Source organism: Algoriphagus sp. (genome assembly GCF_029254265.1).
Taxonomy (GTDB): Bacteria; Bacteroidota; Bacteroidia; order Cytophagales; family Cyclobacteriaceae; genus Algoriphagus.
Map to the genome: position 1 here is coordinate 1 of NZ_JAQWXX010000043.1, position 51000 is coordinate 51000.

Below are 51000 nucleotides of genomic sequence, written 5' to 3' on the forward strand. Positions count from 1 at the left end.
TTGGTTCACTCCAAAGGGCTTTTTGGTTTTACATCCTTTTCAAATACAGCTCCATAACATACAGACAATTCCTAGACGTCTCCTTAATCACAAAAGCCAACTCTATAGCTGGCTTTTGCCTGTTTAAGACTTTTATGTTTTCTTCCATATTCTTCTAAAAAATTAGTCTATTGTATTAAAATGGAACAGGTTCCTTTATTTATAGGCTTTAATTGATCTAGAAGGTTTTTATGTTTCTTATTATTTATCCAATAACCTTTTAAAACTTTGACTCCTAATCTGACTTTTGTCATGTTTTAATCTGGAATTACTCAGGTCTTTAGAATCTTCAAGCCACTATTTTTGATTCAAATCAATTTTAAAATGGAGTTTAAAGTTTCTAAAGAAGCAAAATTTGAGATCCCTGATGAAATCCTTAAGGAGTTTCATAATTCACGCTTCTGTGAGGATTTTCAACCTAACTCGGATCGGTGTACTGGTATTAATGAAAATTCCTCGCCTACACTTTTTTCGGTAAATCTTAATAAAGCTATTGAATGGCTTCATGGGAATGATATTCCAAAGCCTCTCGAGAATGAGGTTTGTAGTATTCCAGTACTACTTTTTGTTCCAAATTTTTCTACAGATCATTTACTTTTTCACTACGATGGGTCTCTACAGTCTGCCAATTTGATTCGAAAGTTTTTAGAAACGTTCGCAGATATCATCAAAAATAGTAAAGCCACTATTATCTCCCCTTCATTTATTCCTAAATCTAAACAAAAGGAAGAGCAGGAATTAATTAATCAAGTTTCTCAAGCTACAGCCGAAACCAGTTTCATCAAATTTAATTTCTTGCGAATTGGGGATTTTTGGTCATATGCTGTTAAGCATGATTGCTCTCTTTTGGTCACCACCAAAAACTATCAAGCTGATCTCGCTAAAGTGCTTTTCCATTTCTATAAAGGAGCTATGTGGAGTGATCGTTTATCCTTTTACCTAGCCCTTTAAATCATTGGTTTAACTGATTTTCATCATGTTTTTAAGACAGTAGCCGACGTAATTTTATCTGAGAATTATATCCATGAATACATCCAAATCTATATCGACTCCTACCAAGTGTTATCACTGTGGGGAAAGTTGTGAAGATAATCACCTTACTGTAGGTGAAAAGGAGTTTTGCTGTCAGGGTTGCCAACTGGTCTATGAGGTGCTCTCTGAGAATAATCTTTGTAATTATTACGATTTAGAAAATCATCCAGGCGAAAGTCAAAAGTTGAAAAATGGACAATCAAATCGTTTTGATTACCTGGAAGATTCTGATACTCAACTGAAATTACTTGATTTTCGAAATGAATCTGAAAGCCACATTACTTTTTATATCCCCTTAATCCATTGTGCTTCTTGTATTTGGTTGTTGGAAAATCTCTACCAAATCCATTCAGGTGTAGTCTCTAGCCGGGTCGATTTCTTAAAGAAAAAAGTGCAAATCAAATTTCAGCAGGAAAAGATTTCACTTAAAGAATTGGTGAATCTTCTTTCTGTCATTGGCTACGAACCAAAGATCAACCTGTCCAATCTGGAAGAGAAAAAGACTAAAATTATTGATAAAGGACTGATTCTTCGACTGGCTGTCGCGGGCTTCTGTTTTGGGAATATGATGCTTTTTAGCATTCCTGAATACTTTTCTGAAGTCCAGTTTCTGGATAAAAATTTCCGGGATCTTTTTAATTATTTGAATTTGGCTCTTGCTCTACCTGTAGTCTTTTATTCGGCCAGTGATTATTACCGATCTGCCTTTAATTCCCTTAAGCAGCGCCGAATTAACATGGATGTGCCAATAGTCTTGGGAATAATCGCACTCTTCTTCTATTCGCTTTGGGAAGTAGTGGGTATGAACCAAGCAGGCTATTTTGATAGCTTGGGAGGACTGCTATTTTTCTTACTTCTAGGTAAACTTTATCAGCAAAAAACTTTTGCTACTCTTGAATTTGATCGGGATTATAAGTCTTATTTCCCGATAGCAGTTACCAAAATGATCAAGAACCAAGAGCAAGTAGTTCCAATTTCCAAACTGGAAGTAGGAGATGTAATCTTGGTTCGTGATGAGGAATTAATTCCTGCTGATTCAATCTTATTGAGTGATCAGGCAAGTATAGATTACAGCTTTGTTACCGGAGAAGAAGTGCCAGTTACAATATCTAAAGGATCAGTCATCTATGCTGGTGGAAGGCAAAAGGGCTCGCCTGTTCTTTTAACTATTCAAAAATCTCCATCTCAAGGTTATTTGACCGATTTATGGAACCATGAGTCCTTCAATACCGATAAAAGCCAATTGCTAGAGCCACTTTCTTCTCGGATTAGCGGGGTGTTTACTTGGTCAGTTTTAGCAATTGCATTTGCTAGTTTCTTATTTTGGTCTTTTTCAGATTTATCAATTGCTGTTAAAGTATTCGCTTCGGTTTTGATAGTGGCTTGCCCTTGTGCCTTAGCGATGTCAACTCCATTTACTCTAGGAAATACCCTTCGAATTTTTGGGAAGAATAAATTTTACTTAAAAAATGCCAGTGTTGTTGAGCGGATGGCATTGGTCAAAACGGTGGTATTTGACAAAACAGGTACTTTGACGGATCCAAATCATGCAAAGGTAACCTACCAAGGAATTCCACTTTCTGAAGAAACTAAGGGTCTGATTAAGGCGATGGTGTCTCATTCCACTCATCCCCTTAGCAATCGAATCAATCATTGGCTAGGCTCAATCACTCCAATTTCTGTCGTGGGTATTCGGGAAATCAAAGGTCAGGGTATTGAATTGTCCTACTTGGGTCAGGAAATTAGATTGGGTAATGCGGCATTTACAGGTTATTCAAACTGCCCAACTTATACTACAGGAAATCTTGTTTTCCTTACCATTCAAGGCGTTGAAATTGGATATTTCCATATTGAATCCGGATTAAGGGAAGGGGTTAAACAACTTACATCCCAGCTTTCAGAGGGTTATAAACTCCATGTGCTTTCTGGAGATCATGCACATGAGCAGGCAACATTGACTAAGCAGCTTGGTGGGAATATTGAGTTCAATTTTAATCAAAGCCCGAAGGATAAGCTTTCCTTTCTCAAAAAATTAAATCTAACTAGCCAGACTTTGATGATTGGTGATGGGTTAAATGATGCCGGAGCACTTCAAGAAAGTACCGTGGGCATTGCAATCTCTGATCAAGTTAGTCATTTCTCGCCTGCTAGTGATGCTATTTTGGACGCATCGTCTTTTCAGAAAATCCCAGCCTTTTTAAGTTTTTCAAAAAGTAGTCGGAATATCATCAAGGCCAGCTTTCTACTTAGCTTTCTGTACAATATTGTTGGGATTTCACTAGCGGTAAATGGTCTCCTTAGTCCAGTAGTCTGTGCGATACTTATGCCATTGAGTAGTATCTCGGTTGTGGTATTTACCACCTTAGCCACCAATATGGTCGCTTACCGAAATGGCCTTTTAACTCAAAAAACAATCTGATATGGAAGTAATATTTCTCTTGATCGGCATCAGCTTACTATTAGCCAGCACCTTTCTGTACTTATTTTTCAAGGCGATGAAGGGAGGACAGTTTGATGATGACTATACTCCTTCAGTTCGAATATTATTTGAAAATCAGACCAAAAAATCTAATAAAAATCAATCAACCAAATCCAATTCCAATGAATAACACTACGCTGGAAAGGTTCTACTATGACAATAAGATTGTCAAGTATTTCGGAGCCGCGACGATTATCTGGGGTATAGTGGGAATGCTGGTCGGTGTAATAGCCGCTACACAGTTATTCCTGCCAGAAGCCAACATGGGTAATCCTTACACTACTTTTGGACGAATTCGTCCACTCCATACCAATGCGGTCATTTTCGCATTTGTGGGGAATGCCATCTTTGCTGGGGTTTATTACTCCATGCCCAGGCTACTCAAAACTCCGATGTGGAGTAAAGCCCTCAGCTGGTTTCATTTCTGGGGTTGGCAATTAATCATTCTTGCAGCGGCGATCACCCTGCCACTTGGTTTGACTACTTCTAAGGAATACGCTGAGTTGGAATGGCCAATTGATATTGCCATTGCTCTTGTATGGATTGCATTTGGAGCAAATATGATAGGCTCTTTGATCAAAAGAAGAGAGCGTCATATGTATGTGGCAATCTGGTTTTACCTTGCGTCATTTGTGACGGTTGCAGTGCTTCACGTGGTAAATTCTTTTGCACTTCCAGTATCATTCTTTAAGAGTTATTCAGCCTATGCAGGTGTGCAAGATGCTTTGGTGCAGTGGTGGTATGGCCACAATGCAGTTGCATTTTTCTTGACTACGCCTTTCTTGGGATTGATGTACTACTTCCTTCCAAAAGCTGCTAACAGACCTGTTTATTCCTATAAACTTTCGATTGTCCACTTTTGGTCCTTGATTTTCTTGTACATGTGGGCAGGACCTCACCACTTGCTTTATACCTCACTTCCAGAATGGGCTCAAGTATTGGGAACCGCATTCTCGGTCATGTTGCTTGCTCCTTCTTGGGGCGGTATGGTCAACGGTTTGCTGACACTACGTGGAGCTTGGGACAAAGTAAGAACTGAGCCTGTGTTGAAGTTTATGGTCGTAGCCATCACGGCTTACGGTATGTCCACATTCGAAGGACCAATGCTTTCTTTGAAAAATGTCAATGCGATAGCACATTATACAGACTGGATAGTTGCACACGTACACATTGGTGGATTAGGCTGGAACGGATTTTTGACTTTCGGTATGCTCTATTGGATGTGGCCTAGACTTTTCAACACGAAAATTTATTCTACCAAACTAGCAAATACACACTTTTGGCTAGGGACTCTGGGTATCATTTTCTACGCCCTACCAATGTATGTTGCTGCTTTGACTCAATTCTTAATGTTAAGAGAATTTGACGAAATGGGCCGATTGGCATATGGTAACTTCCTTCAAACTGTAGTGGAATTAGTACCAATGTATATCCTTAGAGCATTTGGTGGACTACTTTACCTAAGTGGTGCGATCCTGATGATGTATAACATGTGGGCAACAGCAAAGCAAGGAGTCTTCCAGGAAACTGAAGAAGATCAAGCTCCTGCACTTGCAAAGTCATATAGTGGTACTGGTGAATTCTGGCACCGTGCATGGGAGAGAAAGCCTGTCTTCTTTACCCTTTTGGCTACTGTTGCAATCTTAATAGGTGGAGCGATAGAGATTATTCCAACGATTTTGGTGAAATCAAATATTCCAACAATCAGTTCGGTGAAGCCTTATACTCCTTTAGAATTAGAAGGTAGAGATTTATACATCGCTAATGGATGCGTAGGCTGCCACTCTCAGATGGTTCGTCCATTCCGGTTTGAGACGGAGCGCTATGGGGAATACTCTAAAGCAGGTGAATTTGTCTATGATCGTCCATTCCTTTGGGGGTCGAAGCGTACTGGTCCAGATCTCCATCGTGTAGGTAAAAAGTATCCGGACAGCTGGCACTATTTCCACATGGCTGATCCTAGAAGTATGTCTCCAGGTTCTCTGATGCCTCCGTATCCTTGGATGGTGACTAATGAGATGGATTACTCTGACCTACCTGCGAAAATCAGAACCATGCAAGCACTTGGTGTTCCTTATCCAGAAGGTTTTGATGAAGTAGCGCTTGCTGATCTTACCAAGCAAGCTGACGGAATCGTCGCTAATCTTAAAGAGGCAGGCGTAGAAGTTATGCCAAATACCGAAATCGTCGCATTGATTGCTTATTTGCAACGATTGGGAACTGATATCAAAGCTACCGCCTCAAACTAAATACTGAAATCATGTATAAAGAAGTATTAAGATCAATCGAAAACATAGAGATATTTCCAATTATCTCCCTGATCATATTTGTTTTATTCTTTATAGGAATAACGGTTTGGGCCTTTCGCGTTCCAAAGGAATACATCGATCATATGAAATCCTTACCAATGGGGGAGGATGAATTAAACGAAAATCAGCCATGAAAAAATACCTAACCTTATTAACAGTGCTCTTTTTGGGATATTCACCATCTCTCTTGGCACAAACCGAATCTTCTTTGCAGTCAATGGATCAGAGCCAATTAAGCCTTTTGATTATTCTTGGAGTAATTCTTGGCGTGATTGTCCTTTTATTGATTTTGATGATTTACCTGATGTCTTTTATGGCTACGGTTTTGAAAAAGGAAAATCCTAGCCTTGCCGATGAACCATCTTGGTGGGAAACTTTCAAAGAGCGTTTTGTCACAGGGAAAGTGGATGAGGCTTTTGGTTCTGAGGAAAAGGCCAAAATGATGGCAGATCATTCCTACGATGGGATCACTGAGTTGGATAATTTTATGCCTCCATGGCTTCAATATGTATTTCTGGGAACAGTTGTATTCGGGGTCGGCTACTTTGTGTATTATACTGTTTTGGGCACTGGTTTGACTGGAGTAGAAGAATACCAAGAAGAACTTCGAGTAGAAGCGATAGCTGCTGAAATCAGACAAGCTAGTAATCTGGCAAGTATTGATGAGAGCTCTGTAGTTTTTGATGAATCAGCAGGTGCACTTGCTGCTGGAAAAACGATTTTTGAAGCAAACTGTGCCGCTTGTCATGCTGCGGATGGAGGGGGAGGAGTTGGTCCTAACTTGACGGATGCTTATTGGATTCATGGTGGCGGAATCGCAGATATCTTCAAAATTGTGAAGTATGGTGTCATCGAAAAGGGCATGGTGCCTTGGGAAGATCAATTGAGTCCTGTGGAGATCCAAAATGTCTCTAGTTATATTCTTACACTGGGAGGAACAAGCCCAGCTAATCCAAAGGATCCGCAAGGTGAAATTTATGAAGGGGCTCCGGCTGTGGATGATCCAGAACCAACTGTTCTTGACAGTACAGTTGTAGCATCAATACAATAGTAAAAAAATACCACTGGAGGGTCAGACCTCCAGTGGAAAAACTTGGCTTTATAGCCGATATCATGGCAAAAAAGAACCCTCATTTAAATCCAGAGACCTTTAGAGACTCACTCGCTACTGTCCAAGAAGACGGAAAGCGTAACTGGGTCTATCCTAAAAAAGTATCCGGAATATTCTACAAGTATAGATCCTATCTTTCTTGGGTACTACTGGCCATACTTTTTGCCGGTCCTTTCATTCAAATGAATGGAAGACCTTACATGTTGTTTAATATTTTTGAGCGGAGGTTTATTATTTTCGGAGCAGCTTTTTGGCCTCAGGATACTTATCTGTTGATTTTCCTGTTGCTGATTTTCTTTGTTTTCATTATTCTTTTTACAGTAGTTTTTGGACGGATTTTCTGCGGATGGTTTTGCCCACAGACACTTTTCATGGAGATGGTATTCCGCAAAATCGAATACCTCATTGAAGGAGATGCAAATCAACAACGTCAATTAAACGAAGGGCCTTGGACAGGGGAGAAATTTGTAAAGAAAGGAATTAAGCTTACGATTTTCGCCGTAATCTCGCTCTTGATAGGTCATTTGGTAATGGCTTATTTGGTTGGAGTGGATCAAGTAAAGACGATTGTGTCACAACCCCCTTCGGCTAATATGGCTGGATTTATAGGCCTGATCGCATTCTCGGGTATTTTCATGTTTGTCTTTTCTTGGTTCCGTGAGCAGGCTTGTTTGGTTGTTTGCCCTTATGGAAGGCTACAGGGAGTTTTACTTGATAATAACTCGATCAATGTCATGTATGATTACGTGCGAGGGGAACCAAGATCTCCAATTCGTAAAAATCAGGCTATTTTAGAACCAAAAGGAGATTGCATTGAATGTAGTCTCTGTGTCCAGGTTTGCCCTACGGGAATTGATATTCGGAACGGAATCCAAATGGAATGTGTGAATTGTACGGCTTGTATAGATGCCTGTGATGAAGTGATGGTAAAAGTTGATCGGCCAAAAGGATTGATCCGATATGCTTCCGAAAACAGTATTAAGCAAGGTTTTCAGAAATTGATTACCGGTAGAGTCAAAGGGTATATAGTCGTACTTTGTATTTTGATTGCAGCATTCGTGACCTTGATTGCTACACGTGATGATATTAAAGCTACTATTACTCGATTCCCTGGAATGACTTATCAGGAAAGAGAGGATGGAAAAGTGACTAATCTTTATCAAATCACCTTGATCAATAAGACTTTTGAAAGTCAGAAAGTAGAATTGAAATCATTGGTAGATGGAATAGAAGTGGAATTGCTAGGAAATCAGGAACTGATTCTGGATGCGCAATCCAAATTCGAAGGCAGATTTTTCTTAGTTAGGAATCAAGACGAAGTCAAAGTGAATCAGGAAAAAGTAAAGCTCTCGGTAATTTACCAGGGTGAGGAACTAGATAAAATAGAGACAAATTTTACAGCACCAATAAACTAGATGATTATGGATTGGGGAAAAGGGATTTTATTGAGCATCATTGGTTTTGTAGTCTTGATCATGACTATGGTTGTCATATCTGTACGCATGGATGGGATCGAACTGGTTACTGAAAACTATTACGAGGCTGAGATCAATTACCAAGATCGAATTGATGAGGAGTCTTCCGCACTAAGATTAGACCGGACGGTAATTACTTATAATTCTTTAGATAAGAATTTGCTTCTCGACCTTCCAAATGGAACAAATGGAAAGATTCAACTTTTTAGACCTTCTGACTCTAATTTAGATCGTGAGTTTTTGGTCAATGTGATCGACTCAAATCGTACGTCGGTTTCCTTACTTGAACTGCAACCTGGCTATTGGAAAGTTCAATTGAGTTGGACTGAGGGAGGAAAGAACTTTTACGAAGAGAAGAAAATAACAATTTAAATGCTTTGGACTGCTTTTCTTTTAGGGTTCTTGGGTTCATTCCACTGTGTGGGAATGTGTGGGCCGATTGCTTTGGCAGTAGCTGGAGGAAAGGGGAAGTCCTATGCATCAAATAAAATTCTTTACAATCTAGGTAGAAGCGTCACCTATGCAACTCTTGGATTAATTGTGGGGAGTTTGGGCTTCTCGATGTCCCTAGCAGGTATTCAGCAAAGCTTTTCTATTCTGATGGGTTTGATGATTCTGATCCTTGCAATAAGCTATAAAAGCAACTCCACCTATTCTAATATTCCAGGTTTATCCAAGTTGGTGATTAGTCTAAAAAGTCATCTTGGTAAGTTCCTGAAAGCAGGAGGAAAGGCTGGGTATTTTGCTACTGGCTTGGCCAACGGGCTTTTGCCATGCGGAATGGTGTACATGGCTTTAGTAGCAGCAATGGCACTTCAGGATCCTTTGTTAGGGGCCACTTACATGTTCTTTTTTGGAATCGGAACCATCCCGCTTTTGGCAGCATTGATGTGGTCAGGGAATTTGATTCCAGTATCCTATCGCCAAAGCTTCCAGCGAACGATTCCTTATCTAGGGGTGCTGATTGGAGTTCTATTTATTTTTAGAGGGTTAGGGCTTGGACTTCATGGGTTCAGTCCGGATTTGCAAGTATTCAACTACGGTGCTGAGCAAATCGAAATCACCATGTGCCGTTAAATTGCTTTACTAAATCGAACTGCATCTTTTTTATTTTCAGCAAGTCGCAAATCGAGTTGCATACAAATATTTCGGACTAGCGCAATTCCTTTATCAGTTACCTTGATCCTGTTTCCAGACATTTTTAGCAAACCATCACCTTCCATTTCTTTCAAATTCCAAAGATTTTGTTCGGGGAGTTTTTCCCAAAGGGATGTTGGAAATACGGTTTCATGCCGACAGATTAAGTCAAGAATACATTCCTTTACTGTTTGATCTTCGGTAGTCAAAACATGTCCCTTGGAAATTGCCCATTGATCGTTCTTCAATGATTCCTGGTAAAGACTGATGTTTTTTTCGTTTTGTGCGTAGCCTATATGAATATCACTGATGCTGCTAGCCCCTAATCCAATCAACATTTTAGCGGGAAGCGTGGTGTATCCCATGAAATTCCGATGAACCTTTCCTGCTAATTTGGCTTGATTTAGTGGGTCATTTGGTTTTGCAAAATGATCCATTCCGATATCTACATATCCTAAGTTTTGCAAAACCATTTTTCCAAATTCATACAAAGCCCTTTTCTGATCCTGATTAGGAAGATAACTTTCAAAACTTTTCTGTGCGGGAAAAGCTGATGGTAAATGAGCGTAGCTATAAAATGCAATCCGATCGGGTGCCAATTTAGCCACCTCATCAAAAGTAGCTTTCATAGTATCTAATGTCTGATGTGGCAAGCCATAGATTAGATCGAAGTTAACTGAGCTGTAGCCATGTTTTCGGGCATTTTCGGTAGCCTCTCGTACCTTTTCCACTGGCTGAATTCGATGGATAGCCTGTTGCACTTGTGGATCAAAATCCTGAATCCCATAGCTTACTCTGTCAAATCCCAAACTGGCCAATGCTTCCAAATGAGTTTCAGTGGTATTATTGGGATGACCTTCAAAGCTGAATTCAGCATCTGGAACTACTTCTGAGCTAGAAATAATAGTGCTGAGAAGTGAATGCAAAGCTTTTGGCGAGAAAAAAGTAGGAGTGCCTCCTCCAAGGTGAATTCCGGTTAGTTTTGGCCTTTTGCCGAAAAGATGCAAGTATTTATTCCATTCCAAAAGAATAGCTTCGATATAGCTTTCTTCTACCGAATGATTTTTGGTGATCCGCTTCGTGCAGCCACAGTAGGTGCAGAGACTTTCGCAAAAAGGTAGATGAATGTATAGCGATATTCCTTCTTCATCCCCAAAATCTTTAAATGCCAGTTTAACCAAATCCTCCCAATTCTTTGTGTTTAGTGAATTTTCCCAAAGAGGAACAGTGGGATAAGAGGTATATCTTGGGGCTGGAATATTATATTTCTCGATCAGGAGTGGGGAAATCGACATAGGTTTATCTTTTCCCAAAATTCTAGATTTCTAAGGGTTCCTATATTGATACAAACCAGTCGAAAACCTGAGTTATATCAGTTTTGGTTTCTTGGAAATTTGGAATGTGATTTAGTTTTTAGATTTAAAATTCTAACTTAACTTGAGTTGCCCTTAATCAAAATAACCATGTCTGGACTAAAAAAAATTGGATTCTTTAGTGCGCTGATCTTACCAGTTTTGTTAATCCTTGGCGTTTATTTAGGTGGTGCTAATTTGTTTTTGATCCATTGCTTCGTCTTTATTTTAGTACCAATTATGGATTTTTTGATCAGTACCGATAGAGAAAATGTACCGAAGGAGGCAGTCAGTAGAGTCACTCAAGAGAAATTCTATAAGTTAGTTACCTTCTTTTGGGTATATGTACAATTTGGAGTATTGATTTGGGGGTTTTATATCGTCAGCGTTAGTCATTTTTCTTGGTGGGAATTTCTGGCTTTTGCCAGCGGGATGGCGTTGATTACTGGAGGAATTGGAATCACTGTAGCTCATGAATTGGGACATAAAAGCGATCGACTGGAACAGTTATATTCTAAAATGCTTCTGATGACTGTGTCTTATATGCATTTTTTTATTGAGCATAATCGAGGTCATCATGTTCGAGTAGCCACTCCGGATGATCCTGCCACCAGTAGATTTGGAGAGAGTTTTTATTCTTTTTGGTACCGTTCAGTATTCGATGGGTATCAAAGCGCCTGGGAATTGGAGCGGGAAAGACTTTCTAAAAAAGGAATTCTGTTCTATTCTATTCAAAATCAGATGATCCAATTTGCGATCTTGCCTTTAGTATTTGTTTCCTTGGCCTTTGGGATTTCCTCTGTGTTGTTGGATCGAATAGTGTGGGAAGTTCCTTTGTTCTTTTTCGTCCAAAGTATTTTAGGGTTTTCGCTACTAGAGCTGGTAAACTACCTCGAGCATTATGGCATGAAACGAAAAAAAATGGAGTCAGGGGTTTATGAGCGTGTAACTCCAATTCACTCTTGGAATGCAAGCCATGTAGTGAGTAATTTTTTATTATTCCAACTTCAGCGGCACTCGGATCACCACGCTAATGCGCACAAACGATATCAGGTTTTGAACCACTATGACGAAAGTCCGCAGCTTCCCGCGGGATATTCTGCTATGATAATTGTTGCACTTTTTCCCCCTCTTTGGTTTGCTATTATGGATCCAAGATTAAATGAATGGAAGGAAAAAACCTTTGAGAAATCTTCTAGTCCAGCAGGAAGTTATTAAGGAAGCTACTTTTCAGGAGAAGCCATACAAAGAATAGAAGCATCCCCCAAAACATGTAAACTCGGTAATAGTCGGAAGTCTCTTTGTATCGATTTTCCTGGATTTCCGTTTTTTCCAAACTATCGATCCGTTCAAAAATACTAGCCAATGTTCCACCATCCCCTGCCCGGAAAAATTCTCCATTTCCGATTTTGGCAATTTCCCGAAGGGTAGTTTCATCGAGATAACTTTCTACCATCTGTGGTCTGCCGAAAAAGTCAGTACCATAAGGAACCATACCGTCTTTTCCTACCGCAATCGTGTAAATTTTGATATCTAAAGCGGAAGCTAGTTGTGCAGCAAAAAGTGGATCCACATTTCCGGCATTGCTTTCGCCATCACTGAGTAGGATCATTACTTTAGAAGCTGATTCTGAGTCCTTCATCCGATTTGTTCCTGCCGCCAAGGCTGAGCCTATAGCTGTGCCTTTGGCTTCCATCATACTGAAATTGATTTCGGAAATTAGATCTGTTAGGAGCTTATAATCGTTGGTAAGTGGTGCCAGAGAATAAGCTTCGCCGGCAAAAACAACCATTCCGATACGATCTCCAAACCTCCCATTAATAAAATCAACAGCAGTAGCCTTGGAAGCTTCCAGTCTATTAGGTGTGAAATCCTGCAAATCCATCGATTCTGATATATCCATCACCAGCATGATATCGATTCCTTCTGTAAACTGTTCTACCCGCTCATTACTTCGCTGGGGTCTTGCCAATGCAATAACCATCATGACCAGAAAGAAGAAAAAGAACAAAGTGGGAATTAATCTCAGGTAAGTCCAAGGGTTGTTTTTGGCAGCATTCTTAGGAAGTGAAAGTTCAAGAACAGGGTTCTTAAGAAACTTTACAAACTTCCTAATCAGCATAAATGCAGGAATAATCCATATGAGATTCAAGAAAAGCGGATTTTCCCATTCGTAAGATTGGAGGGTCTCAGGCAAAAACCAAGACCAGCTAAAGAACTCAGACAGTTGCTCTCTCATGCTTGTTTTTGCTAATTTTTCTCTCAAATTTTTCTTTAGCTACCTGAAGCAAGTAGTTTGTGGCTTCTTCACTTTGAGCTGAGACCCCAGCGTATATGATCATATCGATCGCTCGAAGAGACTTGAAGATTTCGGGATCTTCTAATTGCAAACCTATTTCGCTAGAGGTCCATTCTTTCACCGGTAAATTGGTAATACTTTCTATATAACCTTTCCACAATCCAATCACCTCATCGGCTAATTCTATCGTAGGATTTTGATTCAGCTCAGAAGTTTGAATTTTCCATTTCTTTTCAAATTTTTTCCAGCGCCTTTTTTCCGATAGATCTCCAAAATATGCTTTCAATCGCTTGTTGAAAAGGAAATAGAATACTACCAAAAGCAATAGTATGCCTCCGATCAAAATTCCGGTAATGATCCAGTTGAGTTCTTTTTCTAATGGTTGATAAACGTTGTTTTCTTGAAAAACCAACTTTTCCGGAATGCTGTCTAGAGTAAGTTTTAGCTTTAGTTCTGCCTCAAGAGGATAATGCGTAATACTGTCATATCTAGAAAACTCATATACGGGAAGCGTCACAAAAACACTTGGGTCCAATGAGAAATTGGAAAGATAATAAATTGCACTATCCTGAGTGACGCCTTCTTTAGTATGGGAAAGAAATGTCTGCTTTTCCAACAGGACAAGAGGTGAAAAATCAAAGCTGGAATCCGGGAAAATGAGCTGGGATGATTCTGGATAGGTTGCTTTCAATACATACCCCACACGCTCACCTAGCTTTGCAGAGTCTTGCATGAAATATCCGTCCACCGTTACCTGCTGAGCTGGCGCAATAAATGGAAATATAGAAAATAGAAGGAATAAGAGCCTCTTAGCCACGTTTCATACTTTTATTTCTATACTTAAATAACTCAATAAGGGGAGCCACGATATCTTGAGTGGTGTCGATGGTAAGGTAATTGATTTGATTCTTTTTGCAAATATCTTTAAGATTTGCTCTTTCAGTAGTAAATGTATCAGCTATTTTCTTCGAAAAGCTTCCAAATGCAGTATTCACCCATGTTGTTTTACCTCGTTCTTTATCATAAACTGGAATAATCCCCAAAGAAGGTAATACAGATTCTCTGGGGTCAGTAAGTTGGATTGCTACTAAATCGTGTCTTTCAGCAAGTGCTCTGAAAGGACGCTCATATCCTGAATCAATAAAATCAGAAATCACGACTACAACTGCACGTTTTTTAATCAAATTAAGTGCAAAAGTAAAAAGCCCATTCAGATCGGTCTTTAAAGATCTATTTTCATGCTCAAAGATACCTTTGATCATCTTTACTCCCTGTTTTCCGCCTTTTGCTGGCAGAATCAATTTTTCTTTTTCGTCGGAATAGCTGATTAATCCTACTTGGCTTCCCTCAAAAACTGCCGCTAGCGTCAAGACCCCAGCGATTATTTTTCCTTGATCGATTTTCCGGTTTCCTTCTTGACCGATATCCTGGCTAGCACTGATATCCAATAAAAAGAAGACGGATTGCTCTTTATCTTCTCGAAATGTTTTCACAAATGTACCATGACCCTTTGCAGAAACTTTCCATTCGATAGTTCGTACATCATCTCCGTACTGATAGGGGCGCAAGTCGTCAAACTCCAAACCAGAACCTTTGAAAAGAGACTGATATTCTCCCTGAAGGTGGTTATTGGCCACTTTCCGGATCATAATTTCGTATTTTCTAAGCTTACTGAATAGATTGGTCATTCCAAGAATTTTGAATGGACTAAGTTATGGTACTAAGCTGAATTATAAAATCCGAGTTACACAAAGGGCGAGGAGAATTTCCGTTAAAAAAACCTAATTTTGAGTTGTGAATAGATTCTTGTTATTAAGTTTTTTCTTCCTCTGTCTTCTGGGTTGTGATCCAGAAAAGCTTCCAGAGGGTATTTTGCCAGAGGAAAAAATGGTAGAGGTCCTTATCGACATCCAATTGACTGAAGGTATCGCAGGCGCTATGCCCATTTCCTATGATTCCTCCCAAGTGCTATATCGTTTACTTGAAAGAGAAGTTTTTTTGAAACATGAAGTCCAAGATTCTGTTTTCACACAAAGTATGGTTTACTACCTTCAATATCCTTACAAAATGGATGCAATCTATGCTAGGGTAGTAGATTCATTAAGTTTGAAGCAAGCCTCTGAAAATGTGGTTGATGAACCCGGAAACTAATGTTATATCCTTCGAATCTCGAGCAAAAAATAAATTTTTTTAAAATTAAAGAAATCCTGAAATCCGAATGCACTTCGCCATTGGGAATGGATTATGTTGATAAAGTTTCCTTCTCTTCTGATTACAATTTGGTCACCAGATTATTAGATCAAACAGAGGAATTTCGTCAGATTTTGGTCTCTGGAGAGGCTTTTCCTTCTTCTAATTTCGCGAATCTGTATCCTTATCTGGAAAAAGCAAAACTCGAAAATTCCTTTTTAGATGCAGCAGATTTTCATGAAATGAAGCTTTCGTTGCAGACTTTGAGGTCCTGTATTTCTTTTTTTCAAAAAAATGAAGCCTTATATCCTGTTTTAGCTCAGCTTCTCGGGCTTTTGATAGAATTGGACTTGGGATTATTAAAAGCAATTGATGCTATCATAGATGAGAAAGGCCATGTAAAAAGTAATGCGAGTCGCGAACTACAATTGATTCGTGGACAGATTCTTTATGAGGAAGGTCGTTTGCGTAAAGTAATGGACCGGATTTTTAAGGAAGCGCGTGCGAAAGGTCTGACTGCTGAAGATGCCCAAATAACAGTGAGATCAGGAAGATTGGTGATCCCTGTGGCGGCTGAAAACAAGCGAAAATTGCGAGGATTTATTCATGATGAATCAGCAACAGGGCAGACAGTATTTATGGAGCCAGAGGAAGCGTTGGATATTAACAATGAAATTCGGGATTTGGAATACATGGAGCGAAGAGAAATTGTTAAAATTCTCACGCAACTCACCGATCGAGTACGACCTGCAATTCCTGCCTTAAGAAAAGCTACCAATTTTTTAGGATTGATGGATTTTATTCGAGCAAAAGCAAAATTTGCTCAAAAAACCGATAGCTGTAAACCTGAAATAGTAAAAGAACGCCAACTAATTTGGAAGCAGGCCAGACATCCACTTTTAGAAATGGCTTTGAAATCACAGGGAAAGAAAATCGTCCCTTTGAATGTAAATCTGAGCGGCCATGAGCGACTTTTGGTTATTTCCGGACCTAATGCAGGAGGTAAGTCGGTTACCTTGAAAACAGTAGCTCTACTTCAGTACATGCTCCAATGTGGATTATTGATTCCGGTCGAACCAAATTCTAAAAGTTCTCTTTTTGATAATTTTTTCATTGACATTGGCGATGAACAAAATCTTGAAAATGATCTAAGTACATATAGCTCTCATTTGATGAGCATGAAACACTTTTCGCAGTTTGCGAATCGAAAAACAATCTTGTTTATAGATGAATTTGGAACAGGAACCGAACCACAATTCGGTGGTGCAATAGCTGAATCAATTCTCTTAGCGCTCAATAAATTAGGCGCTTATGGAGTGCTTACCACCCACTATGGAAATCTAAAGCAAGTTGCTAGCAAAAATCAGGGTCTTGTAAATGGAGCCATGCGATATGATGTCGATAAATTGGAACCGCTTTATCAACTGGAAATTGGAAAACCTGGATCTTCCTTTGCTTTGGAGATAGCTTCCAAAATCGGAATTTCGAAAGAGATACTGAATTATGCCAAGAGTCAAATAGGTGAAGAAAGGGTTAGGTATGATCGATTATTGACGCAGTTGGAAAACGAGAAAAATCAATATTCAGGTTTGCTTTCTGAAGTTAAAGCAAAAGATAAATTGCTTAAAACGAGACTTCAAGAGTATAATGAGCTCAAAGAGACCCTCGAACTAACTAAGAAAAAATACCTGCAGGAGGCCAAGGAAGAAGCTAAAACTTTACTTGACCAAACTAATAAAAAAATCGAAGCAACAATTCGTCAGATAAAAGAGGGGAAAGCAGAGAAAGAATCAACCAAGCAAATTCGCCAGGAGTTGGAAGAATTTAAGGAAAAGGTAAAACCGGAAAAAATTAAGATTAAAACTCCTGCGGTGGTTGTTTTGGAAGGGGAAATTAAGGTTGGCGATTGGGTTCGATTAAAGGATAATGGTGCTATTGCAGAGGTACTTCAATTGAAAGCCAAAGAGGCTGAAATCTCGATTGGAGAGCTTAAATCCAATGTAAAACTTTCTAGATTGGAGCGGATTTCCCAAGGCGAAGTCAAAAAAGAAAAGAAATCAATTGCTAATCGGGGTAATTTCAATACCAATGAAAAGATGATGGACTTCTCTATGAATTTAGACCTTCGAGGCAAAAGGGGAGAGGAGATATTAGCCTTGATTCAGACTTTTATAGATGAAGGTTATATGCTTGGTATCAAAGATCTTCGAATCGTCCATGGCAAAGGAAACGGAATTCTTCGTGATCTTACCCGAAATTTTCTGAAGGATATGAGCCAAGTCAGACATATGGAAGATGAGCATGCTGATCGGGGTGGAGCAGGAGTAACGCTGGTGACGTTGAAATAAAAAAGGGAGCTTAAAGCTCCCTTTTTTATTCTTTATAACCAGAATTATTTTTTCAAAAGATTGAATGTGTAGTTTCCAGCGACTGCAAATACACCATTGATTCGAGCTCCTGGGGCAGGAATTGTAAAAGTGAGTCTCAAATTATCGCCAGTTCTGGTGAAAGAAATTTCTCTTGTAGCTACTGGTCTAGTTCCAGAGAGAATAAACTTGTCAAAATTTGTTCCAGCAAAGGACCAAGATCCGGAATTATCAAACAAGTCGTTATTATTTCTGGAGGTATAAGTTTTTGTGGACCCTGAATTTAAAATCAATTCAAAATTGGTGTATAAATCTGTGACTGTAGTTCCATCTCGCTGAACAGATCCTCCTCCACTGATTCCCCAATTCAAAGTGCCTGTTCCTGTCAATGCCTCTGTAGCCAATTGTTCAGCAGTCTTTGGTGGAGTAGGATCTGGGTCATCTCCACCACCACATGCCTGCACAATTATAATAACCGCAGCAATGAACATTAGTCTGATTAATTTCAAATTCATATTTCTTCTGTTTTATCGACTGTAAAATTAAAGATATCGATTAAAGTTCAAAGTCTCTATTCACTTATAATCTTCTAAAACGATTTTTTGTTGGCAGAACTCATATTCTCTTGGTTCATTTGAGCAAATAACCATGATCCTATCCGATCCAAAGTCACCAATCATTTTTTGATACCACAAGATTCCATTACGATCAAGATTAGAGGTAGGTTCATCCAATAAGACAAGTTGTACATCTGATAATAATGCTAATCCAAGTTTTAATCGCTGCTTCATTCCTGAGGAAAATTGACTGATAGCCTTTTGAGCATGTTCTTTCAGGTAAATCACCTCAAGAATTTCCTGTTTAGAAATTCCGTGGAGTGGTTTTTTAAATTTGAAATGAAAGTCCAGTAATTCAGAAAGAGTGAATTCTTCAGGTAATTCTAAATAGGGGGCAGCAATACTCAATAGTGTGAACCACTCTGATTCCGACAATGATACCTGATCATTTTGGTAATTGATTTTCCCAGATGAAAGCGGAATAGCTCCACTTAAGCACTTCAATAAAGTTGACTTGCCAGAGCCATTGCTCCCTGTGATTGCAAGAGACGATCCAGTTGTTAAAGTGAATGTTAGATTTCTGAAAATCCATTCATATTGGAAGCGTTTTGAAGCTTCTTCAAATTGGATTTTTAGCATTTTTTTAATTGATATAACCCTTCATCACCCCACGCTCTGAAGATCTAATGAAATTAAGAATCTCGTCTCTTTCCTTTGTAGCTGGAAGATTTACCTCAATCTCTTCAAGAGCCTTGCTATTATTCATGCTATTCAAGAAAAGATAACGATATACTTCCTGAATATGCGAAATTGATTCGCTTGAAAATCCTCTCCTTCTGAGTCCAAGAGAATTCACCCCGGCATAGGAAAGCGGCTCTCTGGCGGCTTTTGTAAATGGAGGAACATCTTTTCTCACCAAAGACCCACCTGATATCATGGAGTGCATTCCAATTTTTACAAACTGATGAATAGCACTAGATCCACCCACAATTGCCCAATCATCAATGGCAACGTGGCCTGCTATTTGGACGGCGTTGGCGATAATTACATTGCTACCAATGACACAATCATGTGCTACATGAACATAGGCCATTAGCAAACAATTACTTCCAATGACTGTAGTTTGCTTATCCACTGTACCTCGGCTAATGGTGACACACTCCCGAATGGTAGTATTATCTCCAATCAAGACAGTCGAATCCTCGCCTTGAAACTTTAGATCCTGCGGAATACCAGCGATCACAGCACCGGGAAAAATTTTCACATTCTTACCGATTTTTGCTCCAGGGTAGATAGTGACATTTGAACCAATCCATGAGTTATCTCCGATTTCCACATTCTCATGTATCATCGTAAATGGATCTATATGGATGTTTTCACCCAATTGAGCATTAGGATCAATGTATGCTAATGGACTAATCATGCTTCTTTACGGGTTATGCTTGCAGTCATCACAGCTTCGCAAACTAGCGTATTTCCAACATAGGCCTCACCTCGCATCTTGGCGATCCCTCTACGGATAGGAGCTAAAAGTTCGCATTTGAAAATCAAGGTATCTCCAGGAAGTACCATTTTTCTAAACTTACAGTTTTCGATTCCTAGGAAATATGTCCAGTAATTTTCCGGATCATCCACAGTACTCAATACCAAAATCCCTCCCGTTTGAGCCATTGCCTCTACTTGTAATACACCTGGCATCACCGGATTAGATGGGAAATGCCCCATAAAAAAGGGTTCGTTGATTGTGACATTCTTAACACCTGCTACCACAGTATCATCCAAATAAATAATCTTGTCCAGCAATTGGAAAGGATAACGATGTGGGAGAATATTTCTGATCTGATTGATGTCCATTACTGGAGGCAATTTCGGATCATAATAAGGTATGTGAGATGAAGAAGATTTCTCCATCGCACGTTTAAGCTTTTTTGCAAAAGCTACATTCGCAGCATGACCTGGTCTTGCAGCAAGGATTTGAGCTTTTAATGGTCTTCCAACCAAAGCCAAATCACCGACTACATCGAGTAATTTATGTCTTGCAGGTTCATTTCTGTAGCGAAGATCCACATTATTGAGGATTCCTTCTTTTTTAACTTCCACTTTCTGCTTATTAAACATTTTAGCCAAGTGGACCAACTCTTTTTCTTCCACTACTCGATCCACGACTACTATGGCATTGTTCAAGTCCCCACCTTTAATCAGGTTGGAATTGTATAGCATCTCTAATTCATGGAGGAAACAAAATGTCCTACAGGAAGCAATCTCTGATTTGAACTGTCCTATATCTGTGATAGATGCATGCTGACTTCCCAATACAGGTGAATTGTAATCTACCATTACAGTGACCCTGTAATTATCTGTAGGCAGAGCCACCATTTCTACTTCTCGAGCAACGTCCTTGTATTGAATACTCTCCTGAACCTCAAAAAATCTTCGAAGTGCATTTTGCTCCTCAAAGCCTGCCTCTTCCAAAACTTCAATAAATTGGATGGAAGAACCGTCCATAATCGGTGGCTCAGGACCATCCAGCTGTATGAGTACGTTGTCTACTTCCATCCCGACTAATGCCGCAAGGACATGCTCGACAGTATAGACTCTGGCACCATTTTGCTCCAAAGTTGTACCCCTCGAGACATCTACCACTAGATCGCAATCTGCATCTACTGTAGGTCTTCCTTCCAGGTCAACTCGTTGAAACTTAATACCGTGATTTGGTGGTGCTGGGACGAAAGTCATGTTTGAAATTACCCCGGTGTGTAGACCTACTCCCGATAATTCGACTTGCTTTCGTATAGTATGTTGTTTTACTTTCATCTGATTGTTAAAGCGTTCAGCTTGGCAAAGGGTGCAAATTTACTGCTTTTTTTCCAGTTCTTTCAATCGCTTCTCCAAGCCTTCTAGATTTTTAAAAATTGAATAAGACTTTAAAAAGTTTTTTAGATCAAGACCTATGTATCCAAATATTTTCTGATTTGGTTTTGTGATTGATCTACTGATGCCTGTATTCGCTCCTATGGTGGTATTGTCTGCGATTTTTATATGGCCAACGATTCCGGCTTTTCCTGCGATTATACAGTTTTTACCAATTTCAGTAGAGCCTGATATTCCCGCCTGAGAAGCAATAACTGTATTCTCTCCAACAATTACATTATGAGCGATTTGTACTTGGTTGTCAATTTTGACTCCCTTTCGAATTATCGTAGAGCCCATAGTCGCACAATCAATAGTTGAATTAGCTCCCACGCTAACCTGATCTTCAAGGATTACATTTCCAATCTGCGGAATTGCTTTATAAGTCCCATCTGACTGTGGTGCAAATCCAAAGCCATCTGATCCAATTACTGCCCCGGGATGGATTTCACAGTTTTCACCTATTACAGTATCAGCGCAAATTCTTGCTCCTGAATGAATGATTGTATTTGCTCCAAGTTTGACCCGATCACCTATAAATGCATGGGGATAGATTTTCACATTATTCCCTATTTGGCAATCTTTTCCGATATAAGAAAAAGCTCCACGGTAAATTTGAGAACCAGCAGTACTCGTTGGGTCCATATAAGAAGGCTCTTCTATGCCTTCTTTTCCCGATTTAATCATCATGGAATATGCCTCAAGGAGCATGGTGAAGCCATTGTAAGCGTCCTTTACTCGGATTATATTTGTTTTAAGGGGCTTTTTTGCCAGAAAGTCTTCAGACACGATCACAGCTGTCGCTTCAGTTTCATAAATGAAAGGGGTGTATTTTTCATTTGACAAAAAACTAATTCCTCCCGGTTTGCCTTCCTGGATTTTGTCTAATCTAAATACCTTTTGATTTTCATCACCTTCCACTTTTCCATGAAGAATGGTGGCTATCTGTGCAAGTGAAAACTCCATATTTTCCTCTTAATTCATTTAATAGTTTAAATTTACGCTTTTGGCCTTACAAACGTAATGTTTCTCTACAATTTTGCTCATTACTTTGATGTTTGGTAAATCCGCCGCTTGAGCGACATCGATTACCTTGCCTTTTTTCGTGAGGATATTAATTCGCTCTTTTGCCAAATAACCATAGTTACTTACTGTCCCATACGAAAAGAAAAAGTCAATGTCCTCGGTAGGAATTTCGAGCTTCTCGATTGTCTTTTCTTGCATTTGGTTGATTTCTTCTCTTGAAAAAGGTTCATTGGAGAAGTTGATTTTAAAAAGATTCCGCGTAAGAAACATTCTCGAAATATTCCGTAGCACATAATCCGGATGGTTTTTCCAAAGCTTTATTGCCCCCCAAATATCAAAGTCATCCAATTCTAAAAACATTGGAAGAAGTGAGTCATTAAGTTTAAAATCATCCAGTTTCAACTCATTCAATAAGAAGAAGTCAAACTCTTCAGTTAGGACGAATTTAGTCCCAGACTGGCGGAGTATTTTTGCTCTATTAATCAAATTGATCAGCATTTTCTCTGCACTAACAGTCGTTTTGTGCAGGTATACCTGCCAATACATTAGTCTACGAGCACTCAGGAAATTTTCGATGGAGTAAATTCCCTTTTCCTCAATGACGACCTGATCATTTTTCACATCCATCATTTTGATAATGCGATCTGCGCCGATTGTTCCTTCCGATACACCGGTAAAGAAGCAATCCCGCTGCAGGTAATCTAATCTATCAATGTCTAATTGGCTGGATACCAATTGATGAAAAAACTTTCTTTCATATTGATTCTTAAATATTCTTAAAGTAAGAGCTAATTTACCCCCTAGTTCTCGATTCAGGAGTTCAATAGCTAGAAGGGAAAGCTCTTCATGGTGAACTCCTTTTAGTAGGCTGTATTCCAAAGCATGGGAAAATGGACCATGACCAATATCGTGCAACAGAATAGCAATAAGTGATGCTTCGTATTCTTCTTCAGAGATTTCTGTGCCTTTTATGCGTAGATTGTCAAGTGTAATACTCATCAAGTGCATTGCACCGATAGCATGATGAAAGCGAGTGTGAAGCGCTCCCGGATAGACGAAATCGGTCAATCCGAGCTGTTTTATCCTTCGAAGCCTTTGGAAATAAGGATGGTCAATGATGGTAAAAATCAACTCACTTGGGATGGTGATAAATCCGTAAACAGGGTCGTTTAGTATTTTCTGGCTTTTCAATTAGGCCTCTTTTGTTTCACTCAAAAGTAATTATAATTTTAAAAAGAAACAGGAACTGATATGTCTCAAAAATTTACAATTCTCTGGGCAGACGATGAAATTGATCTGCTTAAACCCCATATTCTTTTTTTAGAACAACGGGGATACGAGATCACTACGGTCAACTCAGGTATAGATGCGATAGAAGAAGTTGAAAATAAAAATTTTGATGTCATCTTCCTTGATGAAATGATGCCGGGTATGACAGGCTTGGAGACTTTGCAGCAGATAAAACTTTTGAAACCTCAAATTCCCGTGGTAATGATTACCAAAAGTGAAGAGGAACATATCATGGATGATGCAATCGGTGGGAAAATAGCTGATTATCTGATCAAGCCAATCAACCCCAGTCAAATCCTTCTTTCTGTCAAAAAATTGTTGCAAAATAAGCAACTCATTGATGAGCGTACTACCCAAAGTTACCAGCAGGATTTCATGAACTTAAGTATGGCTTATGGCGATGCGGAAGATCATCAAGACTGGGCGGATATCTATCGAAAACTCACCTACTGGGAAATGGAGATTGATAATACTGAAAATAAAAGTATGCTTCAGGTGTTGGAATCTCAAAAAATTGAAGCAAATGCTAATTTCTCAAAATTTATAAAGGAAAACTATCTAAGCTGGATGGAGGAGCGAAATCCAGAAAAGCCGATTCTTTCTCCACAGGTGATGAAAAAGAAAGTTTTCCCACATCTAAAAGAAAAAAAGCCACTATTCTTTATTGTGATTGATAATTTTAGATTGGATCAGTGGGAGGACATAGAATCCTTAATTACACCTTACTTTAACCTAAAAGAGAAAGACACTTATTATAGCATACTTCCTACCACCACTGCATTTGCTAGAAATGCTTTGTTTAGCGGTATGATGCCCCATGATATGGCTAGATTCTATCCAAACTTCTGGGAAGATGAAGATTCGGATGAGGGAAAAAACAATTTCGAAGAAGATTGGATTAGAATAAATCTGGATAAAAACAGATTGCCAATTAAGTTTTCTTATAATAAGATTATTCAGTCTTATCAGGGTAAAGCAGTTTTGGAACAGTTTCATACTTTTCTTCAAAATGATTTAAATGTCCTTGTATACAACTTTGTAGATATGGTATCCCATGCAAGGACAGATATGAAAATGATTCGAGAGCTTGCTCCTGATGAGTCTGCTTATCGATCACTTACTACTAGCTGGTTTGAGCACTCTTCACTGTTTGAATTAATTAAAAAAATCCACGGTGCAGGGGCAGAGGTAATCATCACCACCGACCATGGTACAAAGCGTGTGAATAAGCCTTATAGAATTGTTGGAGATAAAAATGTAACTACAAATCTGAGATATAAGCAAGGTAAAAATCTCAACTTTGAAGCTGGAAAAGTTTTTGAAATCAGAAAGCCGGAGGAAGCAAAACTTCCCAAATTGAATGTTTCGTCTAGTTATGTGTTTGCAGTGGAGGATTACTTTTTTGCATACCCCAATAATTACAATTATTATGTGAACTTCTATAAGGATACTTTCCAACATGGTGGTGTATCTTTGGAGGAGATGATTGTGCCAATTGTACACCTTTCGCCTAAATAATTAACAGAAGTGATTCACTATTCCTATACGCTGCAAGAGATTCAAACTGCTGCTAAAATGATCGTTTCCGAAGCTCAAAATGAGAAAATCTGGATTTTCCAGGGAGAAATGGGAGCTGGAAAAACAACTTTGATCAAAGCTTTGGCTGGTGTTTTTGGGATTCAGGATCAGGTAAGCAGTCCTACATTTGGGATTGTCAATCAATATGAAAATGAGGCTTCCCAAACCTTTTACCATTTTGACTTTTATCGAATAGAAGATCCTATGGAAGCATTGGATATTGGAATAGAAGAGTATTTTTATAGTGGAAATTATTGTTGGTTAGAATGGGCAGAGCAAATTGCCCAATTTCTACCTGATCAATTTTTCCTTATTAGAATCACATCAGATTCAGACGAAAAACGAACCCTTAACCTACAACATATCAATAATGCCAGCTGAAACCACCCCTCTTGCCGCGGTAGGAATCATCCCTAAGGAATCACCAGCCAAGGTACATAAGAATGAGCATCAATTGACGGTTGGTCTTCCTAAAGAAATATCAAATCAAGAGAAGCGAGTTGCAATTACTCCGGAGTCTGTAGGACTATTGACCAATAATGGAATTCAAGTGGTAGTAGAATCTGGGGTGGGCACAAGTGCGAAATTTTCTGACCAGGATTATTCAGATGCAGGTGCCAAAGTTTCCTATTCCAGAAAAGAGGTTTTTGCTGCTCAGGTAGTTTTGAAAGTTGATCCTCCTTCTATAGAGGAAATTGGTTTTATGACTCAGGGAAGTTGTCTGATTTCTGCCCTTCAACTTGGACGTCAAAACAAAGAGTTCATTGAAGCCTTGAATGAGAAAAAAATCACTGCGACAGCATTTGAATACTTAGAAGATAAGGTAGGAGGCATGCCTGTGGTTCGTGCCATGTCAGAAATAGCCGGAAGTACAGTAATGCTTATCGCCTCCGAATATCTTTCCAGTGTAAATGACGGGAAAGGCCTTATCATGGGTGGAGTGACTGGGGTGCCTCCGACTCAAGTAGTGATTATTGGTTCTGGTACTGTGGCCGAATACGCTGCTCGGACAGCCTTGGGTTTGGGAGCTTCGATAAAAGTATTTGATAACCATATCTACAAACTCAGAAGATTAAAACAGCTGTTGGGTCAGCAGATCTATACTTCGACTATTGATAATTTTAGTTTAAACCAAGCGCTTTCAGAAGCGGATGTAGTAATTGGGGCTTTGCGTGAAGAAAAGGGTAGAAATAAGATCGTCGTAAGTGAGGAGATGGTCGCCAATATGATGCACGGCAGTATAATCATTGATGTATCTATTGATCAGGGTGGATGTATTGAAACATCTAGAATGACGACCCATGAAAACCCTGTTTATTCAGTTTATGATATTATTCACTATTGTGTTCCGAATATCGCTTCACGGGTAGCTCGAACAGCATCCTATTCTTTAAGTAATATTTTTACACCAATAATTCTTCAAATGGCCGATCTCCGAGGGGCAGAAGAAATGATTTTTAACTACAAATGGTTTCTCAGAGGGGTTTATACTTACAGAGGAAGTCTAACCAATGCACATCTTGGAAGAAAATTTGGATTAAATCACAAAGAACTTCAATTGCTGCTAGCGGCTAGATATTAAGAATTAGGACAGGAGATTTTGCCGAAGTAGAAACTCTAACTGCTCGTTCGCTTTGATCAATGCTTGAGTTAATCGTTCATTTTCTCGTCTTAGCGTATATACTTCAAAAGCATTTTTGATAACGGTCCTTAAGTAATCCTCTTCCCAAGGCTTAGTCAGATAATGATACACCTGACCTTTATTGATAGCATCAATAACGGCTTGAATATCAGTGTACCCGGTAAGTAAAACCCTGATCGGATCAGGGTAAATTGGAATTATGGATTCCAAGAATTCTACTCCAGTTTCTTCTGGCATTCTTTGATCTGTAATAATCAAATCGATCTCTTCATCCTTCAATATCTGTCTTGCCTCGTTGGCTCCTATAGCTAAAAAAATCTTATAATCACGTCTAAAAGTAGCCTTAAATGCTTGAAGGTTATTTTCTTCATCATCAACGTACAGGATTTTTATTTTTTCTTCAGGTTTGGATTCCATCTGACAAATTTCGCGGAAGTATATAAATATTATTCTAAAATTAGAGTTTTTTTCAAGTAAAAACCAAGATTTAAAGATGTCTTTTTAACTTCTTCTTTTTTTAAAACTATTTTTGGTGAAAAAATAAAAATTGCAAGGCTTTTAATTTGATTTATAGTTGAAAAAATTAACTTTATGTCAAATATCACCTGATTACCTTCTTTGCAAATGTTTGAAAAATCAGAAGTTGATTTTGAAGATCAATGTTACCCGTCCATTTATAAATTGAATTGTCAAGAAGATGTTGATGATATTGAAAAATTAAAAACCAATTCCTCAGTCCATTTTATCGATAAACTTGATCATCAAGTTTTCGAGCTTTTAAAAGCGCGAAATGCTGGAAGTTCGCTTTCCGATAAGGAGATATGGGATATGGTTCCAGCTTTTTTTCAAGAAAATCCAAGATCAAATTTTGGCAATTGGATCTATTACCCTTGGAAAGCAAAAGTAGTGAGGCTACTTCCAAAGGAGGATTTTATATTTGTAAGGACGCAACGAAATAATTATAAAATCACACCATCAGAACAAGAAGAACTTTCCAAGAAAAAAATTGGAATAATAGGACTTTCTGTTGGACAAAGTATTGCGTTAACCATTGCCTTGGAGCGAAGTTGTGGTGAACTTCGATTAGCAGATTTTGACACTCTTGAATTAAGTAATCTAAATAGGATCAAAGCGGGTATACTTGATTTTGGTGTTGAAAAAGTAATAATTGCTGCTCGGGAAATATCAGAAATTGATCCATATCTAAAGCTCACTCTTTATCGCGAAGGCATATCAAAGTCAAATATTGATGATTTCCTGACTAAAGACGGCAATCTTGATTTATTAATAGATGAATGTGATAGTCTTGATATCAAAATTCTTGCAAGGGAAAGAGCGAAAAGCTTTAGAATTCCAGTTTTGATGGAAACATCGGATCGAGGAATGCTAGATGTGGAGCGATTTGACTTGGAGCCAGCCCGACCACTTCTACATGGTGCGATGGGGGATGTTAAGCATGAAGACCTTAAAAACCTGACTCAAAATCAAAAAGTAAGTATTGGTTTAAAAATTACCGGTTCCTCCACGATTTCAAGCCGAATGAAAGCATCTTTACTTGAAATCAATCAAACTATTTCTTCTTGGCCTCAATTGGCTTCAGCTGTATATCTTGGTGGTGCTACAGTAGCCCATGTTGGAAGAAAATTACTTTTAAATGATACTGTTGAATCAGGAAGGTATTATGTAGACTTGGATGAGATAATTAAAATTAACAGGAAAAAAGAAGAAAAAGAGGAAGCTTCGGAGCACCTGTCAAAATCCTATTTTTTAGATCTACTACCATCGGACAAACTTGAATCGCCATTAAAAGTTTCCCCGCAAGAAATTGAGAATTTTGTGACACTGGCAAATTTGGCACCCTCAGGAGGAAATTGTCAGCCTTGGATTTGGATTCTTGACAAAAATGGCGTCTTACATTTGCTTCACGATAAAAGACGTAGTTTCTCTTTATTAGATTATAAAGGAACTGGTTCTTTAATCGCCTTTGGTGCAGCTCTAGAAAATCTTAGACTTGCTACTGCTTCACAAGGAATTGCAATTAGGGTGGTTAATCGTATTAAATCTTTCGATGAGGAATTAATTGTTTCTGTTATTTTCGAGTCAAAATCGGAAAAATCACTCGAAGTACCATTTAACAACTTAGCTACTGGAATCCAACTCCGTACTACAAATCGTAGAAGCGAAGCGCGGGTAGAAATAGAAAGTGAAAAATTAGCTGAATATGAGGATATTGCAAAGAATAGTGATGCTATTGTAGAGTCCATTTCAAGTTTGGAAGATTTAAAATCTTTAAATGAAGTAATTGGCGGAATGGATCGTATCAGATTATTTCATTCTCAGGGTTACAAAGATTTTGTTAGCGAGGTTAGATGGACTGAGCAAGAAGCAATCAATACAAAAGACGGCATAGACATCGCAACGCTCGAACTTTCTAAAACAGATCAAATGGTAATGGGTTTGATTAGAGATCCGGGAACAATGGAGCTTTTTAGAAAATTTGATTTAGGAAAAGGATTGGCTAAAATTTCGGATAAAACATTACTTTCAGCTTCCGCGGTGATGATGATACAAGCAGAAGAATTTACCCCTGAAGCTTATTTGAATTCTGGAGCTACCTTGCAAAGAATTTGGATTAAAGCCAACCAAGATGGATTTAGCTTTCAACCTATTTCGGCTTCTTTATTTATTTTTCATCGGGTAAACCAAGAAAAGAATAATGGCTATTCAGATTCAGAATTGAAGGCAATCCAAATTCTTAAGAAGAAATTAAACACTTTGTTCAATAAAGAATTGAAGAATCAAGAGATATTTATGTTTCGCTTTAATGTTGCTTCAGGGCCAAGTATAAAAGCATATCGGAGAGACATTTCGGAAAATCTATTTATACTTTAAGATGTTTACTTTCAAAGCATTTAGAGCAATTGATGAACCTGAACTTTGTGATATGTTTATTACAGGTCATGCAAATGTATTAAAGGAATATGGAGTAACTAAAGTCACTTCTTCAAATAATGATTGGAAAAGTAATCCCTATGTATTTGTTGTTACCGTTCAAGAGGATTCAACTGGAGATGTGGTTTCTGGAGTTAGAGTTCATATTGCTCATGAAGATTATCCCTTACCTCTTCAAGGAGCAATTGCACAAGTTGACCTTGGGATAAATGAATTAGTAAAAGAATACAGAGATCTAGGTGGGACTGGAGAAATAGGGGGGTTATGGAATAGTAGATCAATTTCAGGTTATGGGATTGGTGCACTTTTTCTATCAAGAACTTCTCTTGTCATTGCGGATCAGTTAGATGTGCCAACCCTATTGGCATTATGTGCTGAATATACGCTGAAACCAACCCTTCAAAAGGGGTTTCAAATTGAAGAGAAAATAGGAAATAAAGGGACATTTTTTTACCCAAAATTAGATTTGGTTGCAACATTAGCTGTTTTAAAAGATGTAAAAGGATTGCCTTTAGCTCTTGGTGAAGAACAAGAATATATAATGAGTCTTAGAAAAGATTTAAATTGTATTCGAGAAGAGGAAACGCCTAAGGGGAAAATAAAAATTAAATACGAATTAAAAATTAAAAATCCCAACTGGAGATAATATGTTGCTTTCTTATTTTTCTTTAATTATTTCTTTTGTTTTACAAGGTAGTCCAATAGTTATAAATGATAGCTCTAAGGATTTAACAAAATATGAGTATTTGGTTGTTGATCCAGATTTGGAATCTAATATATCTGATGTGTTGAACTCAGACCAATTCTCACTTATCGAGAACAAATCAATTAATTTTGGTATCAATAATGATTTGGTTTGGTTAAAGTATGACGTAATTAATAATACAGATATTGAATCGAAGTATTTGTTTATTAATAATCCCTCTCTTGATAGCTTAGATCTTTTTGTTGTTAAAAATAGTCTGGTAATTAATCATTATATAGGTGGAAGATTGCAAGACTTTGATCTGAAGCCACTTAAGTCAAAGTCTATAATTTTTGAAATTGATCTTCCAAAGAAAACACCAGTCTCTTTGTATCTAAGGGTGAATAGTGTCAATAAAAAAATTATAACATCAACATTAACAGACTTAAATAATGTTGAGGAGATTATTAATACTGAAAATATTTTATTTGGGATCTTCTCAGGAGTAATTATAGGTCTCTTCTTTTATAATTTGTTTTTATTCTTTTCTGTAAAAGATAAGCTGTATTTAATATATGTGATCCATACTATGTTAGTGTGGTTTGCTCAAAGCTCCATTTTGGGATTTACTCAAGAATTGATTTGGCCTGATTCAGTATGGCTTAATCTTAGATCTGGAGTTATTTTTTCTTCTCTAGTTAGTATGGTTGGGATTTGGTTTCTAAGAGTGTTTTTATTGACAAAACAATTTATTCCAAAAGTTGATAAGGGTTTTTATTTTATATATCTGGTATATGGTTTTATTCTTTTAAATGCATTTTTCTTTTCAATCACAGTAAGTTATCAGACCCTACTTGTGACACAGTCTATAGTTGTAATTTTTGTCTTATATACTGCTTTATTAATTCTCAAGAAAGGATATGGTCCTGCTAGATTCTACTTACTGGCATGGTCCGTATTCATGATCGGGATATTCTTGTTTGTTTTGAGTGAGATGGGACTTATTCCTACTAATAATTTCACTGCTTACATTATGCCACTAGGTTCTGCATTAGAAGTTATCCTACTCTCTTTTGCCCTGGCAGATAAAATTAATATACTTAAAAAAGAAAAAGAAGAAGAGCAAGCGGAGCGTTTACGTGTTTTAGGGGAAAATGAGAAACTGATTAGAGAGCAAAATATAGTTTTGGAAGAAAAAGTTAAAATACGAACCGATGAATTGGAACTTGCCCTTCGTAACCTTCAGAATACTCAAAGTCAGTTAGTCAATCAAGAAAAAATGGCTTCGCTTGGTCAATTGACTGCGGGTATTGCACATGAAATTAATAATCCGATCAATTTTGTCAGCTCTAATATTACTCCGCTAAAACGGGATATTAAAGACATCATGGAGATTATTGAGTTTTATCGTAATAAAGGAGCACTTGAATTTACCCCAGATACTAAGAAAGAAGCAAAACAACTTGAAGAAGATCTGGAGCTTGATTATGTGCTAGATGAGGTAGAGCAGCTCCTTAAGGGAATGGATGATGGTGCTCGTAGAACCGTTGAAATTGTTAAAGGGCTTCGTATTTTCTCTAGAGTGGATGAACAAGATGTCAAAAAAGTGGATCTTCATGATGGTATAAACAGCACCATAATTTTACTTAATTCTACGATGCCAAGTAAGATTAGGATTGAAAGAGAATTTGGCGAACTTCCAATGGTGGAGTGTCTTGCTGGGAAAATAAATCAGGTGTTCATGAATATTATCAATAATTCTGTTCACGCCCTTGCAGACCATATTGATTCCATAAAAGACCCTAAAATCACAATTCGAACTAAGGCAGCGGGCGACCATGTTAGAATAGAAATAGAAGATAACGGCCCAGGTATGCCGGAGCATGTTAAGAATAAAATATTCGAACCCTTCTTTACTACAAAGGCAGTTGGAAAAGGAACAGGTTTGGGTCTTTCAATAGTTTATTCTATAATTGAAAATCACAAGGGTACTCTGGATGTAGAAACGGAAGAAGGCCAGGGAACTACTTTTATAATTACCCTTCCTGTTTATCAAAGCACTCAGCGCTATGAACAATAAAATTCACGTCCTTTATATCGACGATGAGGATAACAACTTAAAGTCTTTTCGTGCGACACTAAGAAAAGATTTTAAAATTTTTACAGCTATCGACGCAGAAGAGGGATTAAGGATCGCTCAAGAGGAAGAAATCCATGTCTGTATTGCCGATCAACGAATGCCAGGAATGACTGGAACGGAGTTTTTCGAGCAAATGGTTAAAATCAATCCAGATCCTATTCGGATTCTGCTCACTGGTTATTCGGATATCGCAAGTGTCATTGATGCGATTAACAAAGGTGAAGTTTACCGATTTATTGATAAACCTTGGAATATCGAACAAATCAAAAATTCCATTAAAAATGCTGCCGACATTTATTTTATGCGCAGTGAGTTAAAGGATAAAAATGAAAAACTGAAAAAACTTCATTCCGAGATGAATCAGTTTGTTTATAGCCTTTCCCATGAACTTAGAGGACCGCTTATGAGCATTTCTGGAGTTTCTAAGTTGGCAAAGATGGAAATTACCGAACCTCATGTTTTAGAGTATTTTGATATGATCGACTCCGCTACTTTAAAGTTGGACGATTTTATTTACAAGATGCTTGATTTTTATAGATCGACTAAAATTGATAACAAAGTCACCAAAATATCTTTCAAAGAGATAATTGATCAGCAATTGGAAGCTTATCGTACCAAGTTTGATTTATCACATTTTAAGATAAATATTCAAATCAATCAGGATCATAAGTTTTTTTCCGATGATGCCAAAATTCGAGTTATTCTTAATAATTTGTTTAGTAATTCAGTCCAATTTCAAAAACAGACTCCAGGTGAAAAATGGATTAATCTAACTATTGATGTGACAGAATCTGAGGCGATTATTACCATCGAAGATAATGGTATTGGAATCGATGATAAATATAAAACTGAGGTATTTAGCCTATTTACTAGAGCTACTCAAAAAAATGTAGGCACTGGAATTGGCCTTTACATGGTCAAAGAGGCAGTGGAACAAATGGGAGGAAGGATCGAATTGGGGTCTGTTTTGGCGGAGGGTACTACAATAAAAGTTGTCTTGCCTTCAATAGTCTGATTATTTAAGTTGTAATTGATACCTTTGTGTTGGCCTTTGAATCGCCGACTTTTTATTACCAAACTTTAACACCATGATCAATCCTTGGCACGACGTCAACATTGGAAAGAATGCGCCGGAAGTAGTTACCGGAGTCATTGAAATCCCAAAAGGAAGTAAAGGAAAATACGAATTGCATAAAAAAACCGGGATGCTAATGCTGGATCGAGTACTTTTTTCAGCAGTACATTATCCAGCTAATTATGGTTTTATCCCGCAGACTTTCTGCGAAGATCATGACCCCTTGGATATCCTGATTATTTCTCAGATAGATATACCATCCATGTGCTTAGTTGAAGCAAAAGTTATAGGTGTGATGCGAATGGTGGATGGTGGTGAAGCTGATGATAAGATCATTGCGGTGGCCGCTGGTGATCAGTCAGTAAACTACATCGAGGATATTGATGATCTTCCTCCTCACTTGATGAAAGAAGTACATAGATTCTTCGAAGATTATAAGAAATTAGAAAATAAAGAGGTTAAAGTGGAAGACTTTCTTGGAAAAGAAGATGCAATGCGAATCATTCGGGAAAGTATCGAACTCTACGATAAAAACTTCAGAAACCAACGATAATCAAAAGCCTGAGTCATCTCAGGCTTTTTTGCTTTTCACTTTTTGTTTACTGGCTTTTTTTCCTAGATAAGCCACCAAATCAGAATAAGCCTCATGCTCGTGATTACTCACTGAGATAGATTGATTGTCTGAAAATACAATGGTCAATTGTTTAAACTGTCGCTTATTGGCTACAATCGTTTCCTCCTCCCAAGCTAAGATTTGGGCAAGCGGATAAGCTTTATTATAGCCTCTGAGAGGTAACTTGATGATAATCTGATCCCTTCCTACTGTGATGAATCGGTATCCTGCCATCATTTTTACCAATAGCATCAGGATCACCAATGTGATCAAACTACAAGCAACAAGATAAAACCAAAGACCAAAACTCCCCTTGGAAGCGAAATCTCTCAGAATAAAAATCAACCCTGCGATCAAAATGAGTAAGACCATGCTCAATGAAATGTAGGTGGAGACTTTTGGTTTAATGACTGTCATGCTGTGCTTGTATTTCTGTGAGTTTTGATTGTGTAAAAGTCTCTAAATCTTTGAAGAAAGCGAAGAAAATCAATTCAAATTCTGATTCCCGTTCGATAAGTGTCAAATGAGCAAGTTCCATTTTGGAATCAAAGCTTGTTCGGTTGGAAAGTCCTGTGAGGGATTTTTGTATCCCTTCCAACGTGGCATAATGAAGCAGCCAATTGTCTTTCCGCATCCAATAAAACATTTTAGAAAAACGCTCTGGGAATTGTTCTGAATGCCTTTCCAAGATTTGAAAGGTTTCTTCAATGAAGTTCTCTAAAGGCTGATCACTGAACTTTCTCCAGTTTTTTCCTAGAAAATAATCAAAGAAAATATCTGTAATCACGGTGGAATAATGTCCAAACTTCGGTCTGAGGTAGCTTTGTCCAGCACGAACTAAAGGGTGAGAATCAGTAAATCGATCAATTTCCCGGTGAAGTAAAATCCCATTTCGGATGGACTGAGGGTAGTCTAACATCACTTTACCTTTGACAAAATCTGCAATGAAATTACCAACAAGAATCTCCTCCTGCCCGAAAGACAAATAAGCATGTGCGAGGTAATTCATTTGTTAGAGATTTTTTATAAAACAAGAACTGAGTTGAGTAGTTTCGAACTCAAATTAGTGATTGATGCCAAATATAGAAGAAGAATTAAAGCAAGGACTTAAACTTTTGAAATTGGAGTGGCAGGAAGATCTGGCGCAATACCAGAAGAAGTTCCTGAATACCAGCCTTGCTGAGAAGAAAAAAGAAGGCATAACTTGGCATCCGATTCAGCTGAAGAAAAGTAAAATTGGGATGGGAGAGCGGCTGTTGGTGGAGATCGAGCGATTGGATTCCAAATATCCCTCTTCTTTCAGTTCGGGTAAGTCGGTATCATTTTTTAGTACACAGGAAGGTTATCAATCCACAGAAAACCGGGTGAACGGTGTGGTTAATCAGGTCAAGAAAGATTCTATGGTTGTGACGCTTCAGGCTGATGAACTGCCTGATTGGATGGATAGTAATCGTCTGGGGGTAGATTTGCTTTTTGATGAGGCGAGTTATCGGGAGATGGAGTTTGCACTGAAAAAAGTAATTGCTGCCGATAATTCTAGACTCAAAGAACTTCGGGAGATTTTGTTGGGAGAGGGCAAGGCCTATTTTTCTGAAAAAAGAAGAGCTACGATTTTGGGATTAAATGATTCCCAAAATCAAGCTTGCGAATTGATAGCCAATGCCAAAGATGTAGCGATCGTTCATGGTCCTCCCGGTACAGGGAAGACTACCACTTTGATTGAAGCGATTGAGGAAGCGGTGATTTCCAATCAATCCATCTTAGTCTGCGCGCCAAGCAATGCGGCTGTAGATCTATTGGTTGAAAAATTGACCGATCGAGGAATCCAAACGCTTCGACTGGGACATCCTGCGAGAGTAGAGGAGAAGATTCTGAATCAGACCTTGGATGCTAAGACAGCATTTCATGACAGTTATAGAGACTTGAAAAAGCTCAGAAAAGAAACCAACCAGTACCTGAATCTTGCAAAGCAATACAAGCGAAACTTTGGTCCTGAGGAGCGAGCACAGCGTAAATTGATGTATGCGGAAGTTTCACGAATTCGGGAAGCTGCAAAAGCCTTGGAAGAGTATATTCAGTTTGACATTTTCCAACGAACGCAGGTTTTTGCCACAACTTTGGTAGGGGCTTCATCTTACCATTTGAAAGGAATGACATTTGATGTGGTTTTTATTGACGAGGCCGCTCAAGGTTTGGAGGCCGCTTCTTGGATTCCAATTCTGAAGGCTAAAAAAGTGGTTTTTGCAGGTGATCATTTCCAGCTTCCACCCACAATTAAATCTTTTCAAGCGGCCAAAGATGGTTTGTCAAAGACCCTTTTTGAAAAAACCATTTTGAGAAACCCACAAGCTGCAAAATTGCTGGATCTTCAATACCGGATGCCAGAAGTGATTATGGGTTTCTCGAATGAATGGTTTTACAAAGGCAAATTGAAAGCAGCGGAAAACACTAAAAGTCATGAATTCCCAAATGAATCAGCGATGGAATGGATTGATACAGCAGGATCGGGCTATTCCGAACAAGTCGAATCCGAAAGTCTCAGCACTTTCAACCCAGAGGAAGCCAAGTTTGCCTGTGAACATCTGAATAACGTGATCAAATCTATCGGGATGGCCAAATTCAAAGAAGAAGGCTGGAATATTGGCTTGATAGCACCTTATGGAGCGCAAGTTCGCCTGATTCGGAGTTTGATTTTTGAGACTTTTGACTTCCCTAATTTGAAGACTTTGAGCGAGCAGATTACTATTGATACGGTAGATGGCTTTCAGGGACAGGAGCGGGACTTGATGCTGATTTCACTGACTCGATCCAATGATCGGGGCGAAATTGGATTCCTATCTGAGGCCAGAAGGATGAATGTAGCACTCACCCGTGCCAAGCGAAAACTAGTTTTGATCGGGGATAGTAGCACCCTGGCAGTGCATCCTTTCTTCGATTCCTTACTTGGTTATGTGGAGGAAAAAGGCGGTTACCGGAGTGTATGGGAGTTTTTAGGTTGAAATTGGATCAGGATTAAGCCTCTTTAAAACTTAAACTTAGCAAGCTCAAAACCTCTCCAAAAGCCTCAGTAGATTGAAGTTGTTTATCACTGACTTTATTGCCTAGTAGTCGACAGAGTAATAAGCCATATACTCCATTAAGGCAGATTTGAATTTCATTTCCTAGATCTTTTCCCTCTGCTTGTACGATTGCCTCGAGAATATGTGGCTTAGCTTTGTTGTAGATTTCAAAATAAGAACGATCTATTTTCAGTAGTTTCCAGTGAATTTGAGCCAATTCTTCTACCAGTTTATTCAACTGACTTAAATGTCCTTTTTCAAGAATCCCTTCAGATTTCATTTGAGCGATAAGTTCGCCAAACCAAACCGAAATATCGATTTTTTCTTCGTCTGAAACCGGATATTTGGATACTACATATTTATCTATTTCCTTGATGTCACCCTGATAAGATCGAATCAAATCTTCCATTTGATACATGTAAATCAAGTATTCAGCGATATTTTGGGATTTTTTATTTTCTGCTACAGATTTCATCTTTTCGATTTTGAGTGATAAAGTTAAAAAGCGAATCACATTTGGATAGCCTAATCAAGAAATACTATTGAAATACAGTAGAAATAATTCGTCCTTCGGAAAAGGAAATACTTTTTTGAATCGAAAACTTCCTGGAGGAGGAGTTATTTTTCCGAAGGCTTATTTCACCTTGCGAAGCGAAGTGTATTTACATTTTATTTCACTAGCCCTTAATGTCCTGCTCTATTTCCTGCTAAGATTTGAACTGCCTCATTTCATCTAAATTGAAGGCTAATTGTCCTTCTTTTTTACTATTTTTGCGCCCGAAATGAATATGAAAAACATCAGAAATTTCTGTATCATCGCCCATATCGACCATGGGAAGAGTACATTGGCGGATAGATTACTGCAGGAAACCGATACCGTAGCGGATCGCGACATGCAGAATCAGTTGTTGGATAATATGGATCTGGAGCGGGAGCGTGGTATCACGATCAAGTCTCATGCGATCCAGATGAAGTACACGCATGAGGGAGAGGTTTATACCTTAAACCTCATAGATACTCCTGGTCACGTGGATTTTTCCTACGAGGTTTCCCGTTCGATTGCTGCCTGCGAGGGGGCATTATTGATTGTGGATGCATCCCAAGGAGTTGAAGCTCAGACGATTTCAAATCTCTATTTGGCTTTAGGTCATGATCTTGAAATCATCCCTGTCTTAAATAAAATTGATCTTCCGGGAGCTGATCCTGAGGCGGTTGCTGATGAGGTGATCGACTTGATCGGTTGTGATAGAGAGGATATTATTTTGGCTTCAGGAAAAGCTGGTATTGGTATCGACGATATTTTGAAAGCAGTTGTAACACGAATTCCTGCGCCAAAAGGTGATCCGGATGCACCGCTTCAGGCGATGATTTTTGATTCGGTTTACAATTCCTTTCGTGGGGTAGAAGTGATATTCCGGATTTTCAACGGCACCTTCAGCAAAGGCGATAAAATCAAATTCGTCAATACAGGCAAAGAATACGAGGCGGATGAAATTGGAATCTTAGGACTCAATCAGATTCCTCAGCAAACGATGTCTGCAGGAAATGTGGGCTACCTGATCTCAGGAGTGAAAGTGGCTAAAGAAATCAAAGTTGGAGATACGATCACTCATGTAAAACGACCATGTGACGCAGCGATTCAAGGTTTTGAAAACGTTAAGCCAATGGTATTTGCCGGAATTTATCCAGTAGAGACTACGGACTATGAAGAGCTTCGTTATTCCATGGAAAAACTCCAGTTGAATGATGCCTCTTTAGTTTGGGAGCCTGAGACTTCCATGGCTTTAGGCTTTGGATTCCGCTGCGGATTCTTGGGAATGTTGCACATGGAGATCATTCAGGAGCGATTGGAGCGGGAGTTTGATATGACTGTGATTACGACGGTACCATCCGTACAGTTCAAAGCTCTGATGACCAACGATACTGTTCAGTTGATCAATGCTCCTTCGGATATGCCAGATCCTACTCGGATGAAGCATATTGAAGAGCCTTATGTGAAAGCATCTATCATTACGGCGGCAGAATATGTAGGTGCGGTGATTACCCTTTGTATGGAAAAACGAGGTCAGATCAAAAATCAGATCTATCTGACTTCAGAGCGGGTAGAATTGACTTTCGATATGCCTTTGGCCGAGATTGTATTTGATTTCTTCGATAAGTTAAAAACTATTTCAAGGGGATACGCTTCCCTAGATTATGAATTGATCGGTTACCAAGTTTCACATATGGTGAGATTGGATGTGATGTTGAATGGTGAACCAGTCGATGCGCTTTCAGCAATCGTTCATAGAGATAAGGCTTATGATTGGGGCCGAAGACTTTGCGAAAAGTTGAAGGAATTGGTGCCGCGCCAAATGTTTGAAATTGCCATTCAGGCTGCAATCGGACAGAAGATTATTGCCAGAGAAACTGTAAAGGCGATGCGTAAAAACGTATTGGCGAAGTGTTATGGAGGTGATATTTCCCGTAAGCGAAAACTTCTCGAAAAGCAGAAAAAAGGTAAAAAGCGAATGAGACAAGTCGGAAACGTCGAGGTGCCACAGGAGGCTTTTATGGCGGTGCTGAAGCTGGACTAATCTGATTTACGATTTAAGAAGAACGATTTACGAGATTTCCTTGTACCTCCATCTTCTATTTTCATAGGCAAGTTTTTAGATTTAGTTCTAAATGAACGGCATATGAAACAGGAAATGATCAGAAGAACAAAGCAGTTTGCTATTGATGTTTGGCGATTGTGTTCTAAGATGCCGCATTCCAGAGAGTACAATAGTTATATAAATCAGTTAATCAGAAGTTCCAGTTCTGTTGCTGCCAATTATAGAGAGGTTACCAGGGCAAAATCAAAAGCTGATTTTATTAATAAATTAAAAATAGTGGAGGAGGAAGCCGACGAAAGTCAATTCTTTCTTGAAGTGATAGATGAATTAAACGACAATTTGGAGTTGTCATCGGAAATCAAACGACTTATTAAAGAAGCAAATGAGCTAGTAGCTATCGTAGTTGCTAGTATTAAAACAGCAAGATCCTCTTAATTCTAAAATAGATTTTCAGGATAAATATATAATTCAAGGGTTGGAGTTCCAGAGGATCTCGTAAATCCAAAATCGTAATTCGTAAATCATATGATCTTAATTGACGGTAAAAAAACATCCTCTGATATCAAATCAGAAATCGCTGCCCGTGTAGCTGAAATCAAAGCTGAAGGAGGTAAAATACCGCATCTAGCCGCGATTTTAGTCGGAAGTGACGGAGCAAGCCAAACTTATGTAAATGCAAAAGTTAAGGCATGTGGAGAATGTGGTTTTGAGTCAACTTTGGTAAGATTAGATGAGACAGTTTCTGAAGCTGAACTTTTGAAAGTAGTGGAAGAGATCAATGAGAATCCTGAAATCGATGGATTGATTGTGCAATTACCACTTCCAAAGCATATCTCTGTGGAGAAAGTGACCAATAAGATCAAGCCGGAGAAGGATGTTGATGGTTTTACGCCTGCCAACGTAGGAAGAATGGCTTTGAACTGGCCAGCATATGTGGCAGCAACTCCTTATGGAATCATCGAATTGCTAAAAAGATATGATATTGAGACCTCAGGAAAGCATTGCGTAGTGATCGGAAGAAGTCATATCGTGGGAAGTCCGATGAGTATTCTGATGGCTAGAAATGGCTATCCTGGAAATGCAACCGTGACTTTGACGCATAGCCGAACCAAAAATTTGGAGGAAATTGCTCGCTCTGCAGATATTTTGATCGTAGCCTTAGGTAAGCCTGAGTTTGTTACCGCGGATATGGTGAAGCCTGGTGCAGTGGTAATCGATGTGGGAATTCACCGTATAGAAGATTCCTCAAAGAAATCAGGTTTTAGATTGATTGGGGATGTTAAGTTTGACGAAGTAGCAGCGAAGGCTTCCGCAATCACACCTGTTCCAGGTGGAGTGGGACCGATGACGATAGCTTCCTTACTATACAATACCCTGCTTTCTGCAGAAAAGAAAGTTTATTCTTGAAAATAATCCGAAAAGGTTTCAATCGGGTTTGCATCAGTTGAACTCGAATGATACTTTTGCAAACCAATAACCGCGCACGTGGTGAAACTGGTAGACACGCCAGCTTGAGGGGCTGGTGCTTTAAGTAGTGTGGAAGTTCGAATCTTCTCGTGCGCACAGAAAGCTCTGAATTTATTCAGAGCTTTTTTATTAGTGGCTATTTCTATCGGAAGATTTTTCCTACTTTTTCAGCCTAAAAATATCCATCTATGAAACTTACCAGCACACTAGGCCTTTTTCTAATTTTATTGTTTTCCACCACTTTCAGTTTTGCCCAAACTGCCCAGTTCCCAATTGTAAAAGGATTCGGAGGAATCTATGAAATCAAAGATGCTGTAGAACGGCCAGATCCTTCACTAGAATATAAGATTATCATTGACATGACTACAGGTGCAGATAATCCAGCAGAAATTAGCCGGTGGGTGGATAATATTGCCCGACTGATGAATCTGCATGGTTTAGCTGGAGTGCCTCAGGATCGAATCCATGTAAAGGTGGTTATTCATGGTGGCGCAATTTTCACACTGCTTACAGATGAAAATTATCAAGAGCGAAATAAAATAGATAATCCTAATTTGAAAGTTTATGAAGCCCTAAAGGCTGCTGGAGCAGAATTTTTTGTCTGTGGACAGTCGATGGTTGCTCGAAAACTTGATAAAAGCGATCTATGGCCAGGGGTTAAAATTGCTCATTCAGCATTGACAACGATAACTACTTACGTGCCCCAAGGCTACACTTTGCTCAAGTTCTAAACTTCTGGAATAATTATTGGGCGTAAATTACTTCACAGATGAAGAAGCTAACCCCAAAAGTCAATACTGCCAGTAAAGTCATTATAGGATTTTTCTTTGCAGCTATCTTCTTGATCGGAATCTCAGGACTGACTTATTATACCCTCAACCGTATGCTTGAGACGATGGATGAATTGTCTCAGCCTAATCAGAAACTTAATGTCCTCAATGAGCTGCAAACTGAAATAATTCAAATTACTCAGGTCAGTCAGGGGGATACAGCTGTTGATATTCGAGTCAAAGATTCTACTGTCCTCTCATTGAATTCTAAACTTGATCAGTTGGAAGCTTTGGCTCTTGATACTCTCGAGTCTGGCTATATTAAACGGATTAGAGGTAATATTCCCTCACTTGTTACCGGATATCTTGATCTTTACGAAGTAAAGAACAATCTAGCTAACCGTAATTTTACTCAAGAAGCCCTCCGGAAAGTAGAATTGGGAATCAGAAGAAGAGCCTCATTGGCAGAGATTCAGCCCTTGAAAAGAATTAATCCTCAGGAGTATTTGCTGGATGCGACCCGCAAGCCAATTTCAACCAATCAGGAACTGCAGATTACGGAGTCTTCCCAAGTGGAAAATAAATTGGTCAAATACCTTCAGGATCTCCAAAATCAAAACTACAAGGAACTTGGTCAGAAAAAGCCACAGGCATTGGATAGCGTCCTGTATGGAATCAGAAATGTAATCAAAAGAATATATTGGGAAGAATCCTCCCAGCGTCAAAAGTTGGCCAGTATGGAATCTGAACTTTCGCTCAAGCAAAGTGAAATTGTAGGGACGATCCAAAATCTGGTTGCGACACTCCAAAAACGAGCTTTGGAAGAGTCAAATCAAAAGAATGAGTCAGCTTATGGGTTGAGTTATGACGTTACCATGTTTTTGATTGTTATAGTAATCATTGCGATTTTTGGAATCTCCTTAATGATTTATTCTATTCTCAAGGAGATTAAGCTTACTAAGAGGTATCAGGAAAACTTATTTGAATCTCAGCAAAAGGCAGAGGATCTGGCTCGATCCAAGCAGGAGTTTTTGGCTAATATGAGTCATGAAATACGTAATCCGTTACATGTGATTCAGGGATATCGCTCCGTTTTAGAAAAAAGCGAATTGGACCTCAACCAACAATCACAGCTTCGTATGATTGGTTATGCATCAGACACACTTATGGAAATTGTGGATGAAGTCCTCGATTTTTCCAAGTTAGAAGCAGGTAAACTTAAATTGGAGATAAAAGAATTTGATCCGGAATTACTTTTTGAATCCATTCAAAATTTCTTTGAATTGAAAGCTGTCGAAAAACAGCTTGAATTTAAATGGGAAATGGAGCTCCCTGAAGGGAAATCACTAATTGGTGATCAGCTTCGACTTAAGCAAATACTGAACAATCTACTCAGCAACGCTTTCAAATTCACGATTGAAGGTACTATTGAAGTCAAAATCAAGTGGGGAAATGATACCCTAACTGTAGAAATAAAGGACACCGGCATAGGAATGAGCAAAGAAGTCCTTAAAAGAGTGTTTTTAGAATTTGACCAAGCAGACACCTCCATTTCAAGAAAGTATGGTGGGACTGGACTTGGCCTCGCTATTGTTCAGCGACTCATTACACTTATAGGGGGAACGATCACAGCCGAAAGTGCTGAGAATGTTGGAACAAAAATGACTTTGAGCTTGCCTTTACTTGCCGGTGACGCGATTCAGGAGCGAACTGATTCGCAAGCGCAATCTCTGGATCTCACGGGATTACAAATCTTATTGGCAGATGATGATCCGGTGGGGATAAAATATCTTGAGACGATCTTAAATTATTTTGGAGCTTCTTGTATTTGCTATAATGGTGGAGTGTCATTCAGAGATGATTTTAAGCATGAGCATTTTGATCTTGCCATTTTAGATATTCAGATGCCTGAATATTCTGGATTCGATGTGGTGAAAAAACTTCGCTCATTTGATCAATATAAGCAATTGCCCATATTGGCAATGACCGCGAATGTTTTTGTCGAAGAGAGGGAAAGTCTGTTGAATGCTGGTTTTGATGATCTTTTAATAAAACCTTTTCAAGAAAATGCCTTGATTGATACCATCGGAAAATATTTTACTGATAGAGTCCTCAATAAAAATGAGCAAAAAAACAGCATTTCTGAATTTGCGGAAAGCTATCAACTTTCTGATCTGAGAAGATTTTGTATGGACGACGAGCAACTCCTGAATGATATAATCAGTGAGTTGGTTCTTCAAACTCGAAAGGAGTTACAAGAATTGAAAAAAGCCTGGCTGAACAACCGATTTGAAAATATCCTTGAAATTTCCCATCAAATGGCAAGTAGGCTAGGGCAAATCAAAAGTCCTGCCTCCAGAATCGCTAGAAAAATAGAGACAAATCTCAAAATGAGCAATAAAAATGGATTAGCAGAATTGCTAAGTCAATTAGATAAAGAAGTCGGTTCCTTGCTTGATGAGCTGTCGAGAAGACCAATCTTGGTGAAAGAGGAATCGGATTAGTGCTCTCTTGCCGATGAAGAGTAGTATTTTAATTCATTTTCAGATACTTAATCTCAAATATTAGCTCTATTGGAACGCTGGCGACAATCGCATTCCATTAGTTAGTGGCAATGAATTTTTTTACTCGTTCAAGCCATATTTATCCATTTTACTGTAAAGCGTTTTTCGGTCCATTTTTAGGATTCGGGCAGTTTTTGATTTATTGAATTTTGTATCCATCAACACTTTTTGAATCAGATTTTTTTCTTGCTCTTCCCATTGACTCTTATAGTCGGTTGGTGAAGAAATAGAACTGTTGCTGGCTTTGCTGGGATCAGCAGTGTCATTGATCAAGTTTATTGAGGTATTAATCTCTTGAATATCAATAGGTAAAGCTTCTTTTTCGACAAGGGGACCTGTGGTCAATAAAACTGCTCTTTTGATGATATTTCGAAGTTCTCTGAGATTTCCAGGCCAATCGTACCCTAAGAAAAAATCCCATACATCATTTGAAAAACCTTTTACATTTTTTCCAAGGCGATTATTACTTTCAATCAGAAATTCGTTCGCAAATTCCTCCAAATCGGTCTTCCGGTCTCGTAATGGAATCGCTTTAAGAGTAAATTCATTGAGGCGGTGGTAAAGATCTTCCCTGAAATTCCCTGTTCCCGTCTGCTGAAAAAGGTTTTCATTGGTTGCGGCAATGATTCTCAAGTCAACTTCGATTTCTTTGTTTCCTCCGATCTTCCGGATTTTCCGTTCCTGAATCGCACGAAGAAGCTGTACTTGTACCTCATAGTTTAAATTTCCTACTTCATCCAGAAAAATAGTCCCACCATTTGCACGTTCAAAGTGGCCTGTTTTATTATCCAATGCACCAGTAAATGCTCCTTTAACATGTCCAAATAGTTCACTTCCAGCAAGCTCTTTTGGAAGTGCACCACAGTCAATTGCGATGAATGGACCATTTTTTCTAGCAGAAAAATCATGAATTCGTTTAGAAATAAGCTCTTTACCTGTTCCTGTTTCTCCCAGAACCAATACGCTCAGATCGGTAGGAGCCACGAGTTGAATATGTTTTTCTAATTTCTCGGCTTCCATCGAAGTGCCTACCACGTAATTGTTTTTGAAAGTAGCCGGAGTAATAGATTGACTTTTTTGTGTAACACTTTCTTGAACACTTAAGGAAGAAGTTAGCTTTTCAGAGAGTGACTCCTTCACCGTTGCAAGAAGCTCGTCAGGGTTGATAGGTTTGGTGATGTATTCAAAAGCCCCAAGTTTCATTGCCTTGATCGCTATTCTTATATCAGAATAGTGAGTAATAAGTATGACATGGGTCTGAGGGAAATTACTTTTAGACCATTGTAAAAGTTCCATGCCTGTTCCATCCGGCAAGCGGAAGTCGGCAATGATCAAATCAAACTTAGCATTTGACAAAAGCTGCTGTGCCTCTTTGACTTTCGTCGTAGAATCCACAGAAAATCCATTTTTCTCTAAAAAGTTTTTAACAATTCGGGCGTATGTCAAATCATCCTCAACCAGTAATATCCTTTTCATAAAATTTTGATTTGCATAAACATAACAAAAAAAGCACCAGACAAAATCTGGTGCCTTCTTATTTTAAGAAATGATGATCTTACGCTACGATCTCATTTCCAGCCTCGTCATACTTTTTGGTCAGTTTTTCTTCTGTACCGTTGTCAAAAGTAACTGCAAAATGAGCTTTATCTTCTGGTAAAGAGATCTTCCAAGCTTCTGCTATCGGCAAAGAAGCAATAGTTTCATCTCCAGCGATTGAGGCCTTGACCGCATCCGGCAAAGTTTCAGGATCGATTTTTACTTTTTCTTGCTCTTGTTGAGCCTCAATTCCAACAGGGGAAATTTGAGAAGTTAATTCAATCGGATTTGCCATTGCCGCACCGGCAAATAGCATTGTGGCAATAATGAGTGTCTTTTTCATGACTCTAGTTGGTTTAAGTTAAATTTACTTCTTTAAATAGTTGGATCCGGATCCTATTGTCATTGGATTTGTTCCGCCGACATGTACTACCTATGCGATACCTGTGCCAAGTGCCATGATTTGGATTTTGCGACCTTTTGCTCAAAAATCATGTGGTTAGGTTGTAGAATTAATCCGCATATCGTTCTTAATTTTTTTTAAAATCCTGTAAAAAATTGATTTATAAGACTCTTTTATGGGAATGATAAACCTGAAAGAATAGTAGAACTTTTTTTGACCAAATTTTCTTTTAAAATCAATTAACTTTGAATGACCAAACATAACTTTCTCCTGACTCCATGAGTGACGCGATCAAACACGAGTGCGGCATCGCAATGATAAGGCTGCGAAAACCCGTTCAATATTACATTGACAAATATGGGACAGCAGCTTTTGCCTCAAATAGGCTTTATGTGCTAATGCAAAAACAAATCAATCGTGGACAGGATGGTGCTGGTGTAGCCAATATCAAAATAGACACGAAACCTGGCACTCGGTATATCAGTCGATACCGCTCCATAGAACCATCTGCAGTCAATTTTATCTTTGACAAAATCAATAAGAAGTACAAAAAGGCCAAAAAAATCGGAGGTCATGATGCCCTCACAGATGGAGAGTGGCTCAAAGAAAATATCGCATTTACAGGAGAAGTCTGGCTAGGACACCTTAGATATGGTACACATGGCGAAAACTCAATTGAAACTTGTCATCCCTTTCTAAAGCAGAATAATTGGAGAAGTAGAAACTTGGTCATGGCAGGTAACTTCAACATGACCAACGTGGAGGAGCTGTTTGGGAAGTTGGTGGAACTTGGACAGCACCCTAAGGAAAAAACCGATACGGTTACGGTGATGGAGAAGATCGGACACTTTTTGGATGAAGAGAATCAACGAATCTTCGATAAATACAAGCATAAATTTTCTAACGAGCAGATTACCCAAGTTATTGAAGATGAGTTGGATGTTGCTAGGATTTTAAGAAGATCCTGTCGTGATTTTGACGGTGGCTATGCGATGGCAGGTGTGATTGGAAATGGGTCTGCCTTTGTGGTAAGAGATCCTTCCGGGATTCGTCCTGCTTACTATTATGCTGATGATGAGGTGATTGTTGTAGCTTCGGAGAAGCCAGCTATCAAATCTTCATTCAATATCAACTTCAAAGAAATCAAAGAAATCAAGCCAGGTCATGCGCTTGTTATAAATAAAGATGGCTCTTATTCCGAAGATGAAATCATGCCAGCTCGGGAAAAGAAATCTTGCAGTTTTGAGCGAATTTATTTTTCAAGGGGTACTGATCCAGATATTTATCAGGAGCGAAAGAATCTAGGTAAGGCCTTGATACCTCAGATTCTTAAAGCGATAGATTTTGACTTGAAAAATACCGTTTTCTCATACATTCCCAATACCGCTGAAACTGCTTTTCTTGGGATGATTGAAGGTCTAGAGGATTACCTTTCAGCAAAAAGGAGAGAGATTTTTATAGATGGAAAACCTCATGTTGGTGATCTGGATGAGCTTTTGAATTTCAGACCAAGAGTAGAAAAATTGGTAAGTAAAGATGTAAAGCTTAGAACCTTCATCACAAACGACGATGACCGTGACACTATGGTCGCTAATGTCTACGACACTACTTACGAAGTGATCAAGCCTGGTATTGATACAGTTGTAGTAATTGATGACAGTATCGTAAGAGGAACAACTTTAGAGAAAAGCATTCTGACGACTTTGGATAAATTAAATCCAAAGCGAATTATTATAGTTTCCTCTGCTCCGCAAATTCGATATCCTGATTGTTATGGTATTGATATGTCTAAAATGAAGGAGTTTATAGCATTCCGTGCTGCTTTGGCTTTATTGAAAGAGCATAATATGGATCACATTTTAGATGAAGTGTATGATTCCTGCTTAAATTCTAATTTAGAAATGGAGAATTTTGTAAAAGGAGTCTATAGCAAATTCACTTATGAAGAAGTTTCTGAAAAGGTCGCTCAAATTGTAACCTCTGAGGATATTAAAGCGGAAGTTCAAGTGATTTTTCAAACTGTGGAAAATCTTCATAAATGTATCCCAGATCATACAGGTGATTGGTATTTCACAGGAAACTATCCTACAGAAGGAGGTACCGTGGTAGTAAATAAATCCTTTGTTAACTTCATGGAAGGGAAAACAATCAGAGCCTATTAATACCAAGAATATTTTCAGGGGAAATGAACTCAGCTATTCGAGCTTTAAAATCATGTCCTCAACAATCTCTTTTCTGAGATTTCTAAAATCATATATCTCATATTCTAAATCCTAAATCAACCATGTCTATCAACGTTTCGCTTCTTAAACAAATTTGTGAAATCGCCGGAGCTCCCGGTTTTGAAAAACGAGTTCGTGATTTTGTGATTGAGCAAGTGACTCCGCTTGTAGATGAGGTGAAAGTAGATAATCTGGGCAACGTAATCGCAATCAAGAAAGGGAAGAGAAATCCGGATGGGAAGCGAGTAATGGTTGCTGCTCATATGGATGAGATCGGATTTATAGTGACGCATATTGACGATAAGGGATTTGTAAGATTCCATACACTTGGTGGGTTTGATCCGAAGACTCTTACTGCACAGCGGGTGATCGTCCATGGTAAAACAGACTTGATAGGAGTGATGGGGAGCAAACCTATTCATGTGATGACTACAGAGGAGCGAGCTGTTCTTCCAAAGACCACTGACTTTTTTATCGATTTGGGAATGCCCAAAGAAGAAGTTGAGAAATATATTACCATCGGAGATCCGATCACTCGAGATCGAGAATTGATCGAAATGGGTGATTGTGTCAATTGTAAATCCATAGACAATCGGGTAGCTGTTTTTATCTTGATTGAGACGCTAAAGCAATTGAATAATCCTGCATACGATGTATATGCGACTTTCACAGTGCAGGAGGAAGTTGGACTTCGAGGTGCAAATGTGGCTGCTCATGGAATTAATCCTGATTTTGGAATTGCCTTGGATACCACCATTGCTTTTGATGTACCAGGAGCACAGCCACATGAGAAAGTGACCGAACTGGGAAAAGGAACTGCCATCAAGATTATGGACGCGATGACGATTTGTGATTACCGAATGGTAGAATTTATGAAGCAGATGGCTACCAAAGGGAAAATCTCCTGGCAGCTTGAAATCTTAACTGCGGGAGGTACAGATACAGCAGGAGTGCAGCGAATGGGAAAACAAGGAGCAATAGCTGGTGCAATCTCCATTCCGACAAGACATCTTCACCAAGTAATCGAAATGGCGCACAAGCAAGATATTGCCGATTCGATCGCTTTATTGAAAGCTTGCCTGGAGCAAGTTGATGGATACGACTGGAAGCATTGATTTTCTAATTCGTTAGAATTAGCACCTTCGCTTAACTTTTTTCATATTGTTGTTAAATCCTCAACACTATGAAAAAGACCTTTAGCCCTGTATTTCTTTTTTTATTGATACTCATTTTTGCCGCTTCTTGCCAAAAGTCTGCAGTGCAAGAGGAACTCATTTTGGAAGAATCAAACCTGTCGGATTGGCAAGTGCTCTTCAATGGCAAAGATCTAAGCGGTTGGATTCCAAAAATCCACCATCATCCTACAGGAGAGAATTATGCAAATACCTTTCGGGTAGTCGATGGGATATTAGCTGTGGACTATTCAGACTACGATGGCTTCAATGATCGGTATGGGCACTTGTTTTATGAAAAGCCATTTTCTTCTTTCCATCTGACTTGGGAATACCGGTTTACGGATCAGTGGCTTGAGGATGCCCAAAGCTATACGTACCGAAACAGTGGAGTGATGTTTCATTCACAATCGCCAGAAAGTATTTTGCTGGAGCAGGATTGGCCTATTTCAGTCGAGTATCAGATGCTGGCTGAAGAAAAAGAGGGAGTGGCCCGTCCTACGGGAAATATGTGCTCGCCGGGAACGGATGTTGTTTTCGAAGGAAAGATAGATCCTCGACATTGTATTGAGTCTACCTCTCCAACTTTCAAATGGGACGAATGGGTAAAGGCTGATTTGATTGTCTACGGAGATTCTATTGTCCATCATTTAGTCAATGGTGATACCGTTCTGACTTATTCATTTCCACAAATTGGGGGTGGCGTAGCGAATCGATTTGATCCGGCAATTAAAGTGGATGGGCAGCGATTAACTTCAGGATACATTGGGTTACAAAGTGAAGGTCAGGGAGTGCTTTTTAAAGAGATAAAAATTCGCAAATTGTAATTACAATAGGGATAGTTCATTAAACTGTGTCTAGGTTTAAATTTATGTTTCAAAGGACTGGCAGAGGAGGCCGTAGGCCGACGAAGCCAGTCCTTTGAAAACTAGTTTTTCAGAGGTATTCTTTCT

At 38.8% G+C, this 51000-nt stretch carries 45 protein-coding genes and 1 tRNA gene; 30 read left to right on the forward strand and 16 right to left on the reverse strand.

The genetic code is table 11. The features are described from left to right. The first annotated feature begins 363 nt into the window (after nucleotides 1-363). The 9 genes from P8O16_RS05825 to P8O16_RS05865 all read left to right on the forward strand — a co-directional run bounded on the left by P8O16_RS05825 (nucleotide 364) and on the right by P8O16_RS05865 (nucleotide 9522). On the forward strand, nucleotides 364-990 hold the full coding sequence (locus P8O16_RS05825) for a hypothetical protein (RefSeq protein ID WP_300311849.1): 627 nt from the start codon (nucleotides 364-366) through the stop codon (nucleotides 988-990). Between the two features lie 73 nt (nucleotides 991-1063). Further along, complete coding sequence (locus P8O16_RS05830) at nucleotides 1064-3490, forward strand: heavy metal translocating P-type ATPase metal-binding domain-containing protein (protein WP_300311852.1); 2427 nt, start codon at nucleotides 1064-1066, stop codon at nucleotides 3488-3490. 1 nt (nucleotide 3491) lies between these two features. Further along, nucleotides 3492-3680, forward strand: a complete 189-nt coding sequence (gene ccoS, locus P8O16_RS05835; protein ID WP_075352265.1) for a cbb3-type cytochrome oxidase assembly protein CcoS — start codon at nucleotides 3492-3494, stop codon at nucleotides 3678-3680. Continuing rightward, complete coding sequence (gene ccoN, locus P8O16_RS05840) at nucleotides 3673-5799, forward strand: cytochrome-c oxidase, cbb3-type subunit I (protein WP_300311856.1); 2127 nt, start codon at nucleotides 3673-3675, stop codon at nucleotides 5797-5799. Before ccoS ends, ccoN begins: the two co-directional genes overlap by 8 nt. Nucleotides 5800-5810: 11 nt before the next feature. Continuing rightward, complete coding sequence (locus P8O16_RS05845; RefSeq protein ID WP_300311859.1) at nucleotides 5811-5993, forward strand: cbb3-type cytochrome c oxidase subunit 3; 183 nt, start codon at nucleotides 5811-5813, stop codon at nucleotides 5991-5993. Continuing rightward, on the forward strand, nucleotides 5990-6910 hold the full coding sequence (locus tag P8O16_RS05850) for a cbb3-type cytochrome c oxidase N-terminal domain-containing protein (RefSeq protein WP_300311862.1): 921 nt from the start codon (nucleotides 5990-5992) through the stop codon (nucleotides 6908-6910). The genes P8O16_RS05845 and P8O16_RS05850 overlap by 4 nt, the downstream gene beginning before the upstream one ends. A gap of 62 nt (nucleotides 6911-6972) precedes the next feature. Continuing rightward, the gene (gene ccoG, locus P8O16_RS05855; protein ID WP_300311863.1) at nucleotides 6973-8385 is read left to right on the forward strand and encodes a cytochrome c oxidase accessory protein CcoG; all 1413 of its coding nucleotides are present in this window, start codon (nucleotides 6973-6975) and stop codon (nucleotides 8383-8385) included. 6 nt (nucleotides 8386-8391) lie between these two features. Continuing rightward, nucleotides 8392-8817 (forward strand): FixH family protein, encoded by a 426-nt coding sequence (locus P8O16_RS05860; protein ID WP_300311866.1) that lies wholly within the window; start codon nucleotides 8392-8394, stop codon nucleotides 8815-8817. Continuing rightward, nucleotides 8818-9522, forward strand: a complete 705-nt coding sequence (locus P8O16_RS05865) for a sulfite exporter TauE/SafE family protein (RefSeq protein ID WP_300311869.1) — start codon at nucleotides 8818-8820, stop codon at nucleotides 9520-9522. It begins immediately after the preceding gene. On the opposite strand, the gene hemN is transcribed toward P8O16_RS05865, so the two are convergent. Continuing rightward, the gene (hemN, locus tag P8O16_RS05870; protein WP_300311872.1) at nucleotides 9519-10877 is read right to left on the reverse strand and encodes an oxygen-independent coproporphyrinogen III oxidase; all 1359 of its coding nucleotides are present in this window, start codon (nucleotides 10875-10877) and stop codon (nucleotides 9519-9521) included. The genes P8O16_RS05865 and hemN overlap by 4 nt on opposite strands. A 168-nt stretch (nucleotides 10878-11045) precedes the next feature. Here hemN and P8O16_RS05875 point away from each other — a divergent pair, with 168 nt between their 5' ends. Next, the gene (locus P8O16_RS05875) at nucleotides 11046-12152 is read left to right on the forward strand and encodes an alkane 1-monooxygenase (protein ID WP_300311876.1); all 1107 of its coding nucleotides are present in this window, start codon (nucleotides 11046-11048) and stop codon (nucleotides 12150-12152) included. On the opposite strand, the gene P8O16_RS05880 is transcribed toward P8O16_RS05875, so the two are convergent. Genes P8O16_RS05880 through P8O16_RS05890 form a run of 3 tightly spaced genes read right to left on the reverse strand, consistent with a single transcriptional unit; the run spans nucleotide 12130 to nucleotide 14921 of the window. Further along, entirely contained in the window at nucleotides 12130-13173 is a 1044-nt protein-coding gene (locus P8O16_RS05880; RefSeq protein WP_300311877.1) for a VWA domain-containing protein, read from the reverse strand. The two genes, P8O16_RS05875 and P8O16_RS05880, sit on opposite strands and share 23 nt — an antisense overlap. Continuing rightward, a complete protein-coding gene (locus tag P8O16_RS05885; protein WP_300311880.1) occupies nucleotides 13154-14050 on the reverse strand; it encodes a hypothetical protein in 897 nt (298 codons plus the stop codon). The genes P8O16_RS05880 and P8O16_RS05885 overlap by 20 nt, the downstream gene beginning before the upstream one ends. Next, nucleotides 14043-14921, reverse strand: coding sequence for a DUF58 domain-containing protein (locus P8O16_RS05890; RefSeq protein ID WP_300311884.1), 879 nt, complete (start codon nucleotides 14919-14921; stop codon nucleotides 14043-14045). The genes P8O16_RS05885 and P8O16_RS05890 overlap by 8 nt, the downstream gene beginning before the upstream one ends. A 106-nt stretch (nucleotides 14922-15027) precedes the next feature. Here P8O16_RS05890 and P8O16_RS05895 point away from each other — a divergent pair, with 106 nt between their 5' ends. Beyond that, nucleotides 15028-15384: a DUF4296 domain-containing protein gene (locus P8O16_RS05895; protein WP_300311886.1), complete on the forward strand. Its 357-nt coding sequence runs from the start codon at nucleotides 15028-15030 to the stop codon at nucleotides 15382-15384. Beyond that, nucleotides 15384-17771, forward strand: coding sequence for a Smr/MutS family protein (locus P8O16_RS05900; protein ID WP_300311889.1), 2388 nt, complete (start codon nucleotides 15384-15386; stop codon nucleotides 17769-17771). The genes P8O16_RS05895 and P8O16_RS05900 overlap by 1 nt, the downstream gene beginning before the upstream one ends. 44 nt (nucleotides 17772-17815) lie before the next feature. Here the strand turns inward: P8O16_RS05900 and P8O16_RS05905 are convergent, their stop codons facing one another. From P8O16_RS05905 to P8O16_RS05930, 6 genes are read right to left on the reverse strand one after another with little or no spacing between them, the layout of a single operon-like run. Continuing rightward, nucleotides 17816-18304, reverse strand: a complete 489-nt coding sequence (locus P8O16_RS05905) for a hypothetical protein (protein WP_300311892.1) — start codon at nucleotides 18302-18304, stop codon at nucleotides 17816-17818. Between the two features lie 60 nt (nucleotides 18305-18364). Next, a complete protein-coding gene (locus P8O16_RS05910; protein ID WP_300311895.1) occupies nucleotides 18365-18985 on the reverse strand; it encodes an ATP-binding cassette domain-containing protein in 621 nt (206 codons plus the stop codon). 4 nt (nucleotides 18986-18989) lie between these two features. Further along, nucleotides 18990-19769, reverse strand: a complete 780-nt coding sequence (gene lpxA, locus P8O16_RS05915) for an acyl-ACP--UDP-N-acetylglucosamine O-acyltransferase (RefSeq protein ID WP_300311898.1) — start codon at nucleotides 19767-19769, stop codon at nucleotides 18990-18992. After that, entirely contained in the window at nucleotides 19766-21160 is a 1395-nt protein-coding gene (locus tag P8O16_RS05920) for a bifunctional UDP-3-O-[3-hydroxymyristoyl] N-acetylglucosamine deacetylase/3-hydroxyacyl-ACP dehydratase (protein ID WP_300311900.1), read from the reverse strand. Before P8O16_RS05920 ends, lpxA begins: the two co-directional genes overlap by 4 nt. A gap of 39 nt (nucleotides 21161-21199) precedes the next feature. Then, the gene (gene lpxD, locus P8O16_RS05925) at nucleotides 21200-22222 is read right to left on the reverse strand and encodes a UDP-3-O-(3-hydroxymyristoyl)glucosamine N-acyltransferase (RefSeq protein WP_300311903.1); all 1023 of its coding nucleotides are present in this window, start codon (nucleotides 22220-22222) and stop codon (nucleotides 21200-21202) included. 18 nt (nucleotides 22223-22240) lie between these two features. Then, nucleotides 22241-23473, reverse strand: a complete 1233-nt coding sequence (locus tag P8O16_RS05930) for an HD domain-containing protein (RefSeq protein WP_300311906.1) — start codon at nucleotides 23471-23473, stop codon at nucleotides 22241-22243. A gap of 60 nt (nucleotides 23474-23533) precedes the next feature. Between P8O16_RS05930 and P8O16_RS05935 the strand changes: the two genes are divergently transcribed. The 3 genes from P8O16_RS05935 to P8O16_RS05945 are packed head-to-tail and all read left to right on the forward strand — an operon-like array spanning nucleotide 23534 to nucleotide 26732. Continuing rightward, complete coding sequence (locus P8O16_RS05935; RefSeq protein ID WP_300311909.1) at nucleotides 23534-25090, forward strand: bifunctional response regulator/alkaline phosphatase family protein; 1557 nt, start codon at nucleotides 23534-23536, stop codon at nucleotides 25088-25090. Between the two features lie 9 nt (nucleotides 25091-25099). Further along, the gene (gene tsaE / locus P8O16_RS05940; RefSeq protein WP_300311911.1) at nucleotides 25100-25531 is read left to right on the forward strand and encodes a tRNA (adenosine(37)-N6)-threonylcarbamoyltransferase complex ATPase subunit type 1 TsaE; all 432 of its coding nucleotides are present in this window, start codon (nucleotides 25100-25102) and stop codon (nucleotides 25529-25531) included. Then, the gene (locus P8O16_RS05945) at nucleotides 25521-26732 is read left to right on the forward strand and encodes an alanine dehydrogenase (protein WP_300311914.1); all 1212 of its coding nucleotides are present in this window, start codon (nucleotides 25521-25523) and stop codon (nucleotides 26730-26732) included. The genes tsaE and P8O16_RS05945 overlap by 11 nt, the downstream gene beginning before the upstream one ends. Before the next feature lie 3 nt (nucleotides 26733-26735). Here P8O16_RS05945 and P8O16_RS05950 read toward each other — a convergent pair whose 3' ends face one another. Next, entirely contained in the window at nucleotides 26736-27209 is a 474-nt protein-coding gene (locus tag P8O16_RS05950) for a response regulator (RefSeq protein ID WP_300311917.1), read from the reverse strand. Between the two features lie 207 nt (nucleotides 27210-27416). Here P8O16_RS05950 and P8O16_RS05955 point away from each other — a divergent pair, with 207 nt between their 5' ends. The 5 genes from P8O16_RS05955 to P8O16_RS05975 all read left to right on the forward strand — a co-directional run bounded on the left by P8O16_RS05955 (nucleotide 27417) and on the right by P8O16_RS05975 (nucleotide 34197). Then, nucleotides 27417-29684: an Rv1355c family protein gene (locus P8O16_RS05955; RefSeq protein WP_300311920.1), complete on the forward strand. Its 2268-nt coding sequence runs from the start codon at nucleotides 27417-27419 to the stop codon at nucleotides 29682-29684. Nucleotide 29685: 1 nt separating this feature from the next. Beyond that, nucleotides 29686-30390: a hypothetical protein gene (locus P8O16_RS05960; RefSeq protein ID WP_300311923.1), complete on the forward strand. Its 705-nt coding sequence runs from the start codon at nucleotides 29686-29688 to the stop codon at nucleotides 30388-30390. Between the two features lies 1 nt (nucleotide 30391). Beyond that, nucleotides 30392-32509: a 7TM diverse intracellular signaling domain-containing protein gene (locus tag P8O16_RS05965; protein WP_300311926.1), complete on the forward strand. Its 2118-nt coding sequence runs from the start codon at nucleotides 30392-30394 to the stop codon at nucleotides 32507-32509. Further along, complete coding sequence (locus tag P8O16_RS05970) at nucleotides 32499-33584, forward strand: hybrid sensor histidine kinase/response regulator (RefSeq protein WP_300311930.1); 1086 nt, start codon at nucleotides 32499-32501, stop codon at nucleotides 33582-33584. Before P8O16_RS05965 ends, P8O16_RS05970 begins: the two co-directional genes overlap by 11 nt. A 73-nt stretch (nucleotides 33585-33657) precedes the next feature. Beyond that, nucleotides 33658-34197, forward strand: coding sequence for an inorganic diphosphatase (locus P8O16_RS05975; RefSeq protein WP_075352238.1), 540 nt, complete (start codon nucleotides 33658-33660; stop codon nucleotides 34195-34197). Between the two features lie 18 nt (nucleotides 34198-34215). Here P8O16_RS05975 and P8O16_RS05980 read toward each other — a convergent pair whose 3' ends face one another. Both P8O16_RS05980 and P8O16_RS05985 read right to left on the reverse strand, forming a co-directional pair. Next, a complete protein-coding gene (locus P8O16_RS05980; protein WP_300311935.1) occupies nucleotides 34216-34674 on the reverse strand; it encodes a hypothetical protein in 459 nt (152 codons plus the stop codon). Continuing rightward, nucleotides 34661-35266, reverse strand: coding sequence for an ACP phosphodiesterase (locus P8O16_RS05985; RefSeq protein ID WP_300311938.1), 606 nt, complete (start codon nucleotides 35264-35266; stop codon nucleotides 34661-34663). Before P8O16_RS05985 ends, P8O16_RS05980 begins: the two co-directional genes overlap by 14 nt. Before the next feature lie 64 nt (nucleotides 35267-35330). On the opposite strand from P8O16_RS05985, the gene P8O16_RS05990 reads away from it, so the two are divergent. Next, on the forward strand, nucleotides 35331-37256 hold the full coding sequence (locus tag P8O16_RS05990; protein ID WP_300311941.1) for an AAA domain-containing protein: 1926 nt from the start codon (nucleotides 35331-35333) through the stop codon (nucleotides 37254-37256). 13 nt (nucleotides 37257-37269) lie between these two features. On the opposite strand, the gene P8O16_RS05995 is transcribed toward P8O16_RS05990, so the two are convergent. Continuing rightward, entirely contained in the window at nucleotides 37270-37791 is a 522-nt protein-coding gene (locus P8O16_RS05995; RefSeq protein WP_300311944.1) for a DUF4924 family protein, read from the reverse strand. Nucleotides 37792-38098: 307 nt separating this feature from the next. On the opposite strand from P8O16_RS05995, the gene lepA reads away from it, so the two are divergent. The 6 genes from lepA (at nucleotide 38099) to P8O16_RS06025 (ending at nucleotide 44654) form a co-directional block, all read left to right on the forward strand. After that, nucleotides 38099-39892, forward strand: coding sequence for a translation elongation factor 4 (gene lepA, locus P8O16_RS06000; RefSeq protein WP_300311973.1), 1794 nt, complete (start codon nucleotides 38099-38101; stop codon nucleotides 39890-39892). Between the two features lie 102 nt (nucleotides 39893-39994). Further along, nucleotides 39995-40348, forward strand: a complete 354-nt coding sequence (locus tag P8O16_RS06005; protein WP_300311946.1) for a four helix bundle protein — start codon at nucleotides 39995-39997, stop codon at nucleotides 40346-40348. 90 nt (nucleotides 40349-40438) lie between these two features. Beyond that, the gene (locus P8O16_RS06010) at nucleotides 40439-41320 is read left to right on the forward strand and encodes a bifunctional 5,10-methylenetetrahydrofolate dehydrogenase/5,10-methenyltetrahydrofolate cyclohydrolase (RefSeq protein WP_300311948.1); all 882 of its coding nucleotides are present in this window, start codon (nucleotides 40439-40441) and stop codon (nucleotides 41318-41320) included. Nucleotides 41321-41392: 72 nt separating this feature from the next. Further along, a tRNA-Leu gene (locus P8O16_RS06015) sits at nucleotides 41393-41476 on the forward strand. A gap of 92 nt (nucleotides 41477-41568) precedes the next feature. Further along, nucleotides 41569-42111, forward strand: a complete 543-nt coding sequence (locus P8O16_RS06020) for a DsrE family protein (protein WP_300311951.1) — start codon at nucleotides 41569-41571, stop codon at nucleotides 42109-42111. 38 nt (nucleotides 42112-42149) lie between these two features. Further along, nucleotides 42150-44654, forward strand: a complete 2505-nt coding sequence (locus P8O16_RS06025; protein WP_300311955.1) for an ATP-binding protein — start codon at nucleotides 42150-42152, stop codon at nucleotides 44652-44654. A gap of 120 nt (nucleotides 44655-44774) precedes the next feature. Here the strand turns inward: P8O16_RS06025 and P8O16_RS06030 are convergent, their stop codons facing one another. Then, a complete protein-coding gene (locus tag P8O16_RS06030) occupies nucleotides 44775-46190 on the reverse strand; it encodes a sigma-54 dependent transcriptional regulator (RefSeq protein WP_300311958.1) in 1416 nt (471 codons plus the stop codon). Nucleotides 46191-46269: 79 nt separating this feature from the next. Further along, nucleotides 46270-46593 (reverse strand): hypothetical protein, encoded by a 324-nt coding sequence (locus P8O16_RS06035; protein ID WP_300311961.1) that lies wholly within the window; start codon nucleotides 46591-46593, stop codon nucleotides 46270-46272. 338 nt (nucleotides 46594-46931) lie between these two features. On the opposite strand from P8O16_RS06035, the gene P8O16_RS06040 reads away from it, so the two are divergent. The 3 genes from P8O16_RS06040 to P8O16_RS06050 all read left to right on the forward strand — a co-directional run bounded on the left by P8O16_RS06040 (nucleotide 46932) and on the right by P8O16_RS06050 (nucleotide 50874). Then, nucleotides 46932-48815, forward strand: a complete 1884-nt coding sequence (locus P8O16_RS06040) for an amidophosphoribosyltransferase (RefSeq protein WP_300311964.1) — start codon at nucleotides 46932-46934, stop codon at nucleotides 48813-48815. Nucleotides 48816-48937: 122 nt separating this feature from the next. After that, nucleotides 48938-49990, forward strand: a complete 1053-nt coding sequence (locus tag P8O16_RS06045) for a M42 family metallopeptidase (RefSeq protein WP_300311967.1) — start codon at nucleotides 48938-48940, stop codon at nucleotides 49988-49990. 68 nt (nucleotides 49991-50058) lie between these two features. Continuing rightward, the gene (locus P8O16_RS06050) at nucleotides 50059-50874 is read left to right on the forward strand and encodes a DUF1080 domain-containing protein (protein ID WP_300311970.1); all 816 of its coding nucleotides are present in this window, start codon (nucleotides 50059-50061) and stop codon (nucleotides 50872-50874) included. The last annotated feature ends 126 nt before the right edge of the window (nucleotides 50875-51000 follow it).

Excerpts from the sequence above, each read along its gene's own strand:
- P8O16_RS05825 (WP_300311849.1), top strand. The coding sequence starts at position 364 with ATGGAGTTTAAAGTTTCTAAAGAAGCAAAATTTGAGATCCCTGATGAA.
- P8O16_RS05830 (WP_300311852.1), top strand. The coding sequence starts at position 1,064 with ATGAATACATCCAAATCTATATCGACTCCTACCAAGTGTTATCACTGT.
- ccoS (WP_075352265.1), top strand. The coding sequence starts at position 3,492 with ATGGAAGTAATATTTCTCTTGATCGGCATCAGCTTACTATTAGCCAGC.
- ccoN (WP_300311856.1), top strand. The coding sequence starts at position 3,673 with ATGAATAACACTACGCTGGAAAGGTTCTACTATGACAATAAGATTGTC.
- P8O16_RS05845 (WP_300311859.1), top strand. The coding sequence starts at position 5,811 with ATGTATAAAGAAGTATTAAGATCAATCGAAAACATAGAGATATTTCCA.
- P8O16_RS05850 (WP_300311862.1), top strand. The coding sequence starts at position 5,990 with ATGAAAAAATACCTAACCTTATTAACAGTGCTCTTTTTGGGATATTCA.
- ccoG (WP_300311863.1), top strand. The coding sequence starts at position 6,973 with ATGGCAAAAAAGAACCCTCATTTAAATCCAGAGACCTTTAGAGACTCA.
- P8O16_RS05860 (WP_300311866.1), top strand. The coding sequence starts at position 8,392 with ATGGATTGGGGAAAAGGGATTTTATTGAGCATCATTGGTTTTGTAGTC.
- P8O16_RS05865 (WP_300311869.1), top strand. The coding sequence starts at position 8,818 with ATGCTTTGGACTGCTTTTCTTTTAGGGTTCTTGGGTTCATTCCACTGT.
- hemN (WP_300311872.1), bottom strand. The coding sequence starts at position 10,877 with ATGTCGATTTCCCCACTCCTGATCGAGAAATATAATATTCCAGCCCCA.
- P8O16_RS05875 (WP_300311876.1), top strand. The coding sequence starts at position 11,046 with ATGTCTGGACTAAAAAAAATTGGATTCTTTAGTGCGCTGATCTTACCA.
- P8O16_RS05880 (WP_300311877.1), bottom strand. The coding sequence starts at position 13,173 with ATGAGAGAGCAACTGTCTGAGTTCTTTAGCTGGTCTTGGTTTTTGCCT.
- P8O16_RS05890 (WP_300311884.1), bottom strand. The coding sequence starts at position 14,921 with ATGACCAATCTATTCAGTAAGCTTAGAAAATACGAAATTATGATCCGG.
- P8O16_RS05900 (WP_300311889.1), top strand. The coding sequence starts at position 15,384 with ATGTTATATCCTTCGAATCTCGAGCAAAAAATAAATTTTTTTAAAATT.
- P8O16_RS05905 (WP_300311892.1), bottom strand. The coding sequence starts at position 18,304 with ATGAATTTGAAATTAATCAGACTAATGTTCATTGCTGCGGTTATTATA.
- P8O16_RS05910 (WP_300311895.1), bottom strand. The coding sequence starts at position 18,985 with ATGCTAAAAATCCAATTTGAAGAAGCTTCAAAACGCTTCCAATATGAA.
- lpxA (WP_300311898.1), bottom strand. The coding sequence starts at position 19,769 with ATGATTAGTCCATTAGCATACATTGATCCTAATGCTCAATTGGGTGAA.
- P8O16_RS05920 (WP_300311900.1), bottom strand. The coding sequence starts at position 21,160 with ATGAAAGTAAAACAACATACTATACGAAAGCAAGTCGAATTATCGGGA.
- lpxD (WP_300311903.1), bottom strand. The coding sequence starts at position 22,222 with ATGGAGTTTTCACTTGCACAGATAGCCACCATTCTTCATGGAAAAGTG.
- P8O16_RS05935 (WP_300311909.1), top strand. The coding sequence starts at position 23,534 with ATGTCTCAAAAATTTACAATTCTCTGGGCAGACGATGAAATTGATCTG.
- P8O16_RS05945 (WP_300311914.1), top strand. The coding sequence starts at position 25,521 with ATGCCAGCTGAAACCACCCCTCTTGCCGCGGTAGGAATCATCCCTAAG.
- P8O16_RS05950 (WP_300311917.1), bottom strand. The coding sequence starts at position 27,209 with ATGGAATCCAAACCTGAAGAAAAAATAAAAATCCTGTACGTTGATGAT.
- P8O16_RS05955 (WP_300311920.1), top strand. The coding sequence starts at position 27,417 with ATGTTTGAAAAATCAGAAGTTGATTTTGAAGATCAATGTTACCCGTCC.
- P8O16_RS05960 (WP_300311923.1), top strand. The coding sequence starts at position 29,686 with ATGTTTACTTTCAAAGCATTTAGAGCAATTGATGAACCTGAACTTTGT.
- P8O16_RS05965 (WP_300311926.1), top strand. The coding sequence starts at position 30,392 with ATGTTGCTTTCTTATTTTTCTTTAATTATTTCTTTTGTTTTACAAGGT.
- P8O16_RS05970 (WP_300311930.1), top strand. The coding sequence starts at position 32,499 with ATGAACAATAAAATTCACGTCCTTTATATCGACGATGAGGATAACAAC.
- P8O16_RS05975 (WP_075352238.1), top strand. The coding sequence starts at position 33,658 with ATGATCAATCCTTGGCACGACGTCAACATTGGAAAGAATGCGCCGGAA.
- P8O16_RS05980 (WP_300311935.1), bottom strand. The coding sequence starts at position 34,674 with ATGACAGTCATTAAACCAAAAGTCTCCACCTACATTTCATTGAGCATG.
- P8O16_RS05985 (WP_300311938.1), bottom strand. The coding sequence starts at position 35,266 with ATGAATTACCTCGCACATGCTTATTTGTCTTTCGGGCAGGAGGAGATT.
- P8O16_RS05990 (WP_300311941.1), top strand. The coding sequence starts at position 35,331 with ATGCCAAATATAGAAGAAGAATTAAAGCAAGGACTTAAACTTTTGAAA.
- P8O16_RS05995 (WP_300311944.1), bottom strand. The coding sequence starts at position 37,791 with ATGAAATCTGTAGCAGAAAATAAAAAATCCCAAAATATCGCTGAATAC.
- lepA (WP_300311973.1), top strand. The coding sequence starts at position 38,099 with ATGAATATGAAAAACATCAGAAATTTCTGTATCATCGCCCATATCGAC.
- P8O16_RS06005 (WP_300311946.1), top strand. The coding sequence starts at position 39,995 with ATGAAACAGGAAATGATCAGAAGAACAAAGCAGTTTGCTATTGATGTT.
- P8O16_RS06010 (WP_300311948.1), top strand. The coding sequence starts at position 40,439 with ATGATCTTAATTGACGGTAAAAAAACATCCTCTGATATCAAATCAGAA.
- P8O16_RS06020 (WP_300311951.1), top strand. The coding sequence starts at position 41,569 with ATGAAACTTACCAGCACACTAGGCCTTTTTCTAATTTTATTGTTTTCC.
- P8O16_RS06025 (WP_300311955.1), top strand. The coding sequence starts at position 42,150 with ATGAAGAAGCTAACCCCAAAAGTCAATACTGCCAGTAAAGTCATTATA.
- P8O16_RS06030 (WP_300311958.1), bottom strand. The coding sequence starts at position 46,190 with ATGAAAAGGATATTACTGGTTGAGGATGATTTGACATACGCCCGAATT.
- P8O16_RS06035 (WP_300311961.1), bottom strand. The coding sequence starts at position 46,593 with ATGAAAAAGACACTCATTATTGCCACAATGCTATTTGCCGGTGCGGCA.
- P8O16_RS06040 (WP_300311964.1), top strand. The coding sequence starts at position 46,932 with ATGAGTGACGCGATCAAACACGAGTGCGGCATCGCAATGATAAGGCTG.
- P8O16_RS06045 (WP_300311967.1), top strand. The coding sequence starts at position 48,938 with ATGTCTATCAACGTTTCGCTTCTTAAACAAATTTGTGAAATCGCCGGA.
- P8O16_RS06050 (WP_300311970.1), top strand. The coding sequence starts at position 50,059 with ATGAAAAAGACCTTTAGCCCTGTATTTCTTTTTTTATTGATACTCATT.